At 41.1% G+C, this 57,671-nt stretch carries 55 protein-coding genes and 2 pseudogenes (1 of these 57 running past the window's edge); 21 read left to right on the forward strand and 36 right to left on the reverse strand.

All coding sequences use genetic code 11. The annotated features are described in order from the left end of the window. Positions 1-467: 467 nt before the first annotated feature. The 3 genes and pseudogenes from FTT77_RS09465 to FTT77_RS09475 all read right to left on the reverse strand — a co-directional run bounded on the left by FTT77_RS09465 (position 468) and on the right by FTT77_RS09475 (position 3,076). The gene (locus FTT77_RS09465; protein WP_180109314.1) at positions 468-1,151 is read right to left on the reverse strand and encodes a hypothetical protein; all 684 of its coding nucleotides are present in this window, start codon (positions 1,149-1,151) and stop codon (positions 468-470) included. A 575-nt stretch (positions 1,152-1,726) separates the two neighbouring features. After that, on the reverse strand, positions 1,727-2,368 hold the full coding sequence (locus FTT77_RS09470) for an ABC transporter ATP-binding protein (RefSeq protein ID WP_180109313.1): 642 nt from the start codon (positions 2,366-2,368) through the stop codon (positions 1,727-1,729). Positions 2,369-2,478: 110 nt separating this feature from the next. Continuing rightward, positions 2,479-3,076: pseudogene (locus FTT77_RS09475) on the reverse strand (TetR/AcrR family transcriptional regulator). Positions 3,077-3,182: 106 nt separating this feature from the next. On the opposite strand from FTT77_RS09475, the pseudogene FTT77_RS09480 reads away from it, so the two are divergent. After that, positions 3,183-4,388 (forward strand): annotated as a pseudogene (locus FTT77_RS09480) (oxygenase MpaB family protein). A 47-nt stretch (positions 4,389-4,435) separates the two neighbouring features. Here the strand turns inward: FTT77_RS09480 and FTT77_RS09485 are convergent. From FTT77_RS09485 to def, 3 genes are all read right to left on the reverse strand, one after another. Then, positions 4,436-6,523, reverse strand: coding sequence for a TonB-dependent copper receptor (locus tag FTT77_RS09485; RefSeq protein WP_180109312.1), 2,088 nt, complete (start codon positions 6,521-6,523; stop codon positions 4,436-4,438). Positions 6,524-6,596: 73 nt separating this feature from the next. Further along, positions 6,597-7,016 (reverse strand): DUF2946 family protein, encoded by a 420-nt coding sequence (locus tag FTT77_RS09490; protein ID WP_180026133.1) that lies wholly within the window; start codon positions 7,014-7,016, stop codon positions 6,597-6,599. A 90-nt stretch (positions 7,017-7,106) separates the two neighbouring features. Next, on the reverse strand, positions 7,107-7,637 hold the full coding sequence (gene def, locus FTT77_RS09495; RefSeq protein ID WP_078191459.1) for a peptide deformylase: 531 nt from the start codon (positions 7,635-7,637) through the stop codon (positions 7,107-7,109). A 119-nt stretch (positions 7,638-7,756) separates the two neighbouring features. Here def and FTT77_RS09500 point away from each other — a divergent pair, with 119 nt between their 5' ends. From FTT77_RS09500 to FTT77_RS09510, 3 genes are all read left to right on the forward strand, one after another. After that, entirely contained in the window at positions 7,757-8,911 is a 1,155-nt protein-coding gene (locus tag FTT77_RS09500; RefSeq protein WP_078191460.1) for a LysM peptidoglycan-binding domain-containing protein, read from the forward strand. Positions 8,912-9,021: 110 nt separating this feature from the next. After that, positions 9,022-10,203, forward strand: a complete 1,182-nt coding sequence (dprA, locus tag FTT77_RS09505; RefSeq protein WP_180105411.1) for a DNA-processing protein DprA — start codon at positions 9,022-9,024, stop codon at positions 10,201-10,203. 31 nt (positions 10,204-10,234) lie between these two features. Further along, a complete protein-coding gene (locus tag FTT77_RS09510) occupies positions 10,235-10,804 on the forward strand; it encodes an L-threonylcarbamoyladenylate synthase (protein WP_180063288.1) in 570 nt (189 codons plus the stop codon). 438 nt (positions 10,805-11,242) lie between these two features. Here the strand turns inward: FTT77_RS09510 and FTT77_RS09515 are convergent, their stop codons facing one another. After that, the gene (locus tag FTT77_RS09515; protein WP_180079238.1) at positions 11,243-12,124 is read right to left on the reverse strand and encodes a DMT family transporter; all 882 of its coding nucleotides are present in this window, start codon (positions 12,122-12,124) and stop codon (positions 11,243-11,245) included. Positions 12,125-12,246: 122 nt separating this feature from the next. On the opposite strand from FTT77_RS09515, the gene FTT77_RS09520 reads away from it, so the two are divergent. The 5 genes from FTT77_RS09520 (at position 12,247) to FTT77_RS09540 (ending at position 16,209) form a co-directional block, all read left to right on the forward strand. Continuing rightward, complete coding sequence (locus FTT77_RS09520) at positions 12,247-13,005, forward strand: helix-turn-helix transcriptional regulator (RefSeq protein WP_180022165.1); 759 nt, start codon at positions 12,247-12,249, stop codon at positions 13,003-13,005. 144 nt (positions 13,006-13,149) lie between these two features. Next, on the forward strand, positions 13,150-13,695 hold the full coding sequence (locus FTT77_RS09525) for a glutathione peroxidase (RefSeq protein WP_180026136.1): 546 nt from the start codon (positions 13,150-13,152) through the stop codon (positions 13,693-13,695). A 213-nt stretch (positions 13,696-13,908) separates the two neighbouring features. After that, positions 13,909-14,271 carry an RcnB family protein gene (locus tag FTT77_RS09530; protein ID WP_373683897.1) on the forward strand — a complete coding sequence of 121 codons (363 nt, stop codon included), beginning with the start codon at positions 13,909-13,911 and terminating at the stop codon, positions 14,269-14,271. A gap of 143 nt (positions 14,272-14,414) precedes the next feature. After that, complete coding sequence (locus tag FTT77_RS09535; protein ID WP_180049445.1) at positions 14,415-15,038, forward strand: hypothetical protein; 624 nt, start codon at positions 14,415-14,417, stop codon at positions 15,036-15,038. 157 nt (positions 15,039-15,195) lie between these two features. After that, entirely contained in the window at positions 15,196-16,209 is a 1,014-nt protein-coding gene (locus FTT77_RS09540) for a pirin family protein (RefSeq protein WP_180109311.1), read from the forward strand. A 7-nt stretch (positions 16,210-16,216) separates the two neighbouring features. Here FTT77_RS09540 and FTT77_RS09545 read toward each other — a convergent pair whose 3' ends face one another. Continuing rightward, positions 16,217-16,684, reverse strand: coding sequence for a hypothetical protein (locus tag FTT77_RS09545; RefSeq protein WP_180049447.1), 468 nt, complete (start codon positions 16,682-16,684; stop codon positions 16,217-16,219). Positions 16,685-16,789: 105 nt separating this feature from the next. Between FTT77_RS09545 and FTT77_RS09550 the strand changes: the two genes are divergently transcribed. Further along, complete coding sequence (locus FTT77_RS09550; RefSeq protein ID WP_180010757.1) at positions 16,790-17,233, forward strand: AAA family ATPase; 444 nt, start codon at positions 16,790-16,792, stop codon at positions 17,231-17,233. A 6-nt stretch (positions 17,234-17,239) separates the two neighbouring features. Here the strand turns inward: FTT77_RS09550 and FTT77_RS09555 are convergent, their stop codons facing one another. From FTT77_RS09555 to FTT77_RS09610, 12 genes are all read right to left on the reverse strand, one after another. After that, positions 17,240-17,545, reverse strand: coding sequence for a hypothetical protein (locus FTT77_RS09555; RefSeq protein ID WP_168378803.1), 306 nt, complete (start codon positions 17,543-17,545; stop codon positions 17,240-17,242). Positions 17,546-17,762: 217 nt separating this feature from the next. Next, on the reverse strand, positions 17,763-18,308 hold the full coding sequence (locus FTT77_RS09560) for a hypothetical protein (protein WP_180049449.1): 546 nt from the start codon (positions 18,306-18,308) through the stop codon (positions 17,763-17,765). Between the two features lie 117 nt (positions 18,309-18,425). Then, entirely contained in the window at positions 18,426-18,845 is a 420-nt protein-coding gene (locus FTT77_RS09565) for a F0F1 ATP synthase subunit epsilon (RefSeq protein WP_078191472.1), read from the reverse strand. Positions 18,846-18,871: 26 nt separating this feature from the next. Then, positions 18,872-20,266 (reverse strand): F0F1 ATP synthase subunit beta, encoded by a 1,395-nt coding sequence (gene atpD, locus FTT77_RS09570; protein ID WP_078191473.1) that lies wholly within the window; start codon positions 20,264-20,266, stop codon positions 18,872-18,874. A 29-nt stretch (positions 20,267-20,295) separates the two neighbouring features. Further along, on the reverse strand, positions 20,296-21,165 hold the full coding sequence (atpG, locus tag FTT77_RS09575; RefSeq protein ID WP_078191474.1) for a F0F1 ATP synthase subunit gamma: 870 nt from the start codon (positions 21,163-21,165) through the stop codon (positions 20,296-20,298). A gap of 88 nt (positions 21,166-21,253) precedes the next feature. Further along, positions 21,254-22,798, reverse strand: a complete 1,545-nt coding sequence (gene atpA, locus FTT77_RS09580; protein WP_078191475.1) for a F0F1 ATP synthase subunit alpha — start codon at positions 22,796-22,798, stop codon at positions 21,254-21,256. 42 nt (positions 22,799-22,840) lie between these two features. Further along, a complete protein-coding gene (locus FTT77_RS09585; RefSeq protein WP_180026141.1) occupies positions 22,841-23,377 on the reverse strand; it encodes a F0F1 ATP synthase subunit delta in 537 nt (178 codons plus the stop codon). A gap of 12 nt (positions 23,378-23,389) precedes the next feature. Further along, positions 23,390-23,860, reverse strand: a complete 471-nt coding sequence (locus FTT77_RS09590) for a F0F1 ATP synthase subunit B (RefSeq protein ID WP_078191477.1) — start codon at positions 23,858-23,860, stop codon at positions 23,390-23,392. A 38-nt stretch (positions 23,861-23,898) separates the two neighbouring features. After that, positions 23,899-24,144, reverse strand: a complete 246-nt coding sequence (gene atpE, locus FTT77_RS09595) for a F0F1 ATP synthase subunit C (RefSeq protein WP_000424060.1) — start codon at positions 24,142-24,144, stop codon at positions 23,899-23,901. 84 nt (positions 24,145-24,228) lie between these two features. Continuing rightward, positions 24,229-25,104: a F0F1 ATP synthase subunit A gene (gene atpB, locus FTT77_RS09600; protein WP_078191478.1), complete on the reverse strand. Its 876-nt coding sequence runs from the start codon at positions 25,102-25,104 to the stop codon at positions 24,229-24,231. Between the two features lie 102 nt (positions 25,105-25,206). Further along, positions 25,207-25,605: an ATP synthase subunit I gene (locus tag FTT77_RS09605; protein WP_078194025.1), complete on the reverse strand. Its 399-nt coding sequence runs from the start codon at positions 25,603-25,605 to the stop codon at positions 25,207-25,209. Between the two features lie 170 nt (positions 25,606-25,775). Then, positions 25,776-26,615 (reverse strand): metal ABC transporter solute-binding protein, Zn/Mn family, encoded by an 840-nt coding sequence (locus tag FTT77_RS09610; RefSeq protein ID WP_180026142.1) that lies wholly within the window; start codon positions 26,613-26,615, stop codon positions 25,776-25,778. A gap of 139 nt (positions 26,616-26,754) precedes the next feature. Here FTT77_RS09610 and FTT77_RS09615 point away from each other — a divergent pair, with 139 nt between their 5' ends. The 3 genes from FTT77_RS09615 to znuB are packed head-to-tail and all read left to right on the forward strand — an operon-like array spanning position 26,755 to position 28,820. Further along, entirely contained in the window at positions 26,755-27,252 is a 498-nt protein-coding gene (locus FTT77_RS09615; RefSeq protein ID WP_078191481.1) for a transcriptional repressor, read from the forward strand. Positions 27,253-27,254: 2 nt separating this feature from the next. Continuing rightward, entirely contained in the window at positions 27,255-28,016 is a 762-nt protein-coding gene (gene znuC, locus FTT77_RS09620; RefSeq protein ID WP_078194027.1) for a zinc ABC transporter ATP-binding protein ZnuC, read from the forward strand. Between the two features lie 3 nt (positions 28,017-28,019). Then, positions 28,020-28,820: a zinc ABC transporter permease subunit ZnuB gene (znuB, locus tag FTT77_RS09625; protein WP_180009577.1), complete on the forward strand. Its 801-nt coding sequence runs from the start codon at positions 28,020-28,022 to the stop codon at positions 28,818-28,820. 106 nt (positions 28,821-28,926) lie between these two features. Here znuB and FTT77_RS09630 read toward each other — a convergent pair whose 3' ends face one another. Next, positions 28,927-29,547 carry a LysE family transporter gene (locus tag FTT77_RS09630; RefSeq protein ID WP_180109310.1) on the reverse strand — a complete coding sequence of 207 codons (621 nt, stop codon included), beginning with the start codon at positions 29,545-29,547 and terminating at the stop codon, positions 28,927-28,929. 158 nt (positions 29,548-29,705) lie between these two features. Here FTT77_RS09630 and FTT77_RS09635 point away from each other — a divergent pair, with 158 nt between their 5' ends. Beyond that, complete coding sequence (locus FTT77_RS09635; protein WP_180010769.1) at positions 29,706-30,626, forward strand: Dyp-type peroxidase; 921 nt, start codon at positions 29,706-29,708, stop codon at positions 30,624-30,626. A 43-nt stretch (positions 30,627-30,669) separates the two neighbouring features. Here the strand turns inward: FTT77_RS09635 and FTT77_RS09640 are convergent, their stop codons facing one another. The 4 genes from FTT77_RS09640 to FTT77_RS09655 are packed head-to-tail and all read right to left on the reverse strand — an operon-like array spanning position 30,670 to position 37,523. Further along, the gene (locus tag FTT77_RS09640) at positions 30,670-31,203 is read right to left on the reverse strand and encodes a hypothetical protein (protein ID WP_180026144.1); all 534 of its coding nucleotides are present in this window, start codon (positions 31,201-31,203) and stop codon (positions 30,670-30,672) included. Then, positions 31,203-33,632, reverse strand: a complete 2,430-nt coding sequence (locus FTT77_RS09645) for a hypothetical protein (protein ID WP_180026145.1) — start codon at positions 33,630-33,632, stop codon at positions 31,203-31,205. Before FTT77_RS09645 ends, FTT77_RS09640 begins: the two co-directional genes overlap by 1 nt. Positions 33,633-33,637: 5 nt before the next feature. Continuing rightward, positions 33,638-34,150, reverse strand: coding sequence for a hypothetical protein (locus tag FTT77_RS09650; RefSeq protein WP_180026146.1), 513 nt, complete (start codon positions 34,148-34,150; stop codon positions 33,638-33,640). A 10-nt stretch (positions 34,151-34,160) separates the two neighbouring features. Beyond that, positions 34,161-37,523, reverse strand: a complete 3,363-nt coding sequence (locus FTT77_RS09655; protein ID WP_180109309.1) for a type VI secretion system Vgr family protein — start codon at positions 37,521-37,523, stop codon at positions 34,161-34,163. Between the two features lie 230 nt (positions 37,524-37,753). Here FTT77_RS09655 and FTT77_RS09660 point away from each other — a divergent pair, with 230 nt between their 5' ends. The 4 genes from FTT77_RS09660 to FTT77_RS09675 all read left to right on the forward strand — a co-directional run bounded on the left by FTT77_RS09660 (position 37,754) and on the right by FTT77_RS09675 (position 43,703). Continuing rightward, a complete protein-coding gene (locus tag FTT77_RS09660) occupies positions 37,754-38,908 on the forward strand; it encodes a methionine aminotransferase (RefSeq protein ID WP_180109308.1) in 1,155 nt (384 codons plus the stop codon). Between the two features lie 147 nt (positions 38,909-39,055). Beyond that, the gene (locus FTT77_RS09665) at positions 39,056-40,423 is read left to right on the forward strand and encodes an MATE family efflux transporter (RefSeq protein ID WP_180026149.1); all 1,368 of its coding nucleotides are present in this window, start codon (positions 39,056-39,058) and stop codon (positions 40,421-40,423) included. Positions 40,424-40,677: 254 nt separating this feature from the next. Then, positions 40,678-42,039: an LLM class flavin-dependent oxidoreductase gene (locus tag FTT77_RS09670; protein WP_180109307.1), complete on the forward strand. Its 1,362-nt coding sequence runs from the start codon at positions 40,678-40,680 to the stop codon at positions 42,037-42,039. A 296-nt stretch (positions 42,040-42,335) separates the two neighbouring features. Next, positions 42,336-43,703: an LLM class flavin-dependent oxidoreductase gene (locus tag FTT77_RS09675; protein ID WP_180109306.1), complete on the forward strand. Its 1,368-nt coding sequence runs from the start codon at positions 42,336-42,338 to the stop codon at positions 43,701-43,703. A 163-nt stretch (positions 43,704-43,866) separates the two neighbouring features. Here FTT77_RS09675 and FTT77_RS09680 read toward each other — a convergent pair whose 3' ends face one another. Continuing rightward, positions 43,867-44,691: an ABC transporter ATP-binding protein gene (locus tag FTT77_RS09680; RefSeq protein ID WP_180026151.1), complete on the reverse strand. Its 825-nt coding sequence runs from the start codon at positions 44,689-44,691 to the stop codon at positions 43,867-43,869. A gap of 45 nt (positions 44,692-44,736) precedes the next feature. Then, complete coding sequence (locus FTT77_RS09685; protein WP_067765474.1) at positions 44,737-44,952, reverse strand: molybdopterin-binding protein; 216 nt, start codon at positions 44,950-44,952, stop codon at positions 44,737-44,739. Positions 44,953-45,182: 230 nt separating this feature from the next. Here FTT77_RS09685 and FTT77_RS09690 point away from each other — a divergent pair, with 230 nt between their 5' ends. Further along, positions 45,183-46,277 carry a sigma-54-dependent Fis family transcriptional regulator gene (locus tag FTT77_RS09690; protein WP_180109305.1) on the forward strand — a complete coding sequence of 365 codons (1,095 nt, stop codon included), beginning with the start codon at positions 45,183-45,185 and terminating at the stop codon, positions 46,275-46,277. Positions 46,278-46,448: 171 nt separating this feature from the next. Here FTT77_RS09690 and FTT77_RS09695 read toward each other — a convergent pair whose 3' ends face one another. The 9 genes from FTT77_RS09695 to FTT77_RS09735 form a co-directional block, all read right to left on the reverse strand. After that, positions 46,449-47,279 (reverse strand): ABC transporter permease, encoded by an 831-nt coding sequence (locus FTT77_RS09695; RefSeq protein WP_078194039.1) that lies wholly within the window; start codon positions 47,277-47,279, stop codon positions 46,449-46,451. Positions 47,280-47,299: 20 nt separating this feature from the next. Beyond that, positions 47,300-48,133 (reverse strand): ABC transporter ATP-binding protein, encoded by an 834-nt coding sequence (locus FTT77_RS09700; protein ID WP_078191496.1) that lies wholly within the window; start codon positions 48,131-48,133, stop codon positions 47,300-47,302. Between the two features lie 2 nt (positions 48,134-48,135). Next, positions 48,136-49,191, reverse strand: a complete 1,056-nt coding sequence (locus tag FTT77_RS09705) for an ABC transporter substrate-binding protein (protein ID WP_252725830.1) — start codon at positions 49,189-49,191, stop codon at positions 48,136-48,138. A gap of 12 nt (positions 49,192-49,203) precedes the next feature. Next, positions 49,204-49,998, reverse strand: coding sequence for an ABC transporter permease (locus FTT77_RS09710; protein ID WP_180109304.1), 795 nt, complete (start codon positions 49,996-49,998; stop codon positions 49,204-49,206). After that, the gene (locus FTT77_RS09715) at positions 49,995-50,843 is read right to left on the reverse strand and encodes an ABC transporter permease (RefSeq protein ID WP_180010791.1); all 849 of its coding nucleotides are present in this window, start codon (positions 50,841-50,843) and stop codon (positions 49,995-49,997) included. The genes FTT77_RS09710 and FTT77_RS09715 overlap by 4 nt, the downstream gene beginning before the upstream one ends. Further along, positions 50,840-52,093 carry an MFS transporter gene (locus FTT77_RS09720; protein ID WP_180109303.1) on the reverse strand — a complete coding sequence of 418 codons (1,254 nt, stop codon included), beginning with the start codon at positions 52,091-52,093 and terminating at the stop codon, positions 50,840-50,842. Before FTT77_RS09720 ends, FTT77_RS09715 begins: the two co-directional genes overlap by 4 nt. 9 nt (positions 52,094-52,102) lie before the next feature. Next, positions 52,103-53,158 carry an ABC transporter substrate-binding protein gene (locus tag FTT77_RS09725; RefSeq protein WP_180109302.1) on the reverse strand — a complete coding sequence of 352 codons (1,056 nt, stop codon included), beginning with the start codon at positions 53,156-53,158 and terminating at the stop codon, positions 52,103-52,105. Positions 53,159-53,191: 33 nt separating this feature from the next. Then, entirely contained in the window at positions 53,192-54,673 is a 1,482-nt protein-coding gene (locus FTT77_RS09730; RefSeq protein WP_180109301.1) for a carbohydrate porin, read from the reverse strand. An 862-nt stretch (positions 54,674-55,535) separates the two neighbouring features. Next, positions 55,536-56,366 carry an SDR family oxidoreductase gene (locus FTT77_RS09735; protein WP_180109300.1) on the reverse strand — a complete coding sequence of 277 codons (831 nt, stop codon included), beginning with the start codon at positions 56,364-56,366 and terminating at the stop codon, positions 55,536-55,538. A gap of 224 nt (positions 56,367-56,590) precedes the next feature. Between FTT77_RS09735 and FTT77_RS09740 the strand changes: the two genes are divergently transcribed. Then, on the forward strand, positions 56,591-57,274 hold the full coding sequence (locus FTT77_RS09740; RefSeq protein WP_111885789.1) for a TetR/AcrR family transcriptional regulator: 684 nt from the start codon (positions 56,591-56,593) through the stop codon (positions 57,272-57,274). Between the two features lie 229 nt (positions 57,275-57,503). Continuing rightward, positions 57,504-57,671, forward strand: the 5' end (the start) of a protein-coding gene (gene phoB / locus FTT77_RS09745) for a phosphate regulon transcriptional regulator PhoB (RefSeq protein ID WP_078194048.1). The gene runs 543 nt beyond the window's last position; the window shows 168 of its 711 coding nt (coding positions 1-168); it begins with the start codon at positions 57,504-57,506; its stop codon lies off the right edge, out of view.

Raw genomic sequence — 57,671 nt, forward strand, 5'->3', positions numbered from 1 at the left:
ACTCTTCAGTTTAATACTTTGTAGCACCTTAAAGGGTGCCAATCTTGGCTCATCAATTACTGACAAAAATTTGCTCAAATAAACTTCGAGTAATTTCTACCATCAATCAATGAAAATAATTTCGATCGATCAATCAGTAAAAATCCACACAAGTTGTTCTTCATAATCTCTTAATGATCTTCTTGTTGGTTCGTCACCAGCAAGCTAGGTCGGCTATATTACTCTTTATTTCTAAAGAGTCAACCGGTAATTCAAATTATTTTTAAACTTTCTTTCTAAAACCTAACTTAATCAATTCAACCAAGTCATTGTTTTATCAGAAGTTTTAATCTTCATCACCGCCGATGGATGTGCATTCTACAGCATTTCACATCCGTTGCAACACCCTTTTCCATTTATTTTTAATTTTTCATTACGTTTGTTTATTTATTCTACTAAATCAGTGTGTTTTACTTAAAAAAGTGTTTTTAGCGTACAGAAAGCATGCAATACGCCACAGGCACCCATATGATAAACATTAAAATTGGCATAACACCGTGCACTTCTTCAGGTTTTCTATACAACCATTGAATAAATGGAATGGCGATACCAAATAATGTCGCCATCAATAGCACATCAACGAATCCACCTTTCAGCAGTTGCCACATCAAGACTGGCACACTCATCATTAAGCCAATTATCAATAAAACACAGTATTCGTATTTTCTGAGCTGCCATAGTGTGAATCCTTGAATGATCCAGAATCGCTCTGCATATTCAAAATTTGATTTTAAGTCCATTTTTATCACGCCTAGATTGAATAAACTCAGTGCAATATAGATGGCACACATCAATTGGAATAATTGTGAAGCAGTGAAATCAAGGCTCATGATGTTCCAAGTATCCGCCTGCGTGGCGAACCAATACAAAATCACAACCGCTGTAACCGAAATACCGATACTGACAATACGGTGGGTTAGAAATCTTTTATGAAATGCCTGACGAATAATGAGTTTATTTTGATTGAGCCAGAGTGGGCTATATTTCTGTATCACAAATACGCTAGGTACTTGCAGCTTTATTGGTTTTGATTTCCTACCGAGCAGCCAGAATTTTATTGCCGCCATACAGATGAAAGTAGATAACAACACCGCAACGAGTTGAGCTTCCAATATCGCTAGGCTCAAAATGGGCAAATATGTCAAAAGGCAGACTAAGCCGAAATATTGATTCTGTTGTAAAAACAGGATTTGTATGATTAATAAATTAAAGATCCAAAGAAGCATCAATACACTAATACCAATGGAAGCCAAAAGTTCATACTCAACCCAAACATATAGAAGCGCTAAAACAAATGGCAGTATCAAAAAAAAGCTTAAACTGCCTAAAAATTTGATTTCCACTGCAAAGCGACTTTTGAGTGTGATGGGCAATAGCGCTAGATAGCGATACCCTTCTCCACCGCTCAAAGCTTTACGCTGTATTGAACACCAAAATACATTTAAGGCAAGAAAGCCAGTCCAAAGAAACAAATTCGTGATTAATGATTTGCAATAAACCAAATCAATAATGGGCTGTACTAATGATAAGAGCAGTCCGAATAGCATTGGCCCGAGAATTAATGTGACTAAAATAAGTAAATGCTTTTGCCGTGCAACAGCGTCTGCTGTGGTTTTGACATAAAATGTCCATCGGTATTTCAAAAGCGTTTTTATAATTATTCGCTGCCCAACATGTCTTTGTTTATTCATGCCGCCTGCTCATTGGACTTTAGCCGATCTAGCTCGATGATTTTTGCTGCAAGACTGTCTCTAAATACATGATCATGACAAGACAATAGAATCAATTTCGATTGGCTTTGCTGTAAAAGTATGCTTGTTAATTCAGCCAAGGCATTTTGATCTAAGCCATTGCTCGGTTCATCCAAAATCAGTAATGGTGCCGTGGTCATTAAGGCTGCGACCAATAAAAACTTTTTGGTAGTACCAAAAGACATTTCAGCAAACGGCGTGGCTAAATAGTTTTCTAATTTAAATTTTTCAATGAAGATTTGATACTGCTCATGCGCTATCCCTCGAATATCACACATTAAATTCAAAAACTCCTGCCCTTGTAAAAAATCATAAATAGGGCTTTTATCTGGCACATAGGCCACAAGTTTCTTGTATTCATTGTTATGAGGGGCATATGGCTGATCATTAATCAAAATATTGCCTGCATCAAAATCCAACATCCCAGCAATCATCGCAAGTAAGGTGGACTTCCCTACTCCATTCTCAGCAACAACAGCGACAATTCCGAATTCGCTTAACTCTAAATTTAAATTTGAAAATATACATTTTCCCGCAAAAGATTTGGACAATTGCTGCAAGCTCAAAGAAACCATCATGATGTTCCTGATTTATTATCTTAAGTTATTGATTTATTATTAACCTATCTTCACATATCTTGGATCAGAATTAAATAGATTCTTTAATAGACAAATTTATTTTTTCAGTGTTATACACTATCTAAATACGCCAAAATCATCTTCGACAATTCAATTTTAAGCTGTTGTTCTGTAATTAAAAAATTATTATTGCTTACGTATCGCATCATGGTAAATAAAGTACTGTTAATGATCACAAAAGAACGATGTTTCAGCGTTTCAAAGTTCCAATGTGAATAATAGCGATTAAATAAATACATCCCAACTTCAAAAAAAATGCTTTTCCAAAACCTGAGAGGCATCTGAATGACTGTATTGATGCCAATGTTTTAAGATCTCAATGAAGAAGCCACGATCAGCTTTCAACATATCAAAGCCAAACTGAATACAAAGTGGGATCACCTCATAAATACTGTGCTGCTCTTGCTCCACGACTATATTTTTTAGTGCTAACCCCAATTGTTCTGATTTTCTGAGCAATAACTCTTCTACGATTTGTTCTTTATTTTCAAAATATTGATAAATCGATCCAACGCTCACACCAGATTTTTCCGCAATTTTGGGCGTCGTCAGCTCCAGTAAACCTTGTTCTGCAATACACAACTGCGCTGCTTGCAAAATGCTTTCCACGATCATTTTCGCGCGTTGTTGTTGTGGTCTTTTTCTCATTCTATTGCTCTCCAATGCGATAGTGTTATGCGAATTGAATGCGAATTGAATGCGAATAAATATTCATATTAGTGTGGTATGCAACAATAACATTGAAGATCAAAACATGACCACTCACTTCAATACCCGACTGGCTTCATTTCAGGCCACGCAGCAATCTAATCTACTGAGTTTTCTGTTGTCTCATTTGACGGGTCAGGCTGCACAGCCAAATTACGCTCAATATCTTGCCCTCAATAAAGCCTTGCAATGTGGTGATCCACAGATGGAAAAAGTGCTCACGTGGATGATGCAGAACCCTAAGCAGCATCGTGAATATTTTGAAATCGCTTTATTTAAAGGTGTAGAGCAACTTCCCTTTTCTATTCCCGAACTCTAACATTTTTTTAAGCATGTTGAACAAACACCGCCGTGGGTAGAGCCAGAAAAAATACAGCAAGCCCTTGAGTTCACCCATCGACTCGGGATTAACAATGGCTTTATTTTGCGAGACCTTTCACTCATGGTCGGTTATCTCTTCCCCGGTTTCAATCAGCCACTCATGCTGACCGGTGCTTTAAATAAACAAGCCGGTACACGTCTAGCTGAAACCACTAAATGGTGGGTAGATATCACTGAAGAACGAGGACTCGAACGTTTGCATGCAGGATTTACATCGACGATTTATGTGCGTTTTATTCATGCTTTGGTACGGCATCAACTCCAAAAAGGCAAAGACTGGGATTTTGCAACGTGGGGGGTACCGATGAATCAATTTGACTTGGCGATGACCAATCTTGCCTTTAGCAGTGTGGTACTTTTGGGCATTCGCGCTTTAGGAATTTTTCCGTCAAAACAAGAAACTGAAAGCTTTTTGCATTTTTGGCGCTATGTCGGCTGGTTGATGGGTATTGATGAAAAATGGTTAATTGCAAAAGAATCTGACGGTTGGAAACTGCTGTATTGGATGCAATTTGTACACCCCCAATCCGATGCAAGCAGCATGGCTCTCGGTGCCAGTCTTTCTAAAGAACCTTTTGAAAGACAGTACAAATACCTCCGACCGCTTCAGCAAAAACTGGCTTATCGACAACATCTGGAGCTGACACAATTTTTTATTGGCAAAAAACGCATGCATAAATTAGGGCTCAAACCCCAGTCCGCCGCATGGTTTGCCTATTATTTATTGGCTAGAAATCTCGTCCTGTATTCAGGTGCTAAGCATGTCCCGAGTTTAAATCAAAAATTACAGCAAAAAGGCCGTGCGATTCAAAAACTCGGTTTAGCACTGTATCAAAGTAAGGCCAAACAACTGGCAAGTATGCACCAATAAAAAAAGCAGAGCGATCGCTCTGCTTTTTGGATGACAAATGTCCGGACTTAGAACTTCATCGAAATACGTGCCCAATAATTGCGACCAATATTATTAAACTGTTGATCGGTCGCTAAACCTGTCCCTGCATCACCCAGTTTATTTAGATGTTCGGTATAGGTTTTATTCAGGAGATTATCTACACCCACAGATACATCTACACCCTCATCAATATGATAAGTACCATTTAAAGACAGTGTGCCAAAACCTGCACTTTCTTTCAGGTCATAACCCACGATATTGCCTTGGTACGCACTGATACGATTTTGCCCATCAACCACACGCCAAAATGCTCCCAAAGTATAATTATCTTGGATATAACGTAAGTTGATACGTGCTTCTAAAGGTGAGATTTGCGGTAATGGCTTGCCATCTGTGGTGTTTTTACCCCACGCATACATTGCGCTAACATCGGCTTGAATATGATCGCTAAATTGATAGCCAATCCCCGCTTCAGCTCCCGCAATGGTAGCATCGACATTTTTCGCACCCGCGCTAAAGGTTGAACCATGATCATGCTCACCTGTATTTGGATGATCGTGATAACTCATCAAAATAAAGTCCTGAATCAGCCCCGCATAGGCAGACGCCCATGAACTGAATGCGCCATGTTCATGTTGATAGCCCACATCTAACTGCAAGGTTTTTTCAGGCTCAACGCCATTAAAGGTGTTTGTTGTGCCTGCATTGCCATGTTTAGGACTAAATAATTCCCAATAATCTGGCATGCGTTCCACATAGCCTAGACCGATATAGGTTTTACCATTGTCATGTTCAGGGTGTTTATTTTCAAAACGAATAAAAGCACTTGGCAATGTTTCATTCAGCTCCGTGTTATAGCCACTCGCTTTCGAAGCGGCACGCTCATCTTTCACTTGCACTTGATCGAAACGAAGTCCGGAAACCAATTTATTGTTTTCACTCAATTGATAACTGACTTCTCCAAAACCTCCGTATGACTGAAACTTCATATCGGGTTCACGTGCTTTGTCTTTATAGCTATTGCGCATCCCTTTGCGAATGCTATGTTCATTGTTCTGTGTGTCAATGCCTGTGACAAAGTCAATCTTATCCCATTCATGTGTCACAGCCATACGTGCATTTAATGTTCTGCGAGCAACATTCGATGCCATTGGCATATTCATCATGCCACTTGGTTGAAACTCACGTAAGCTGAAGTTATCCATGACATGATCATTAAAACTATAGTTGACCTGTGCTTCGATTTTTTTAATCACCTCTGTGACATTTTTTTTCTCGACACGAAGGCCTAAGCTTTCACGGGCAAATTGCGAACCATCCATTGAACGGCCTGCGTATACCGCCTCACCATCGGCTTTACCTCCAGTAAGTTCTACCCATGTATCTTCGTTTGGCGTCCAACCAAGAGCCAAATCTGTATTCCACCGCTCCCAGTCTGACGGCACAGTATTGCCATCTCCATCTTGGTAACTGTCTGCAACTGAACGGCTGGCATTTAGACGGACATATTTATGTTCATCGCCCACAGCCGCCTCGACATTGTGATCTAAACGACCATAAGAACCGATCATCACACTGGCTTGACCACGGTAGTTTTTATCAGCATCGAACTGTTCAGGTTTGCGTTCAAACAAGACTGTTGCAGCAGAACCTGTATTGGCATATTGAACCGTTTGAGGTCCTTTAATCACTGAAATTCGGTCATAACTTTCAGGGGAAATATAAGACGTTGGTGCATCCATACGACTCGGACACGCCCCTAGATTTTCTGTGCCATCGGTCAAAATTTTAATGCGTGAACCAAACATGCCACGGAAGGTTGGATCTGCATTGGTTCCCCCATTTTTAATAGCACTAAAACCTACAATACTTTTTAAATAATCGGCCCCATCACTGGCAGGTATCGGTTGAATCGGCTGTTTGGGATTGGCACGAACAATCAGGCCATTGGCATCATTCCCCTGATGTGATGTCACCACAATCGGTGCCAAAGTCTGTACCGCATTGGTTTCCGTCATCTCTACGGACATCTCGTCAGCCATCACAGAAGTTGAATAGCAGGCAACACAAATTGCAGCCGCAAGAGGCTGTAGAAAAAATTTAGGCTGAGCCATGTTTATCTCACAAAATACATAAATAAAGGCGTACCTGAGTCCTCAACGACCCAAGTTAAAAAAAACGTCGGATTTATGCAGCGAGTGGTGGGGCTCGACCTTGCGGAAGTAAAAAGAGTTGTTGAAGAACAAACCAGACATGCTTGAAAGCTTTTTGAAAAGCAATTAAACGAACTTGAATTCGATCAAGCACTTCTTTTACATCAAGTTCAGGAGGCAAAACCAAATTGCCATAGACCGTACAATACTGACATTGATGACTGGCATCATGTTCATGGGCAGTATGATCGACTTGAACCTGCTCTGCGTGAGCGGAAGAGGAATGGTGTGAATGTGCGGTATGTTCAGCATGAACATTGGGAAGTAAAAGTGCACGCGTAATGGTTTCGCAGACCGGAGCAACTTGATATTGCTTGGGCAACAATGGCTGTAAAAAAACAGCAATCTGCAAAAAAACGGCTGCAAAGGACAGCAGCACTCCACTACGAAACAATACAAGCAAACCCTAACATTTGTCTGACCCAAGTATAACAAAGCCCAATCGAAATTAGGCTTGTCTCAGGTATTTTTTAACCGCGATCAATTAACGTTTAACTGCGACTTTATCTTTTTGACGTTGGCGAACCAATTTTTCCACTTTGTCACGTGCACGTTGACGTTTCAAAGGCGATAGATAGTCGACGAATAACTTACCATTTAAGTGATCCATTTCATGTTGGATACAAACTGCGAGAAGTCCGTCCGCTTCCACTTCAAATGATTGACCTTCAAGGTTAATTGCCTGAATTTTTACACGTGACGGGCGCTCAACTTTATCGTATATTTGAGGCACTGATAAACAGCCTTCTTCATAGGGCTGCGTCTCTTGCGTCAATGGCGTAATTTTGGGGTTAATAAACACCATGGGTTGATCTTTTTCTTCAGATAAATCCATGACTATCAGCTGAATATGGTGATCTACCTGTGTTGCTGCCAGGCCAATTCCCGGTGCTTCATACATAGTTTCAAACATGTCGGCTGCTAACTGACGAATTTCATCAGTAACTTCTTCGACTGGTTTTGCAATGGTACGAAGACGGGGATCGGGGAAACTTAAAATAGGTAATAAGGCCATACGACGTCCTCACTTATGCCATTGATCAAAAAACAAAATGAAGGAATGCTTCATCAAAAAATTGTGTGTAATATCGTTATTATAACGCAGTTACATACATAATTTTAGGAATTATGATAATGAAAAAGGTTTTGAAGGGCATGCCAACTTTTAGTGCCTTGGGGTTTAAAAAACAATTATTGGCGCTTACAGTCTGTGTAAGTGTGGGGATGGGAATGGTCAGTGTTGCAGAAGCTGCCCCTGCTCGTAACGTCAATCCACCATCATTGAAGGCAGGTGCGCCTCAAGTTTATGTGGTGAAAAAAGGCGATACGTTGTGGGATATTTCCAAGCGCTTCTTAAAAAATCCTGTGCGCTGGCCTGAAATCTGGGCGAGCAATAAACACGTGAAAAATCCGCACTGGATTTTCCCAGGTGACCGCCTACTCATGTGTACCTACAATGGCCGCCCAATCATCGGTAAAGATGAGGGTGATGGCTGTGAAGGTATTATTCGTCGCTATACAGGTGGCACTAAACTTCAACCACAAGTTCGTGTTGAATCCCTCAACAGTGCGATTCCGGTTATTCCATTGGAATATATTAAGCAATGGCTTGAGCGCAGCATGATTGTTGCCGCTGATTCTGTTGAAGGCACACCTTACATTTTAGGTACAGCTGATCAACGTGTATTGGCAGCCAAAGGCCAAACAGTTTATGCACGCGGCCAAGGCATGCAAGTCGGTCAACGATATGCTGTTTACCGTGAAGGCGAACCGTACATCTTTACCGATGCAAACGGCAAAAAATACAACGCAGGTTTAGAACTGACTCAAGTCGCTTCAGGTGTTGCCGTTCGTGGTGAAAATGACATTACCACTTTAGAACTGACCGATACTTATAATGCCGAAGTTCGTCGTGGCGATCGTGTTCTTCCTGAATATGACCCAATGCTGCCAACGCTGTTCTATCCAACCAATGCTGAAAATGTCACTGCTGGCGGTAGTATTGTTCGTGTCATGGGCTCGATTGGTACTGCAGCGGTTCACAGTGTTGTGACGATCGACCGTGGTAGCTTGCAAGGCGTTCAATCTGGTCAAGTCTTTAGCGTGAACCAAAAAGGTGAAATCGTGACTGATCCGAAAACCAAAGAACGTGTTCAACTTCCAGGACAACGTATTGGCAACATCATGGTATTCAAAACGTTTGATAACTTAAGCTATGCTTATGTACTTGAGAGCGAATTACCAATCAAAGTGGGTGCAACGATTCAGCCACCACTGATGGATGACTAAGACCAAATCCATAAAAATGAGGCTGTATTCAGCCTCATTTTTTATTATCCAACAACGATATCACTAATAATTTTAACCCATAAAAAGAAGACATATTCAAAGGTCTCATTATGCTCAACTCATTGACTGACTTGCATTTAGATTACATTCGCCTGTGGTTTGTGGTGCAACACTCACTTCGTAGTTTCTATAAAATTCAGCAGCACTATCCTGCCCTACACTACGCCCTTAAGCCTAATCAAATCACCACATGGCAAAAATTAGGACTGCATAAAAATCATTTAAAGCGCTTTGAGGAATTTCACAGCCCAAGTGGACAGCTTAGCTTTGAAAAATGTCTCAAGGATATTGAACAATACAGTGACTTTGTACTGATTCCTGAAGACCTAAACTATCCACAACAGCTTTTACCTTATAGCGACAAGCCGCCGATTCTATTTGGGCAAGGTAATACCCAAGCCTTGATGCAACCCCAAATTGCGATTGTTGGTAGCCGCAAACCCAGTCCCCAAGGTCGACAAATTGCCTATGATTTTGCTTATTATCTGAGTGAGCAAGGGTTCTATATTAATAGCGGTTTAGCACAAGGAATTGATGAAGCGGCACATCGCGCTGCCATACAACACCACAGAACCATTGCCGTGATGGGTACAGGTTTAGATCAAACTTATCCGACCGCACATCAGCGTTTAAGACAAGAGATCATCCAACATGGTGGGACCGTAATCAGTGAGTTTCTTCCACACACTCCACCCCTGCAACACCATTTTCCACATCGAAATCGTATCGTCAGTGGGCTCAGCCTTGGTGTCATCGTGGCGGAAGCAGCGTTAAAAAGTGGTTCACTGATCACAGCTCAACGCGCTGCCGAACAAGGCAAATCTATTTTTGCCATCCCAGGCCATATTTATAGTGAGTCACATCAAGGTTGCCATCAACTCATACGCGAAGGTGCAATTTTGATTGATCATCCACAACAGGTCATTGAAGACTTGGCATTGGCTACACAATGGCAATCGCAGGCTGCCGAAACCTTAACAAACACCGAAATAGCGACACCCGAAACAGCAACACCGGACACCCCTCCACCCGAACCTATCCCAGAACATTTAATTGCGCTGTATCGGCAGCTTGATTGGGTCGGCCAAAGCCTTGATCAATTGTCCATTCAACTCAAAATTGATACCGCGACATTGACCAGTCAACTGATGGAATTAGAGTTAATGGGCTATGCCACACAACAAGCCGGACACTACTTACGTTGTCGAATGGGTAAATTAGGTTCACAATAGTCCTTTGTCGAATCAGATAAGGTCTATAGAAATGATTACCACCTCTGTTGCAGAAGCAGCTTCCTGTCTTAAAAAAGGTCAGGTTCTCGCATATCCTACAGAGGCTGTTTGGGGATTGGGCTGTGATCCCTACAATGAGCAAGCCTTTCTCGAAATTTTGCACTTAAAACAACGTCCCATTGAAAAAGGTGTGATTTTATTGGCGGCCAATGTCGCTCAAGTTGAACACCTGCTCCAAGGCTTAACAGAAGATATGCGTCAGCAGGTCATTGCGACATGGACCAACCGTAAACCCAATGAACGTGCAACTACATGGTTATTACCGGCTGGCGACCATATTCCAACATGGATTAAAGGCAATCATCCAAAAGTCGCAGTCCGTGTGACGACCCACTCTTTATGTGTGGCTTTATGCCAAGCTTTTAATGGCTTTATTGTGTCTACTAGTGCCAATCCTGCAGGATTAACTCCTGCACGGTCCTTACAAGAAGCCAATCAGTATTTTGCCAATGAACTAAATTACTTAAATGGTGATCTCGGCCTAAGCCAAGAACCAAGCAAAATTATTGATGCTGAAACAGGTGAAATCATCCGCGCATAAGCTCGGATGCCTGTCTATACCTGCCTTTTAGAAAATACAAACAAAAAAAAGCTCAGCCATATAGGGATGGCTGAGCATAAAAAAGGATGTGTATAAAATCACATCCAGAGGGTCTTGCAATCTCTGGGTAAATATCAAGTAATTATTAAGAATTACTTCCTCATTTACGATGAAAGTATTATGTAATATTTTTTTAAATTTAACAAATATATTTTTTATATAAATAAAACTACTGATAAGCACTTTATTTCTGATTTTATAACTACTTAGTCAAAATATGTATCTATTTTTGATTGATTTTTAAGACGAGAATTTGTTTTTTTAATTCAGTTTTACACTCAAAAATCCATTTTCAAAAGATTTGCTCTATAAAAAATAAGTTTGTTTGCTTGTTTTTTAATCAGCACTTCTCGTAAATTTTCAACTTTTTTACTAGATTTACTTACGCTGCGCCAAGATCACCCCAGTAATCGCCATCACTGTGCCAACAGTATGATAAATCATCCACTGCTCAGCCAACCAGAAATAAGCAATGATCGCGGTAAATACCGGCATCAAATTCATAAAAATACTGGTGCGATTCGGCCCGAGATGTTGCACAGCCAACATCCATACCAACGGTGCAATCAATGATGGAAAAATTGCCGCATAAAATACACTTGGCGCATTCGCAGGATTAATCGCGTCAATGCCTAAATACAACACGAATGGCAAGTGATATAAAACGGCAAAGAAAATTTGTACATATAAACTCAACAGTAGCGGAAGTTTCAATTGCCATTTTTTTAAAAACACCCCATAAAAGGCATAGAAAAACACTGCGAAGATCATGAGGATATCGCCGAAATGTCCGCCCATATTCAGTAATTGACTGAAATCTCCTTGCGCAATGACAAACAATAGCCCCGTAAATGAAATCGCACAGCCCAAGATGGCATAGCGATTAGGCACATCTTTCAGTATGAAAAATGCAACGGCAATCGTAAAAACAGGGATAAAGGCATTGATGATGCCCATATTGGTCGCCGTCGTATAATGCGCAGCGGTATAGCCCAAGCCTTGATATAACACCATGCCAAAAGCACTCAGCACAGCCAATTGCTGCCAATGCTGCCCGATAAGCTGTCTTTGCTGCCAAACGGTTTTGAGCATAAAGGGGGTTAGGATCAAAAATGCAATAAACCATCGATAAAAACTGATACTGACTGGTGAAATATAATCAGTTACATAGCGGGTGACGGTAATATTTAACGACCATATAAATACTGCGATCAGAGGCAAACAAATTGCAAATTTCGCCCAACGCGCTTGAAGCAACATGTCTGACTCCTCAATATATCGTGCAAAGATTGGTCTAGGTATTTTGAGTGATGTCTGTTTTAATTGAAATACATGATTTCAGACATTTATATTGTAGTTCAGACATCGACACCTAGGCATATATGACATCAGCACCGATTGAACAACAAATCGAGCTTTTTGAAGCGCACTACACCACATTAGATACGGTCTATCCGCACAGTTGTCTTTGGGGTGATTTTAATTTTTGTCTCGATGGTATTTTCGAATATGAGATACAAGGGCAACACCATCTCTCACCTGCCAGTTATGGGGTGTGGATTCCCCCACATACAGAACATTGCTCAGTCGCGATTGATGAGCAACCTATTCATTATGTGGCAATCCGACTGGCACCTGATCTCTGCATAAATTTCCCCAAGCAGACGGAAGTATTTAGCATCCAGCCTTTCTTTCGTTTGTTGGTGCAAGAAATTTTGGCCTTTCCTACAGAGCAACATACCACACCACCCTATCGACACCTACTACAGGTCTTATTCGACCAGTTAAAAACTGCACCCAAACATCAACATTATTTACCGCAAAGCCATGATGCGGTGTTAAAGCCGATCTTGGCGCAGCTTGCAGATGTAGATCATTTTAGTTTGAGCCTACAACGATGCTTATCCAATGTCGGTTTGAGTGGGCGTCAGTTACTGCGGCTGAGTCAGAACGAACTGCAAATGAGTCTTTCTGAATGGCGAAACCGTGCAAAAATTATTTATGCCATTCAACAACTCCGTGCTGGTCAGTCTATTAAAGCTCTCAGCTATGAATTGGGCTATCAACACAGCTCAAGCTTTATTGAGTTTTTTAAACGCTATACAGGAAAAACCCCAAACCAACACCGTGCCACTAGTTAAATGCCAAGCACTCAAGCAAGCCTCAGCTCGAATTCTGCAAACTACTACAAAAATTATGCGAAAATCCTATCGATAAAAGCTTGCTGTTCACCAGATTTCCCTTTAAAACAAGGATGAAAGGCACAACTTCAATTAGGAACGAATATGTCAGCTTCAGTTTACGATATCCCGGTAAAAACCATCCAAGGTGATGACACCACACTCAATCAATACCAAGGCAAGGTTTTATTATTGGTCAATGTGGCCTCTAAATGTGGGCTAACACCGCAATATGAAGGCCTAGAAAAACTCTATACAGAGAAGAAATCACAAGGTTTTGAAGTCTTAGGTTTTCCTGCCAATAACTTTTTAGAACAAGAACCTGGTTCTGAAGCTGAAATTCAAGAATTTTGCTCAATCAACTACAAGGTTGATTTCCCACTTTTTGCAAAAATTTCTGTGGCAGGCGCGGATAAACACCCACTTTATCAAACCTTAACCCAAGCCATCCCTGAACGCATTGGTGAAGGCCCATGGTGGGATGATTTAGTTGAATACGGTTTAACTCCAAATCCTAAGCCTGAAGTTTTATGGAATTTTGAAAAATTCCTCGTGAATAAACAAGGCGACGTTGTGGCACGATTTGCACCTGACATCAAGGCAGATGATGCTCGTATTGTCGATGCCATTAACGCTGAATTAGCCAAATAATTCGACAATATCTCAATCTCTCAGTTAAGATTATTGTGATTTTAACTGAGATTAATCATTTTAAATTATCACAATAATATTTAATAATTATCACATATTGATAATTTACACATTTCACCCATTGTTTTAATATTTCATATACACATTGTTCAAAGCTTCCCTGTAAATACTCATTATGATGAGTCTTATCAATTCACATCCAGCAGTAAACAGGTGAACTTAAAATACATTAATGAAAGCTATCGTTTTATCTATTTTTTGACAGCACGTGTATCTGCGCTAACAATAGATGCACGGCAAAATACTCAAAAGGCGAAAACCCAACAGCACACTAAACAATACACACGGGGTAAAAACCAAAGCCAGAACAAGAAAAAAGCGGTAAATCCATCACATACCTGGCGTTCTGGACGAAAAGTATCTTCTGAATACCGTGGTCATCGCTACAAAGGTGACCACAACAAATATAAAAAATTGTCTAAATCAGGCAAAAACCAACAATGGATTAAAGTGAATAGTGACTACATTTTAATGAATGCTGTCAGCCACGCCATGATCAAAATCATTGCGGGTTAAACCCACCAAAACATCAAAAGAGGGCAAATGCCCTCTTTTTTTTGTTCAAGCGATTATTTTGTTATTGCTTTGCAACAATCTATTTTTAATCCACATTCTGCCCCTATATTCAAAGCATAGACTTAACACATAGTGATGATTGAATGAAAAAGCTTGTGCAGAATGCCCTTCTCCCTTTTGCCATTTTTAGTGGTGTTTTGGTGCTGATTGGCTGTGAACCTGCCACAGCACCGCAACAGGAACAAGAAATCGCAGCAGAAAATGATCGCCCTGCAACAACATCAACAAACGAAGATCAATCTGCGACACAAAGTCAGGCGACAGATCAAAGCCAATTAAAAAGCGGCAATATGTTTTATATCGTTCGCGATGTTGCGGATATGCAACTTAAAGCCGGCAATTATGTTGAACAACTCAAACAAACGCAGGTCGATTTAGAAGCCGCAGTCAGCAACCAAGATCATCTCCAATTGCAAAAAGCGGCAACCCAGCTACAACAGCAGCTCAAAGGTTTCAATCAAGCTTTGAATGATTTAAATCTAAAAAGCACTGAAATTAATGATATTCGCAGCAATTTACAGGCAGCGAATCAGCAAGTATTGGCCTCACCTTTTCTCAATGGACAAGTCGATTTAAGCAAAGTTGATTTTCAGAAAATTCAAAATCAAATGGGCAATATTCAAGCTGAAATGCTGAAATTGGCAAGTATGTTGATCCAAGATCAAGTAGGCAAAAGCTCATCTACCGCACCCTCTGAAACTGAATAAATAGCGAAATCTAGCATTTCCATTGCATTCCACCTGTTGTAAATCAAAAAAGCGTTAGACCTTGAGCTAACGCTTTTTTCTTACAGTTCCGCTATAGAACACGACTGTTTTTCCTTTTAGATTAATGCTTAATAATAAAGCCAATGATGGAACAGTTATGTCAAACGCTGTGATTTATAACATTACACCCATTACCTTTCGTTTAGATTTAAAAGATCCTTTCTTATTTACTGCTCATCATATCGATCATTTTCCTGCTGCAAATGCAGACATGGGGCCAAAAACAGCCGCAGAGAAAGATGAATTCAATATGTACTATGGCGATGTGGTTCCAGGTTTCCCAGAGCATCCATACACTGGCTTTGAAACCATTACCTTGGTTGAACAAGGCTATGTCGATCACTTTGACTCATTAGGCAATGGCGGACGCTATGCTGCTGGCGATGTGCAATGGCTATCTACAGGCAATGGCGTTGAACATTGTGAAATGTTCCCCCTACTGCATGAAGATAAAGCCAATCCTTTTGAACTTTTCCAAATTTGGTTTAATTCATCAGCTGAACAGAAAACCCATGATGCTGACTATAAAATGTTTTGGCGTGAAGATATTCCTCACGTCTTTGAAACGGATAGTGAAGGAAAAAAATCGGATATTCGCGTGATTTCAGGGCAGTTCAAATCCACCGATGCCATTTCCCGACCGCCACACTCATGGGCGGCTGCCGCAGAAAATAAGGTCAACATTTATTTAATCACCATGCAAGCAGGCGCAAAGTTGGTGATTCCCGCAACAACAAGTAGCTCCAACCGTTTTGCTTATTTCTATCAAGGCAATACATTAGAAATAGAAGGTCAAACCATTCAGATGAAGCATTTGGTTGAACTCCAATCAGATGCCTACGTCCATCTCAAAGCAGGTGGATTAGAAGCACGGATTCTGTGGTTAGAAGGTGAACCGATTAATGAACCCGTGGCGATGCGCGGTCCATTTGTGCTCAATACCACGGAAGAACTCGATGCGGCTTTTAAACGCTATCGTGAAACTCATTTTGGAGATTGGTCTTGGCCAACACCCGCACCGGTCTTCAAACGTGATCAGGCTCGATTTGCCAGTTATGAAGGCGGTCAACGTGTAGAGCACCCAGAGCAGGAAAACTCACAAGCGTCTTAAAGTTCAATTAGTTGGATTGAGCAAATTCAAAAGTATTACAGTTTTTATCTTGTCCAAGTGCGCGCTGAACATCTTGTTTAAAACGTGCTTGGGCAAAGGTATATTGCTTCGGTAAAAATAAGGTAATACGTGTCGTCTGTGGATCTAAACTTTCGACCAACATTTTATGCAAATACGCCCCATTCTCAGTTCGTGCCATCAATGTCCCCTGCTCCAAATGCTCTTCTAAACGATTATCGGTATAGACGTAGCGATTGTTCGCGGTAAACGCAACACAGTGATTATAGGCTTGTCGCAGATTTCGAAAGGCGGTCATATATGGGATTTTAAGCTCCGTACTGATGCCATTATCAACCGATTCAGCGACAAGTGCAGCTTCAGTGGGAAGATTGGGTGTCGTGACGTATTGGCTTTGACATGCAACGAGCAAACTATAACAAAGACACAGCGATAAACTGTTGAAAAATTTGTGCATACAGACCTATGTAAATTGTTCTTATTCATTTTGCAGCGATTGTAGCAAAACTGCGTTGCTGATTTAATACTCTATTATTCATTCCATGCTTTCATTGCAGACACCATGCAGCTGATTATTTTTACAGGCGTTCAAGCCTCTGGCAAATCAACCTTTTACATGTTGAATTTATATCATAGCCATTTACGTATTAATTTGGATATGTTGAAAACCCGACATCGGGAAAATATGATCTTTGAAGCTGGTTTGGCATCCAAAACGAAAATGGTGATTGATAATACCAACCCAGATCGGGAAGCTCGTGCTCGCTATATCCAACGTGCAATTGATGCAGGTTTTGAGGTGATTGCTTATTATTTTGAAACCGATTTGGACAGTACCTTAAAACGCAACAGTTTTCGTGAAGGCAAAGCCCATATTCCAGAAGTTGGCGTGCGTGCTACTTATCGCAAACTTCAAGTTCCATCACAGGATGAAGGCTTTGATCTAATTTTTAAAATTAAAATTATCAGTCACGGCGAGTTTTCAATTTTACCCATGCATGAATAACAACCATTAACCTGCTTTTTGGCTATCTTGCCATTTTTTAAAAGCCGATTGCATGGCCTGACGTTCATATGGTTTCACTAAACGACTTTCTAATGAAGCAAAATCACCTTTATAGGCAGCAGCAACCATCGATTTTGCCAGTTCTTGAATACTCACGCGCCCACGGTGTTCATATTGTTGAACTTCTTCATGGGTGAGTTCAACATCCCAACATGACACTACAGAACTGAGATCAACCGCAATGCTCAAGTAATATTGATCAAAGTCTTGATAAAGTTCCCAAAAATGCGGCTCATAGGCGATAAGGTTCATGGTGCAATGCTAGCTGATTGAATTTAATCACTATAAAGATTGTATTGAATAAAATATATTCAACTTTAGGTGATAGATATAAAGCCTGAGCTGAAAAATTTAGGGGAAAATTTTGATAAGAGATTTGATGTGAATATTATGGAGAATAGAAATTTCTCAATTATTCATTACAAATAAATCACTTCAAATTCATCAAAGACAATCAAATGAAATTTACTTACCAGTTATGTTCTTTGAACTCAATATTTGGGCAATATTGTTGTATTATCTTTTCTACGTCATTATTAATTTGGTCTAAGGGCAAAATAATCCCTATACACATACCGAAGAAAACAATTAAATGAGTTTGCGTTTTCTCAATATTTGATACTAAACTCCATGAAAAAATTTGAGTGTAATACTCAGTACTTTCGATAAGATTTTTCTCTGTAATCTCAATTTCTTTATCCCCAATAAGAATTTTCGAATTTTCAGCCATTTGATCGATATATCGTATCTTAAACATATTTTGAAAAATAGAGTTTACTTTGGGCAACAATCCCAATAAAAGAGCGACCAACAAAATCAAGTAATTCAAAAGTGAAGAGTCATTTTTGAAGAAAATAAAAATAAAGAGACTGACTATTAATAGTATAAAAAATTTAAACACTAATCTGAGAAACTTAACTTCGAATTTGTCATATACAACAGGATTAATAAGCTCTTCGTTTAGCACCTGAAATACATAAAAATCTTCATTGGTTAATTTAATATTGAGTTTCATTTTATTTTTTATATCAAGATTTATTTGCTAAATATTATATCCATCTCGATTTAAGTTGTATATTTGAACATAAAAAAACCACCCTTTCGGGTGGCTCTTTCAATCTCAAACTGCGTCTTATTGAGCGCGGTTTTTGATTTTGCGGATGGTTTCCAACTGAGCAGCAGTTTCTGCAAGAGCAGCCAATGCAGCAGCTGAGTCCAAGTCGCTCTTTTGATTTGCTAACAATTGTTCAGCTTGTTTACGAGCTTCAATAATTGCTGCTTCATCAAGGTTGTCAGCACGTACTGCAGTATCTGCAAGTACAGTAACAACGTGCGGTTGAACTTCTAGTACACCACCTGATACATAGATTAATTCTTCTGTACCATTTTCAAGCAGAACGCGGATTGCGCCCGGCTTGAGCAAAGTTACTAGTGGTGCATGGCCAGGCATAATACCCAACTCACCACCAGCACCTTTAGCAATTAGCATAGTTACAGTGCCAGAGTACAAAGACTCTTTAACACTTACAACGTCACATTGCATAGTTGACATGAGAATCTCCTAAATTAGGTAACTAATTAAAGTTTCTCAGCTTTAGCAATAACTTCGTCAATACCACCAACCATGTAGAACGCTTGTTCTGGAATGTGGTCGTATTCACCAGCTAGAAGACCTTTAAAGCCACGAATTGTTTCTTTAAGCGGTACAAGTTTACCAGGAGCACCAGTAAACACTTCAGCTACGTGGAACGGTTGAGAGAAGAAACGTTGGATCTTACGTGCACGGTATACAGTAAGTTTGTCTTCTTCTGCCAATTCGTCCATACCAAGAATTGCGATAATGTCTTTCAATTCTTTGTAACGTTGAAGAACGTTTTGAACTGAACGAGCGATTTCGTAATGCTCAGTACCCACTACAAGTGGATCTAACTGACGTGAAGTAGAGTCAAGTGGATCGATCGCTGGGTAAATACCAGAAGATGCGATGTCACGGCTCAATACAACAGTCGCGTCCAAGTGAGCGAAGGTAGTAGCAGGCGATGGATCTGTTAAGTCATCGGCAGGTACGTATACCGCTTGAATTGACGTAATAGAACCAGACTTAGTAGACGTAATACGTTCTTGAAGAACACCCATCTCTTCTGCAAGAGTCGGTTGGTAACCTACTGCAGATGGCATACGACCTAGAAGTGCTGATACTTCAGTACCCGCTAGTGTATAACGATAGATGTTGTCGACGAACAATAGAACGTCACGGCCTTTACCGTTTTCGTCTTTTTCGTCACGGAAGTACTCAGCCATAGTCAAACCAGTCAACGCTACGCGTAAACGGTTACCTGGTGGCTCGTTCATCTGACCGTAGACCATTGCTACTTTGTCTAGAACGTTAGAGTCTTTCATTTCGTGATAGAAGTCGTTACCTTCACGAGTACGTTCACCAACACCAGCAAACACAGATAAACCTGAGTGAGCTTTTGCGATGTTGTTGATCAACTCCATCATGTTTACAGTTTTACCAACACCGGCACCACCGAACAGACCAACTTTACCACCTTTGGCGAACGGGCAAAGTAAGTCAATGACTTTAATACCAGTTTCTAAAAGGTCAGTAGAAGCCGCTTGTTCTGCATAAGAAGGCGCTTGACGGTGAATTGGTAAACGAGCTTCAGTACCAACAGGACCAGCTTCGTCGATAGGGCGACCAAGAACGTCCATGATACGACCTAAACATGCAGTACCTACAGGTACAGAGATAGGCGCGCCAGTGTTAGTTACAGTAAGACCACGCTTAAGGCCTTCAGTAGAACCCATTGCAATAGTACGAACTACGCCATCACCAAGTTGCTGCTGAACTTCTAATGTAGTTTCAGTACCATCAACATGGAGAGCGTCATAGATCTTAGGAACGCTGTTACGTTCAAACTCGACGTCGATAACCGCGCCGATGATCTGAATGATACGACCGCTACTCATTGCTGTCTCCTCAATTCAAACTAATAATGTTAAACGGCAGCGGCACCACCAACGATCTCAGAGATTTCCTGAGTAATCGCGGCTTGACGCAGCTTGTTATAAATAAGTTGTAGGCTCTTGATCAATTCACCCGCGTTATCAGTTGCAGCTTTCATTGCAACCATACGAGCAGACTGTTCACATGCGATGTTTTCAATCACACCTTGATAAACCATAGACTCAATGTAACGAACCAATAAACCATTTAGAAGCTCTTCAGCTTCTGGTTCATAGATATAGTCCCAACCGTATTGACGATTTAGGCCTTCGCTTTCCTCAGCAGCTGCTAAAGGAACAAGCTGTTCGATTTTTTGGTTTTGAGTCATGGCGTTGACAAAGCCGTTTGACACTAGATAAATACGATCTAACTCGCCTTTATCAAACGCGTCTAACATCACCTGTACAGAACCAGTTAACTGTTCAAGACTCGGAGCATCACCTACGTTTGTAGTTGCACCAAGAACTTTACCGCCGTAGTTTTTAAAAAACGAAACCGCTTTTTGACCAATTAAAGCAAATTGAACTTCAATTGACTGCTCTTGTTGCTGTTGTACGTGTTTGACCACTTTTTTGAACAAGTTAATGTTCAAACCACCAGCAAGGCCGCGATCTGAAGAAACAATGATATAGCCAACGCGCTTTACAGGACGTTCAACCATATAACGGTGTTTGTATTCAGGGTTCGCTTGTACCAAATGAGCAATTACACGGTGCATATTTTCGGCATACGGACGGCCTTGAGCCATGCGCTCTTGCGCACGACGCATCTTAGAAGCTGCTACCATCTGCATCGCGCGAGTAATTTTCTGCGTGCTTTTGATACTAGCTACTTTGGCGCGAATTTCTTTTAAATTTGCCATACGCTTAACCTAGTATTCGAAAGCCCTTTCGAGCTTCCGAAGGTTGATCCGTGAACCAAACCAAAACCAGATTCAACACAGTTGAATCTTAGTAAGTTTGAGTCGCTTTAAAGCTTTCAATACCTGCTTTGATTGCTGCTTCGATTTCTTTATCGTAAGCACCAGTCTCGTCAATTTTTTGCATTAACGCAGCATTTTCTGAACGGAAGTAAGAGATCAACGCAGCATCAAATGCAACGATTTTCTTCACTTCTACGTCAGCCATGTAGCCTTCGTTAGATGCATAAATTGAAACAGCTTGGTCAGCAATTGAGTATGGAGCATATTGTTTTTGCTTCATAAGCTCAGTTACACGTTGACCATGTTCAAGCTGTTTACGAGTTGCTTCGTCAAGGTCAGAAGCGAACTGAGCAAACGCAGCTAATTCACGGTATTGCGCAAGAGCGGTACGGATACCACCTGACAATTTTTTGATGATCTTAGTTTGAGCAGAACCACCAACACGTGATACAGAGATACCCGCGTTCACAGCAGGACGAATACCTGCGTTGAATAATGATGTTTCTAAGAAGATCTGACCGTCAGTAATCGAAATTACGTTTGTAGGTACGAATGCAGATACGTCACCGGCTTGAGTTTCAATAATCGGTAATGCAGTTAATGAACCAGTTTGGCCTTTAACTTCACCGTTAGTGAATTTCTCAACGTAGTCAGCAGATACACGTGAAGCACGTTCAAGTAAACGTGAGTGTAGATAGAATACGTCACCAGGATATGCTTCACGACCTGGTGGACGACGTAGAAGCAATGAAATTTGACGGTAAGCAACAGCTTGTTTAGACAAGTCATCATAAATGATAAGCGCGTCTTCACCGCGGTCACGGAAGTACTCACCCATTGTACAACCAGCATACGGAGCAAGATACTGCATCGCTGCAGGATCAGCTGCAGCAGCTGCTACAACAGTTGTGTACGCCATAGCGCCAGTTTCTTCTAGCTTACGCACAACGTTAGCGATAGTCGATTGTTTTTGACCAATTGCTACGTATACACATTTAATGCCAGAATTTTTCTGAGCGATGATCGCATCGATCGCCATAGCTGTTTTACCAGTTTGACGGTCACCGATGATCAACTCACGTTGACCACGACCAACAGGGATCATTGTATCTACTGATTTATAACCAGTTTGTACAGGTTGATCCACTGATTGACGCCAAATTACGCCTGGTGCTACTTTTTCAACAGCATCAGTAAGTTTTGCGTCAATAGGGCCTTTACCATCAATTGGGTTACCAAGAGCATCTACTACACGGCCTAAAAGTTCTGGACCAACCGGAACTTCTAATACACGACCTGTGCAACGAGCTTTTTGACCTTCTTGAAGGCTTAAGTAGTTACCTAAGACAACGGCACCCACTGAATCCTGTTCTAGGTTCAGTGCCATACCAAATAAGCCGCCGTCGAATTCGATCATTTCACCGTACATTGCATCAGCAAGGCCGTGAATGCGCACAATACCGTCGGAAACCATAACAATGGTCCCTTCGTTCTTAGCGGTCGCGCTGGTGTCCAGATCGCCGATACGCTGTTTAATGAGCGCACTGATCTCGGATGGATTCAGTTGTTGCATTGCGCTATACCTCAATCTTTTTAAAGTTCAGTCTTCGAGCTGTTAAGCAAGAAGACGAGTCCGCATTTTTTCAAGCTTGTTAAGCGCAGAATCATCTATCACTTGGTCGCCTGCACGAATAACTACACCCGCGATTAACGCTGGGTTAACTTCTACAGAAACATTTACGGCAGCTTCGAATTTTTTCTCTAATGCATGCGCAAGTAATTGTTCTTGTACAGAAGTCAATGGGAATGCAGATTCAATTACAACATCCACAGTATTGTTATTCTGTGATTTGAGCTGTTCGTATTCTTCTGAAATTTCAGGAAGAAGTGCCAGACGGTCATTATCGGCAAGCAATGTCAAAAAGTTTGACACTGCTGCAGTCTGGTCTTCACCTAAAACTTTTGCGAAAACACTTACCTGCTCAGCAGGAGTAAGCTCAGGGCGATTTAGATAAGCTGAAAATGCTTCGTCTTGCACCGCAGCACTGAGCAAGTTCAATGCATTTGACCAAGTGTCAGTTGCATTTTGCTCAGAAGCGTAAGCAAATGCTGCTTTAGCGTATGGGCGTGCCAACGTCAAGAGTTCAGCCATAATCCGCCTCTCTTAAAGTTTAGCAGCCAGCTGAGTCAGCATGGCATTGTGAGCTTCTGCGTCAACTTGCTGGTTCAGAATTTTTTCTGCGCCAGTAACTGCAAGAGCAGCAACTTGTTGACGTAATTCTTCGCGAGCAGCATTGATTTCAGTATCAACAGCTTCTTTAGCTTGTTGACGAATACGCTCACCTTCAGCCGCAGCTTGAGTACGCGCTTCTTCTACCAATTGCGCACCACGACGGTTCGCTTGTTCGATCAATTGAGCCGCTTGTGCTTTAGCCGCGTCTAATTCAGCTTTCACTTGTGCTTGCGCATCCGCAAGGTCAGCTTTTGCTTTTTCAGCAGCGTTTAAGCCATCAGCGATTTTACGCTGACGCTCACTAATCGCATTGATTAGTGGTGGCCATACAAACTTCATGCAGAATGCGACAAAAATCGCAAATGCAATCGCTTGGCCAATCAATGTGAGGTTGATATTCATTGCTATTCCTCAATAGTTTAATTTAGGAATTAAGCTGATTAACCTACAAATGGATTAGCGAAGATGAAGAACAAGCCAATACCAACACCGATCATAGGCACAGCATCAAGAAGACCTGCGATTAAGAACATACGAGTTTGAAGTTGTGGAGCCAATTCTGGTTGACGAGCAACAGCTTCTAAGAAACGGCCGCCTAGAAGACCAAAACCAATCGCAGTACCTAAAGCACCAAAAGCGATCAAGATAGCAGATGCAATTGCAACTAGACCTAAAGTGAGTTCCATGATAATTCCTCAGAGGTTAGGTTTATACCAAATTAAGTTAAAAAATTGTGTGCCCAACCACCCTTTGACAGTTGAGCAATACCATTAATGCTTTTCGCTAGCCATACTCATATATACGATAGTCAACATCATGAAAATGAATGCTTGTAACGTAATAACAAGAATATGGAAGATCGCCCAAGGCACAGACAACGCCCACTGGATCCAGAACGGTAGTAATGCGATCAAGATGAAGATCAACTCACCCGCATACATGTTACCGAACAGTCGAAGAGCCAATGAGATTGGACGTGCAATAAAAGTTACTAATTCAAGAATAATGTTTACTGGAATAAGTAATGCTTTTAAAACTGGGTTACTTGGGTTAAATGGGTTAAGTGCAAATTCTGCACCGAATCCGACAAGACCTTTCTCACGGATACTATAGAAAATAGTTAACGCAAATACTGATAATGCCATACCCAAGGTAATGTTAGGATCAGTAGATGGAACGATTTTGAAGTAAACGTGGTGAGGATCCATACCAAACACGTTAGCACCGATCAATTGAGCTGTATAAGGAATCCAGTCAACAGGGATCAAGTCCATCAAGTTCATGAGGAAAATCCACACGAAGATGGTCAATGCTAACGGCGCGATTAAGCGCGATTTGCCATGGAAAGTGTCACGGACACTTGAGTCAACGAACTCGATAATCATTTCGATTGCAGACTGGAACTTGGTCGGAACACCAGAGTTTGCAGCTTTCGCTACAACCCAGAACAACAAACAGAAAACAATACCAAGGCCAATAGACCAACCCATTGAATCCAAGTGAATAGCAGTGAACCCCATCTCTTGAGCTTCTTTAGCAGTCTCAGCTAACTTCCAAGTACCATCTGGCATTTTGCCATAGGTCAAGTTAGTCAAGTGATGCTGAATGTACTCGGTCGAAGTAAGGGCATGTTCTTCAGCAGCCATAAATCACACCTGGTCAATGTCAAAACTAATAGAGAAAACGAATATCGCGTGCTGCCTGATATCTCGTTACTCTCCAAAAAACTTTTCAATTTTTTGTTGTGTTTATACTCGTTTTTTTAAGCGTGTTGCCCAAAAAGGAGCGACCCACGACATACTTTGTACGAGCATAAAACCACAAAACAATGCCACCGCTGACAACGGCTTGACATTGATCAAAATCAAAATGAATCCAACAATCACGATTGCAAACTTGCCCATTAAGCCACGATACATGTTTGACAGCACCTGTTTAGAGGCACGGGCACCAGCCGCACGAAACGACTGCCATGAAAAGTAGCTACTTGCTAGCCAACATACCAACGCACCCAAAGCTGCACTATATGCTGTGATTGTGTCTTTAAGGACCCAACCAATCAGGGCTGAAACAGGAATCATTACTGCTTGTAAGATGACTAAAGCTTTCGCTAATCGTCGATCAATCATGCGACTAGTTCGACTCATTTTTGTTCACTCACAGCAATTCTGCTTGACAAGTTTAACTGATGATTATTTTTAATCGCAGGCATTATAGAGTTACACCCCTTAACTTGCAATCTTTTCCCGACCTTAGTCGTGTTTTTTTAAATTGGCAAACTGCTTTCAAACTAATCAATAGTTGTTTATTTTTTACTTTACTTTCGTGCATTTAGTGTGCATTTCAGGGTTTCATCAGCCAACATCTTCCATGCTGTTACAAAATCCCCTGCCCCACTCATCGTTTCGTCAACCGGCTGAAAGACGATACCACCGAGCTTTTGATACTGATTTTGGCTGGCATGTGCTTCTGCAAGTAAGCATACTTTTGGCTGCGCGCGATGGTCTTTCAGGTATTTGATTTGTGCCAATGTCGGCGCGACATGTGGATCATCTGTCAACGCACCGGTAAATTTCAAATTCAGTGAGCGCTCAAGATATTGATAGGCATCGTGGTAAGACCAGTAAGGTTGAGCACGGCTCGACACATCAGTTTTTTGTGCAGTGACCAAGAGTTTCTGCGCAAATGCACGCGCATTGGCCCAATATTTTTCACGATGTTCTGGAAACTGTTGTGAACGTAAAGCAGCAATAAAAAAGCCGATTCGAACCGCATTGTTTGGTTCAAGCCATACATGCGTATCGATTGTGCCTTTTAATGCATTGCCACGGACATCACGTAATGGCAAAGCACTGATAATACCTGAGTCTAAAATAGCGATACTTTTGCCACTTCCACCCAACATTTTTGCCAATGGTGCTTCGTGCGCGTGACCTAACCATAAAACGAGATTGGCATCTTGCACGGTTTTACGGTGTGCAGGCGTCAAGCTCACATCATGTCCAGATTGATGGTCAAGCAGTAATTTCGGTTGCTCTACACCCTTAAGTACATCCTTTGCGATTAGATAAATCGGTTGTGTAGAAACAACGAGACCTTGCGCCCAGCTCATCACACTGAATAAAGCTAAACTACAAAAAAGAATTACACGGGACATGGGGAGAGAGCACCATAAAATGAATGGTGTTATAATATAACAAAATCGTAAAAAAACCTACGTCTGTTCGTAAGTCCTTACGCTTCATGTTAAGATTTAAAGTCTTTTTCTTTATACAGTTTCGTACTCGAGGTTGGCTATGAGCGCATGTTCACACGAACATCATAATGCTTTGCATGGTGTACACGATCATCATAATGTCGAACAGCGCCTTGCTGAAGCTGAGAGTCTCTGTAGCGCGACGGGTGCTCGACTTACGCCCTTGCGTAAAGAAGTATTGGAACTGATCTTGAACGCAACGGGACCAATGGGTGCTTATGACCTTTTGGCTAAAATCAAAAGTGAGTCTGACCGACCTGCAGCGCCACCGACGGTATACCGTACGCTGGATTTTCTGCTTGAAAAAGGTTTGATTCACCGTCTAACGTCGATTAATGCTTACATCCCGTGTTGTCATCCGCGCGAAGGACATCAAGCCGCATTCCTGATTTGCACCGATTGTAAAATAGTCAAAGAAGCATCTGCTCAAGGCTTGATGGCGCAACTTGATGAATTGTCTGCATCCGATGGTTTTACTGCACATCACAGTATTATTGAAATTTCAGGGATCTGTCAGCAGTGCCGCAGCAAACACTAAATATGAAGCCCATTGTGGCTTTAGAGCATGTTCATGTCCGAATCGATGAACGTGACATTTTAAAGAATGTAGATTTCGCCTTACACGAAAAAGAAATTGTCACCTTGATTGGTCCCAATGGTGCAGGCAAATCCACACTCATCAAAGTGTTGTTGGGTATTGTAAAACCTGTCTCCGGCAAAGTGATCAGCACACAAAAATTAAAATTCTCATATGTGCCACAAAAATTTAATCCATCACACAGCTTACCGCTACGTGTGTGTGATTTATTGGCCCTAGAAAAATGTGATGCCAATATCAAGCAAGAAATAATTCGTGATACAGGCATTGCCAAGTTGCAACAATCTAAAGTTCAGCAATTGTCGGGCGGCGAACGTCAACGTGTATTGATTGCACGGGCTTTATTGCGTCAACCGAATGTATTGGTTCTGGATGAACCTATGCAAGGTCTGGATATCCAGTCTGAAGCAGAACTGTATGACTACGTGCGTAGCTTGCCAGAAAAATATGGCTGTGCAGTTTTGATGGTTTCTCATGATTTACAGTGGGTAATGCAAGGAACACATCGTGTGGTTTGCCTCAATAAGCATATTTGTTGTAGTGGCTTGCCTGAAAATGTCCAGCAACATCCTGAATATCAAGCGATCTTTGGGACAAACCGTGTGTTCTATCAACACCACCATGATCACTGTGCACATGGCGATAGTGCAACGCCTTGCCAGCATGACTCTCGTCCCCATATTCACCCTGAACCGGAAGCATAATCCATGATGGAATGGCTACAACTCCTTTTGCCAGCATGGATCATGGGCACTTTGCTGGTGTTCCTGACTGCGCCGCTTGGCTGTTTAATGTTATGGCGTCGCATGTCATTTTTTGCGGACACCATGGCACATGGCACTTTACTCGGTGTCGCCATTGCCGGTGCGATGAGTCTACCGCTTTGGACAGGCGTTACATTGATTGCGCTCTTATTGGTTGCAATCTTATGGGTGTTACACGACCCTCGCTTACCCAATGACGCTTTGCTCGCGCTTTGTTCTGCAACACTCCTGTGCTCAGGCTTACTGTTCATACAACATTTGCCAAGCTTAAGACCTGAATTACTCAGCTATTTATTTGGTGATTTACTCACTATTTCTTGGTCAGATTTGCCTGTCTTTGCAATGGTGATCATTGTGGCACTGACCGTGCTGTATAAAAGTTGGCAATCGCAGATTCAGATTGCCATTGACCCCGATATTGCGGTCAGTGAAGGTGTCAGCGCCAAATGGCAACGTCTGATTTTTATGTTGTTACTGGCCTTATTTACCGTATTGGCTTTACGTGCTGTCGGCTCATTGCTGATGGGTGCACTGTTAGTGATTCCTGCATTAACCGCTCGTTTATTGGCAAATTCTCCGAAGCAAATGGTACTGTGGTCTTTCATCATTGCCCAAGTCGGTGTAACTGTAGGTTTATGGTCAAGTGCTGGTTTAAACACCTCTACAGGACTGACCATTGTATTAACTATGGCGCTGCTCTTTGCCCTAATTTTTATTATGCAAAAATTTAAGAAAGTGGCTTAAGTAGCAACGTTCATTGTTCAATTCGCGACATATCAAAAAAAAAGCCATGCAGTTGCATGGCTTTTTTTGCACGTCAAATACGATACTCAGAATCATCTCACTGGATTTATTGATGCACCAAACTCAATAAACTCGCAGCACAAGCAAATAATACCGCAAAGGTTCGATTCAAATATTTTTGTTGTTTGGGTGATTTTAATAACCGCAGCACTTTTGCAGCGAGACCGGTATACCCCGCCATGACAATCAGATCGATGCTAATCATCGTTGTAGCCATAATGACATATTGAATCCATTGGGGTTTGGATAAATCTAAAAACTGCGGCAAAACAGCCAATAAAAATACAATCGCTTTAGGGTTGCTCATATTGACCAAAAAGCCATGTAAAACTAATTTTGAAGGTGATTTATTTGGTAAATCTTGTTGGATTTCAATTGACTCTGTTGGCGCTGTCCACTGTAAATAAGCCAAATACAATAAATAGCCCACACCAAACCATTTCACGATCAGAAAAGCCCATGGTGTCGCCGCAAATAAGAACCCTGCCCCAGCTGCAACAATGACTATCTGAACCAAAAGTGCCAATTGCAGGCCGATGGCATTCCAATACCCATGCTTAAACCCATAATTCAAACCACTCGACATAGACGCAATTGCACCTGCACCTGGGGAAACACTAATCACCCAACATGCCAACATATATGCAATCCAGATTTGATAGGACATCATTAGCTCAAGTTTGAAATGGGTCTGTATTATAGACATTTACTCTATTTTCATGACAATAATGCACGCTAAAAGGCCAAATGAAGGCTACACTCTCAGCGCTGCTTAAGGCACAATACACACAGCCACTCAGAAATTATAATTTTTAGGAGCCATGAATGTCTGCTCAATCTGTAATTTTGCCATTACCCTCAGATCATGCTCGTTTTATTGTTTTACGTTTAAAAGATTTAACGATTAGCGAATTAAAAGAACAACTTGAAGACTTACTTAATACTCGTGATCGTCTGATTACCCAACATCCAAATGCACAGATTAAAACGGCTGTGGCTTTTGGACCAGAACTTTGGGCACAACTTTACAGTCAATCCCCGGCAGGCTTTAAACAACTTGATCCAATTCAAGGTTCATTTAACATGCCTGTAGCCCCAGCAGATGTATTTATCCATATTGCAGCACAGCGTACAGATATTTGCTTTGCGCTGAGCCAAGCATTCTTTGATGGTATTCAAGATAAAGTTGACGTACTGGATGAACGTGTGTGCTTCCGCAATTTTGATGGCCGTGATTTAACCGGCTTTATTGACGGAACTGAAAATCCGCAATTTCCAGATGATCGTGCTGAAACAGCATTACTAGCTGAAGAAGCTGGCGTATTTGCCAATGGCTCTTTTATTTTTGCACAGCGTTATGCGCATAATTTGGATAAATGGAAAAAGCTGAAAGTCGATGCGCAAGAGCATGTAATTGGCCGTACTAAACTTGAGTCTATTGAGTTAGATGAAGATGAACAGCCTGAAAACTCACATGTATCACGTACAGTTGTAGAAGATGGTGAAGGTGAAGAAATGGCGATTTTGCGTCATTCACTCCCTTATGGTGATGGCCGTGGCGATCAAGGCTTGTTCTTTGTGGCATATACCAATGATTTAAGCATTATCGACAGCATGCTAGTACGTATGTTTGGCACCAGTGGTGACGGCATTCATGACCGCTTACTTCACTTTGTCACTCCTATGGATGGCGCTTATTACTTTGCACCGAGTGAAGAGTTATTGGAAGAAGTGCTGGAAGGTTGAATAAATAAAGCCGACGAGAGTCGGCTTTATTTTTTAAAAATGCTTAAGCACAACCTTCCATTAAAGTTAGGTTAGTATCACCTACTTTTATACCTATAATTTTTTTGCTTTCGATATCATACCGTGTACCCTTTGTTTTATCATGATTCCAAATAATAATTGAATAATCATTTTGAGATTCACCATATGGATTTATTTTTTTATCAATCACTGAATTCTTATATTTTTCATAAATTTTACTTTCTTCATCCCCTACTTTAATTCCTAGATTCGTAGAAACTCCGAGTTGATTTGAAGAAATTACAGAAATTTTATTATTAAGAACTTGAAAATCCACATCGGATTTTATTTTTCTATTTTTAGCAAAAAAACAATTATCTACTCTACTATTTTCAATTTCAATAAATTCATCGTTAATTCTTTGATTTACTTCAACTCCACCAAAACCATTTTCTGTAAATATAGCATTTACATTATCATTTCGTATAACTTCAACTTCACTCTTTGATTGTTCTGTGCATGCTATTAATAAAAAGTATATTAAAAAACTAATAGTAAAAACTGATTTCTTTTTCATTATAAATCTTCCACTTTTGGAGAAAAGTCATGTAGATGAATATGATGATTATGATCCTTCCATGACTGCGAATGAGGCAATAATGCATTTTTTTTAATTTTCACTGGATGTGAGCCAAACAATTTATAGCCAAATTTAAATAACTCTTCAACAAAAGCGACATTTTTATTCCAATCAAAATGATCATGAGAAGTATATGTTACTTCTGTCATATGTCTATTATTAATAGCTATATATCTAAAATCACCATTTATACCATTCAAATGACTTACACTTTCACCTGGGGAACCATCCCTACAACTAAATCCAGATCCAATATATTCGGCATAACCCAAATTACACATAGCACCAAGAACTGCAGACATTGATAATCCTGATAAATAATACCGACCATCACCACTAATAATATTCCACTTATAACCTAAAGATCCACTTTTGTAATATTTATGTTTACGTTGATCAATCAAATATGTATTACCACCTGCCTTAACACCTTTTGATTGCCATTTATCAGCTACTACAAATTGAGACTTACCTAAATTATAAAATCTTCCCACCGAATCATAGTAAATAAATTCTGCATAACCAGTAGCAGCCTTATTTTCACGCTTAATCTTACCATCATGGTAAATATGATAACGTGTTGTATCACTTGTAGGTGGAGATTGATTACTAACAGTTGTTAGTGGCTCACCGCCATTTTCCGTGTATGTATTATCTTGAATAGGCTGATTTTTTTCAGCCTCTGATTTTGCTCTTTCTGCCTGTTCTTTTGCTTCTTTTTCCTGAGCTTCTAGTTGCTTTTTTCGCTGCATTTGGTCAGATTTTTTCTTGAGTTCATCTGCTTCCTTACGCTTTTGATCGGCAATTTCATATAGCTTTGAAGCTTTTACAAATCCCTCATTAACTTTAAAATGCCTAATTGGTATTCCTTTCAGAACACGGAGCTTCTCCAGCTCTTTATTTTTTATTCCAAAGCCAAAAACAAAACCCAATAGCATTTTAACACTAATATCTCCATTACTATCTGTTCTTTTCGCAATTTGCTTATTTCTATAAAAAATACTTACTAGAGTATTTGTTACATTTTCATTATTTTCTTTAACATTAATTTTAAAAAAACATACAGGTAATTTAATTTTAACAGTCTGATTAGATAAAGACTGTTCAACTTTAAAATGATGTATCTTTTGACGTTGTCCAGCTCCAGATACTGAAACCTCGATATCTTCGCCTACTTCAGCCACTACACCTTTTTTAGTCCCTGATGAATCTGCTGTATGCTTTTTTATATTCCCTTTATAAGTTAAGTAAAAACCCATATTAGAAATAGCTTTCTTTGTATCCTCTTCTATAATTTGAATATTAAAACTCACATCTTTTATATTACCAGTAACTACTTCTTTTTTTTCTTCAGATGTATTCTGTTCATTTCTTACTTCTTGAGGTGTTTTATTAGACTGAGGCTTTGATTGAGGCGTATTATTTTTTTCTAAATTCGCTTGAAATATTGAAACATCAAAATCTTTTAAGGTTGCAATTTGTTTTTGATCAGCTTTTTGAATAATAGGATTAGATTCTTTACCATCAGCTACAATTTTAATCTCAGTTGATGGGTGTCTAACAATGACAGGGAGACTGCCATTTTCATCACTTTTAACCCGAACCTTCGTCTCTGCAGAAAAGGATTTTCCTGAATATATTGAAACAACTGTAACTTCTTTATTTATTAATGCCTTTTCATTTTTATCTTTTAGATTTATATATATTTTTCGATTACAACACTGCTCTAAATCAAATCCACCAAAGTCTTGAATATATTTTTTAATATGTGTTCCATTACCATCTGTTTGTTTATGACTAGAAAATTTTGAAACACCTAGAAAAGCCCCCAAACCTCCTATACCAACCAAATGCATGCCAGCGATAACGCCAGACTCATTAATCTCTACACCTTGAATCACCCGACCAAAATGCTCATTTAAATTATTATTTCTAATCTGTTTACATAAATAATTAATCCATTCTTTTATTACTTCATATTGAATTTGAGGATTATTCAAAAATTCAAATTTCGAATTTATATTTTTTTTACCTGACCAATGTCCTGACCAATTATTAGAGTCAAATTGATTCTTCCAATTTTCATGCAAAGCAGATCCTTTCTTTGCCTTTTTAATATCTTCATAAGAGATCCCTTTATCACCTAAATAATATCCTAACTCATAAAGTGCAGACTCCCCCCATTGAAATAAACCCAAATATCCAGCATCATTAATTTTTTTTGCACACCATAGATTTATTGGATGATTTAATGACAAAGATAAATCTGATGAGGATTCTTTAAAGCTAACCGCTTCAATAAAACCCGATAAATTAGTTTCAAAATTTCTAGTAGTACCATCCTTAAAAGTGATTGTTTTTTTCATTATTATTACTCTTTGTACCAATCATTAGCTTTATATTTTTCCATACTTACAGATGTATTATTTTTTAAATAGCTGTTAAGTATAAATTTTAATTCTTGATCCTTACCAACCTGATTGCAACTTAAAACTACTGACTGATCTTTACTATTTATTTTTCTAAAATATGCAAAAGCATTTTTTTCATCATAAATTAACCAAACATTGTGCCCATATTCTTTGTATTCGGCATTATAAATATTATATATTTTTTTATTATATGATATTTTTTGACACTGTCCTGTTGATAACCATTGTGATTTATTTGTTTTTAAATTCAAATCATTAATTACTTGCAAGCGATTTAAGCTACTTTTATCTCTACCAAAATTCCAAATATGTTCACATTCAACTTCCTCAAGCACCTGTATCTTTTTAATTGGCTGATTCCAATAACTCATACAGTCTTTCGAACTTTCCGCATATAACGTTGAGCTATTTAAAAATACAACTATAGCTATTATTTCTTTTATTTTTTTCATAAACTCACCCTTAAATTCCAAAACTCTTAAAATCATCTTCTAAATTATTATCGTCATCAATTTCCTCAGCATCGTGATTATGATCATCTTCATGACCGCCACAGCATGCTTCACCTAAATTATCCTGAGAAACATCTTCCTCCATAAGAAATAATTTATCCGAATCAATCTCAGATTTTCCTAACAGTCTTATTTCTACATTGTCAGGATTATCACTAAAGATTCTTTGAGTACGTGCATCTTTGTCAAGCAGGCCTATAAATTCCGTATTTTTATTTTTATTTATAACTTTATATTTAAATCCATCTTCCAATAATTCTTTAGAAATTAGATCTTTAAAATCAAATCTCCGACTAAAAACCCCACTCTCAGGCAGCTTAGGCAATTGTGCATTTACAGTCGCTCCTCCCACAAAACTATGCTGCCCCGCCTTACTCTCAAACTTGCCGCCTGTCGTGGTAAATATTCCGCTGCCATTAATTTTCAGCTGTGAACCTCCTGCAGTCAGCACAATTTCTTTAGGACTGGTAATTTCAATTTTATCTTCTGTTGAAATGAGCTTAATCACCTTTCGTGCAATTGCTTCAATAGCATCATCTTGGGCTTGTAATTCAACTTTCCCTTTTGCGGCATAAGCACTCAGGCCCTTTTGAGCCGCAAACAGACTGATTTTGTCTTGTGCATGACCGACAATATTCTTTTGAGCACTGAAATTAATCGAACCTTGCGCACTTTCTGCAATATCCTGCGATGCTTGTAAAACAATATCTTCCGGTGTAGTGAGTGCAATACCATTAGGTGATGCAAGCAACATCAACGCTTGGCGGAATAATTTGCCTTGTTCTTGTTTTGCCGCTGTATTGGATTTTTCTAAACCCTGCGCATAGCCTTCCATAAAGCCTTGTACTTTTTCTAATGCTTTTATGGGTGTCATCGCTGGTGGCAAACCAAAACCACCATTATTCAACAAATCATCAGGGTTAAATTTGATGTCTTCGATCAATTTACCCACATCTTTTAATACTTTTAATGGATCTTCTTTTAGGTTACTTTTCAGACTTGCAACCCGCCCTTGAATCACATCCTTACCATTTTCTTCAATATGATCTATGACAGACTTTAAGTTATCAAAGGCATCTTCGGCATCATTAAAAAATGCTTTAAATTCTTTTACTGTACTTTTGACATCATGTGCGATTGAGCCCATTTCTTTGACAAAACTTTTGCAGTTTTTTAACGCTGCCAATGGGTCTCGACTTAAATCCTCTTTGAACAAATTTAAAGTCGCTTTGACACCTTCGGCAGTACTTTTGATTTCTAAAGAGTTTATTAACTTCGGCAAACGATTAATCACATTTAATGCATCGGTCTGCTGCTTTACGGCTACGCCGCTCAGCATATTCATGCTCTGATGCCCTTGATTTAAAAGAGATTGAGCTTCAGCAGCAGCAAGATGATCGGCAACTGCTTTATCCTGTGCATAGGTACTAATGAGTAAACCTTTACCTGCACGCATTGCCCCCCAAGCATCCGTTCGTAGCTCAAACCCCTCTCCACGGCCATGGCTACTGTCTTGTTCTTTAGGATGGCTGAGATTACCTAAATTCAGCTGTGTCGCTGCATGACTACTTTGTAATTGGGTACTGATCTGACCCGTCGTATCATCAAAGCGCAGTTGGTTAAAGCCTGTTCCCGCAACTTCTTGCGAGCGGATACCACTGAGTTTTTTGGTTTTAGGAAGTTGACCTTTGAGGTCAAACATGGTCTGAGATCGTTCAGCTTCATGTATTCGTCCTACTACAAAGGGACGATCCACATCACCCTCAAAAAAGTCGATGACCACGATCTCACCAATACGAGGATGGAAACGTGCCCCATAACCTTCACCCGCCCATGGAGTCAGTACATCGACCCAAGCCGAGTCACTGTCATTATCATTACTCCCTGCTCCACCATCATGACTGTGGTCGTCACTGCGGGTGAACGTAAACCGAACTTTGATACGCCCCCAAGCATCGACATAAATACTTTCACCTTCTGGACCGACCACTTTAGCCCGCTGTGGAAACGCAGGTGGCCGGTGTAATAAAGGATCATATTCAGGCACCACGGAAATTTGCCGACGGACCACATATAGGTCATTGGCCTGCCGTTCATCCCCTAAAGATAGCCAACGGCTCGCGGCAAGTAACTTCTCTAATTGAATCAAAATATCTTTGGGTAAATTATTCTGGTTATAAAATGCTTTGCCCAATATGAGAAATTCACGATCTGTCGTTTGATGTTGATCGATTTCAGGATGATTTTCTAATTCAAACCAATACCCAACTTGTGCATCCCTTACGCTACTGCTGGCGGTAAAATATTTGGCTTGTAATTCCTGATATTGATTGAGTTGCCGATTCAACTGATCCAATTGCTGTGTATTTGAAGTGGTCGCCTGATCTGCACCTTTAAGGTCAGTTGTCCAAGCCGAACTTACGGTCCACGCCTGCTCTAAACTTAAGGTTTCATTGTGCTGTTGCTCACTCTGTGCATGGGCGCTTAAGAGCGGATTACTTTGGTCTTGTGCCAAATATTGAGCTTGCCAACGCTGCGTTTGAATCGTGGTCGATTGTAAAAAACGTTCTGCCACAAAACTGGTGATCGTGTCTAAACGTTCCGTGGCATGACTCCGATGAAAGCGAATTTTTTTCCGCTCTAAAGCACTATAAGCCTGATTCGTATCAATTAAACGCAGCCGCTGTGCTTGCATCGGTGCAGCCGAAAATGCGACAAATAACTCTGCTTCATCAATTAACCAATTGATCCCTTCACTGCGCCAAAGGCGGGTTAAAAATGCATAATCACTTTCATTCGCCTGCATGGTGAATGGACGCACATCATAAGTACGTGCCAACCCCTCTAAGTTCAGACTTAAACTGGCAGCAAACAGCGCACTTTTTTTCTGCCATTCACTAAAAATAATCTCGGTCATCTCCCGTACCGATTTATTCATAAAGACACGGCTGTTACGACGCTTATGCCAGAGCGCTGTGGCATCCTCAATCACCAGTTTATAAACGGTCAGTGCACCATCACTTTGACCTTGGCTAGCCCCCGTAATTACACCAGTCAGGCGACTGAGTTGTCCCAAATCTGTCACTTGATCGACAGCCACTCGGCCGCCTATAAACTGCTTTAAAGCCAGATGAACATTGGTCGAGAGACAAATAATTTCTGCACGAAAGCCTTGATTAATACGGTGTTGACCTTCAATCCGTTGAATAAAAACTTCAGAATTTAGATGTTCATTTGAGAAATGAATGTGTAGCGCACGTTTCTGTACGCTAAAGCCAAAGTTTTCCACCATGGCGTGAATATTTTTAAGCATTGTTATTATGTATTGAATTTTTTTAATGACGGCATTTTAGGAAATGTTTATTTTTTCGTCTACCCTATTTTGCAAATAATTTGTTGAATTCTTCTTTTTGGCTTTCACATCACTTTAGGATTCAAGTGAATAGGAACATCAATACTGGATCATTTTTGCTGAGCTAACTTTTCGCAGCCGCTGAGATGCTGCTACACTCAAAATGCAATCTATAAAAAATTTTAAGCTCCATGATCACAATTGAATCCAAACTGCCTGCCCAAGGTGTGACTATTTTTAGCGTTATGAGTGCAATGGCGCAGCGTCTAAATGCACTGAACTTATCTCAAGGTTTTCCTGATTTTCCTGCACCTCCAGCACTGTTAAATGCGCTAAGTGATGCGACGCAACAGGGTTTTAACCAATATGCACCCGGCGATGGACTGATGCATTTACGTGAGCAATTGGTCCAACTGTTTGCCCATCGAGACCAATTAAATATTGACCCTCACACCGAAGTGACCATTACCCCGGGTGCAACCATTGGTATTTTTAGTGCCATTCAAGCCGTGGTTCATGCGGATGATGAAGTGATTATTTTTGATCCGAGCTATGATAGTTATGCGCCCAGTGTAAAATTGGTTGGGGCTCATCCCATTCACATTGCCTTAGAGACGCCACATTTTACTGTGGATTGGAATCGTGTTGCCGCTGCGATTAACGATAAAACCCGGATGATTATTGTCAATACACCGCATAATCCAACAGGTGCTATTTGGGGGCGTGAGGACTGGCTCAACTTAATCGAACTGATTCAAGATAAAAATATTATAGTGCTGTCGGATGAGGTCTATGAGCATTTAATTTTTGATGGTCGTCAGCATCTATCTGCTTTGTCATTTCCTGAGCTGCGTGAACGCAGTTTTGTCGTGGGCTCATTTGGTAAAACCTTTCACGTCACAGGTTGGAAAACCGGTTATTGCATTGCAGCGCCAGCCTTGATGCAAGTGTTTCGCCAAATCTATCAATTTGCCAATTTCTGCGGTGTTACGCCCGTACAAATGGCATTGGCTAACTTTATGGCAGAACATCCGGAGCACATTACTGAATTGGCCGATTTTTACCAAGCCAAACGTGACCGTTTCAATGCCGGCTTAAGCCACTCTAGATTTGAGTTGATTCCGTCCGCAGGCACTTATTTCCAAAACCTTGACTACAGTGCCATACGTCCAGATTTAAATGATGTGGAAATGTGTCAGTTGTTGGCAGAGCAACATAAAATCGTGGCGATTCCTGTCTCAGTGTTCTATCAAAAACCGCCGGAAAATTTACGATTATTACGTTTCTGTTTTGCCAAACAAGATGCCACCTTAGATCGAGCTGCAGAGATTCTCTCCGCGGTTTAAAGCAGTATCTGCCCAAACGTTTTTTTAAAACAGACATGTAGAAATAATGAAGCCTTGGTTACTCAAAAACTAAGGCTTTTTTGAATGCAAACATGATAGTGTTATCAGTGACTTAAAATCATAAAAAGCCGCGTCTAGGACCTGAGCATGTCAAAACAACAGTCCCTCGTTACTCAGCAAAATTTATGGAAAACGTTTTTAGTGTTTCTGGTGCCTTTGATCGCCACCAATATTTTGCAGAATTTATCTGGGACCATTAACACCGTTTTTGTCGGTCAGATGCTTGGGGTGCATGCCATTGCAGCCGTTGCGGTATTTTTTCCAATTTTGTTCTGTTTAATGGCTTTTGTGATTGGACTCTCGGCAGGTGCAACCGTGTTGGTGGGTCAAGCTTGGGGCGCGCAGAATCTTGAAAAAGTTCGTACCGTCGTGGGTTCAACGCTGTTTATGACCTTGATTGGTGGCAGCATCATTGCCTTTTTAGGGGTGATATTTGCCAAGCCCATTTTATTGGCATTAGGCACAGCCCCTGACGTGATGCATTTATCTTTGCCTTATGTGCAATGGATGCTTGCCGGTAGCCCACTGCTCTTTATTTATATTATTTACACCTCGATTTTGCGTGGTGTCGGTGACAGTACCACTCCGCTGATCGCATCGGGTATGACCATTGGTTCAGGGCTGATCATTACACCCGTGCTGATTGCCGGAAAATTTGGATTTCCAAGTTTAGGCATTATTGCCCCTGCCATTGCCAGTCATATCGGCTTTTTAATTGCTTTGGTGTTTTTATATTTCTATTTAAAAAAGAAAGATCACCCACTCAAACTCGACTTCGAGTTGATTCGTCATATTCGCCATCAACATGATCTCAGCAAAATTATCTTAAGACTGGGGATTCCAACGGGCATTCAGATGGTCACGACCTCTGTGGCCGGTCTCGTGATTGTCGGTTTAGTTAACCGCCATGGGGCTGATGCCACTGCTGCCTATGGCGCGGTCAATCAGGTTTTGAACTATATCCAATTTCCGGCCTTGTCCATCGCGATTGCGGCTTCTATTTTTGCAGCACAAGCCATCGGTTCAGGTCATTCTGAATTAATTAATCGCGTGAAACGCACGGCCATCGGGATGAATTTTATTATTACTGGCATCTTGGTGGCATTGGGCTATTTATTCTCTAAATATTTAATGGCGCTGTTTATTACAGATCCTGAAGTTGTGGTTCTCGGTCAAGAATTGCTGTTCATTGTGCTTTGGTCGATTTTATTTTTTGGTGCCAGTGCGATTTTTGCTTCCATTATGCGGGCCAGTGGAACGGTGACCGTGCCGATGATTATTAATATTATGGCGATTATTTGCATTGAAGTGCCGTGTGCCTACCTATTCAGTGAATGGTGGGGCTTAAAAGGCATTTGGTATGCCTATGCCTTGGCCTTTGTCAGCTTATGTATTTTACAAGGGCTGTATTACCAACTGGTATGGAGACGAAAAGCCATCAAAGTATTGCTATAAGGCTCGCTAATAGCGTTCAATGCCAATCCGCAGCTTTGCATCTCAATATGGAAAATCTTGTACGCATCCATGCATAAAGTTTGCCGTTAAACTGCTGTTTATTTTTCAACATTTGGTTTTATATCCTGTTGATTTATCTACACCTAGAACCAATTAAAATTAAAAGTTGCATATTTTCAAACAATTACGGTTTGGCATAGATTTTGTTCTTATCCCTTTTATCTTTTAAGAATAATTGGGATGAGAAATTTTTTATGTCTAAACGTCAAATAAAGCTTGGGGCTTTTATTCCAACTACCTCACAGCATGTCGCGGGTTGGCGTCATCCTGAATCTCGCCCACAAGATCATCTCAATATTGATTATGCAATTGAACTGGCAAAAACCGCAGAACGTGGTCTATTCGATGCCTACTTTCTTGCCGATGGTCTGTCTGTCCGCTGGAGTTCTGCTGTCGAAGGTGAAAAAGGTTTGGGCGATAAAGGCGTCGGCTTTGAACCCGTCACATTGTTTGCAGCCTTGTCTGCTGTGACGCAAAATATTGGCTTTATTGCCACGGCGTCCACGACTTATGAAGACCCTTATATTTTGGCGCGTAAATTTGCTTCTTTAGATCATATTTCTAAAGGTCGTGCTGCGTGGAATGTAGTAACGACAGCCTCTGCCTATGCCGCAAAAAACTTTAACATTCAGCAGCACCCTGAACCCAAAGAGCGTTACGAACGTGCCGATGAATTTATTGAGGTGACTCAAAAACTTTGGGACTCATGGGAGGATGATACCTTCCATTACAACAAAGAAACCGGACAATTTTTTGATGCCCGCAAACAACATCAGCCCAATCATCAAGGTCAATATTATCAAGTACTGGGTGCTCTCAACGTCTCTCGCCCACCGCAAGGCTATCCAGTGATTGTTCAAGCAGGACAATCTGAAGACGGTCGTGAACTAGCCGGTAAATATGCCGAAGTGATTTTTACAGCACAGCAGAACTTAGCAGATGCACAAGCCTTTTATCGTGATGTCAAAAACCGCTTAGTGAAATATGGCCGCCATGCAGATGATCTCAAAATTATGCCGGGGGTTTCGATTTTTGTTGCCAAGACAGCGCAAGAAGCCCAAGAAAAATATGACTTTTTAAATAGCTTAATTCACCCAGAAGTGGGTTTAAGTTTATTGTCTGCTTTGGCAGGCGGCATTAATCTGGCCAAATTTGATCTAGATGCCCCTTTCCCGAAAATAGAAGATGCAGACATTAATTTCTCCAGTCGTCAGCAAATGATGATTGATATTGCCCGTAAGCACAATTTTAGTATTCGTCAGCTCTATCAATATATCGCTTCAGCCCGTGGACATTGGACCTTGATCGGCACGCCGGAACAAGTCGTAGACCAACTGCAGGAATGGTTTGAGAATGACGCTGCCGATGGTTTTAATGTCCTACCGCCAACAACACCTGCGGGGTTAAATGACTTTGTCGATCTCATCGTTCCTGAACTGCAACGTCGCGGTCTATTCCGAACAGCCTACGAAGGCACGACTTTACGTGAAAACCTCGGTCTAAAACGCCCTGAAAATCAATATGTGCTGAAGAATCAACAGGTGCAGGCCTCTTAGTAAATTTTTACAGTGTTTTTATTAACCCATCTCTAAAATGCCTCTTCCGAGGCATTTTTTCTATCTGAGTTAGGCCATCTGCACAAAATCCCTTAATTTTATTATGTGTTTATATATAAACAGATAAGTTCTGCAAGATTTTGGATGATGCATCCACAACAAGCGATTAATTTCTCTGTTGATTTTAAAACAGTAAAAACTTCACAATAAAATAATATCTTGTTTTATAACAATATTTTTATTGGCATAAACATTGTAATACTCCTAGTGAACAATAACATTTACAGAGTTTATTTATGTCAAAACGTCAAATTCGCTTAGGGGCATTCGTACCAGGGACTTCGCAACATGTGGCAGGTTGGCGCCATCCGCAGGCTCGCCCACAGGATAGTCACAATTTAAAATACTTTATTGAACTGGCAAAGACCGCAGAGCGTGGCTTATTTGATGCCTATTTCCTTGCGGATGTTCCCGTCACCGTCGATCCTGATACAACACCTGATTTGGGTCTCAATGGCACCTTCTCTGCCGGGCTCGAACCGGTATCCCTATTTTCTGCACTTGCAGCGGTAACCGAACATATAGGCTTTATTGCCACAGCGTCGACCACCTATGAAGCACCTTATAATTTGGCGCGAAAATTTGCCTCTTTAGATCATCTGTCTGAAGGTCGGGCGGCGTGGAATGTGGTGACCACTTCTGGCAGTGTGGTTTCAAAAAACTATGGCATCAATGATGCGCTGCTCCCCAAAGAACGCTATGAACGTGCGGATGAGTTTATTGAAGTGGCACAAAAGCTTTGGGACTCTTGGGAAGATGATGCCTTTGAATACAATAAACAGACTGGGCAATTTTTTACGGGCGATAAACTGCATCCACCTCGCTTTAAGGGTAAACATCTTGCGGTACATGGTGCATTAAATATTGCTCGTCCACCACAGGGCTATCCCGTGATTGTACAAGCGGGACAGTCTGAAGATGGTCGTGAACTGGCCGCCAAATATGCCGAAGTCATTTTCACCGCACAGCAAAAATTAGAAGATGCCCAAGCCTTTTATCGTGATGTGAAGTCGCGTCTTATCAAATATGGTCGCCATGCCGATGACTTAAAAATCATGCCGGGTGTATCGATCTTTGTTGCACAAACTGAAGCCGAAGCTCGGGCAAAATACGATGAATTAAATGCATATATTCATCCGACTTTGGGACTGAACTTACTCAAACAATTGGGTGGTTTTACTGAAGACCTGTCGCAATTTGACCTCGACCAAACGCTACCAGAACATTTAACACAGGCGCAAAATGGCGCAAGCCGTCAACAACTGATTTTAGAGATTGCGCGTAAAAATAATTTTACCATTCGACAACTTTACCAATGGGTTGCAAGCGCACGTGGGCACTGGACGCTGATTGGAACACCCGAACAAATAGTCGATCAACTACAAGCTTGGTTTGAAAATGAAGCGGCGGATGGTTTCAATATTTTGCCACCAACCACACCTGCAAGCTTAGATGATTTTGTAGATTTGGTTGTCCCTGAACTGCAACGTCGTGGTCTATTCCGCACGGCTTATGAAGGCAAGACCTTACGGGAAAACTTAGGTTTAAAACGACCTGAAAACCAATATGTTTTAGAAAAAAGACATACCTCCCAAGCCTCATAAACCAACGTTTAATAAAACTGAAAAACAAATGCCCCAACTGGGGCATTTTTATGGACTGATATTAATCCAACTTAAGCGATGATCATACTGACCTATATTTGATAAGCCTAAAAAAGCCCTGAATTCAGGGCTTTTAAAAGTTTAGGTGATGGTCAATTCAGACTTACCATGCAAATTTATAATCGGCAAATCGGTGAGATAAAGGTTCAGGCAACTGATCTTTTACTGGATCACTAAAGTCAGTCAAAATGTCATTTTTAATATTGGTCAGACGGACATCTTCGCGTTTACGCGGATGGGCTAAATGAATATCTACAATACGTTTAATTCGTCCCGGATGTGGCTGCATGACCACTACCCGATCACCCAAAAATACCGCTTCTTCGACATCATGGGTGACAATAATCATGGTGATTTTTTCACTTTGCCATATTCGCTGTAATTCATCCTGTAAATTTTGACGCGTCAACGCATCAAGTGCGCCAAAGGGTTCATCGAGCAGTAAAATCTGTGGTCGATTCACCAAACTACGGGCAATCGCTACACGTTGATTCATCCCACCAGACAACTGCGAAGGATAAGCATCTTTAAATTGGGTTAATTTGACCAACTCTAAATGTTCATCAATCAATACATCTTCTTCTGCACGGCTAAACTGGCTTTTATGCAATGCAATCCGTACATTTTCCCGTACCGTCAACCATGGAAACAGGCGATGATCTTGAAACACGATACCACGTTCCAAACTCGTGCCCTGTATAGGCTGACCATCAACCAAAATCTGGCCCTGAAACTGACGCTCTAGACCAACCAACAACCGTAATAATGTGGATTTTCCGCAGCCACTACTTCCCACAATACTAATGAACTCACCCGGCTGAATATTCAGGTTAATGTCCTTAAGTACGGTTAAGTCTTCTTGCTTTTGTGTGGGATAATGTTTCGTTAGCTGCTGAATAGAAACCGAACCAGCTTGTTCTACGCTCATATCATTATTCTCTATTTGTGCTGACAAACTTTGCTGGACTAAACCTTAAAGTTTAGCCAGTGACACTTCCGTCGATTTAATTAACACCACCACCTCTGAACCTACTTTTAAATCTAAATCCTTCACCGAACGCGTCGTGATCACGGACGTAAAAAAACCCGCTTTGGTTTCCACATCAATTTCTGAAACCACAGGACCTTCTACGATTTCATTAATCACGCCTTTGAATTGGTTTCGCACATTTACTGAAGTAATCGCCATTTTAATTATGCCTTTTGTTATTTAGAGAGCTTTACTATAAAACAGTTCAATCACTTGCTATATCTTGATTTATCCTTTAGTTATCCCGATTTTATTTATCTTAAAATCAGATAAATAATCCACGCATGAATTTATCGGTGAAACTGATATTTAAATATCGAATTATTATTTATCTTTTATTTTTAAATCTTTCATCATGATCTGTATTTTCAACAACTATAAGAAACGATATGTCTATTTTGACCCAACCTGCAGTGCCCTCTGCACTGAAACATAAACGGGCAACAGCGACGGTCTTTGCAGACCCGTTATCGCAAGCGTTGTTGTCTCGAATTGAACAAATTGCACCAAGTGAGGCCAATGCACTCATCATTGGTGATACAGGCACAGGAAAAGAGTTGGTTGCACGCCAAATCCACCAATTAAGCCATCGTGCCAAAGGTCCATTTATCGCAGTGAACTGTGGTGCCTTTACCGAATCATTGGTCGAAAGCGAATTATTTGGACATGAAAAAGGAGCGTTTACAGGGGCAATTAACAGCCGTGTCGGTTGGTTTGAAGCAGCCCATAATGGCACCTTATTTTTAGATGAAATTGGTGACCTGTCCTTGCCTATGCAAGTCAAATTACTCCGTGTTTTACAAGAAAGAGAGATCGTTCGAGTCGGCTCACTCAAATCCATTCCAATTAATGTCCGAATCATAGCCGCAACCAATGTCGATTTAGAGCATGCCGTACAAGACGGGCGTTTCAGGGAAGATTTATTCTACCGCTTACATGTGGCGTTGCTACGCATTCCACGTCTCTCAGAGCGTCGTGGTGACATTTTGCCTTTGGTTAAACACTTCATTCAGGTCTATCAAACCAACCCACATGACACACCATTACGCCTCAGCCCATTGGCGCTCAAGAAACTCCATTTACATAGCTGGCCGGGAAATATTCGCGAATTAGAAAATACCATTCAACATGCGATTTTAGTCAGTGAAAAAGGTGTGATTGAACCAGAAGATATTAGTTTTTCGAGTATTCAAAGTGCATCGTCGTTTTCGCGTGCAGAACCTTTTAACTTACAAAATGCCACCTCGGCTGTAGCCAACATCAAAGATATTCAAGATGCTGGACAGTTACTTGAGCAGACCTTTTTACAAATTTTTCAAGCCGCAAATCAACTTAAGCATGACAATATTAATGAGCTGATTGAAGAAAAATTTATCCGAAGTGCGTATCAGCACTGTCAATACAATCAAGTGTATACGGCTCGTTTGCTTGGAGTGACACGCAACGTCATTCGCACTCGCCTAATTAAATATGGCTTATTATAAATAAGTCATATTTTTATTTTCTCCACATTAAAATAATAATCCATACAAAAATGATAAATAAATAGTCATCCACATTATTTTTTATTCATTGCATTATTTTAAATATAAAAATCAGCAATAAAAAAACCTCGGTATATCCCGAGGTTTTTTTATTTTTCTATTTCGTCTAGATTATTCCACGGGGTTACGTTTCCACGCTGTGAAGTATTTCTCTAGACCAATCAAGAAGTAGTTAAAGGATAAGCCTACAAGAGTAATGACTAAAATCCCCACAAACATTTGTGGAATTTCAAAGCTGAACTGCGAATAAATAATCAGATACCCCAGACCTGCTTTGGCACCAAACATTTCTACTGCCACTAAGGCCAAAATCGAAATCGCCCCTGCTAGACGGATACCGACAAAAATCGTCGGAACCGACGCAGGCAGAATCACTTTTCGGAACAATTGATAGGGTTTTAGGCCCATGGTTCGTGCCGATTTAATCAGTAAGGGATCGACCGTTTGTACGCCTGTAATAGTGTTCAATAAAATCGGCCATGTGCACGCATACACCAACAGGCTGATTTTTGAGGTTTCACCAATGCCTAAAAATAAGATAAACAGCGGCATCAACGCCAATGCTGTGGTATTCCGAAACAGTTCTAACAATGGATTTAAAGTTTCAGCCACGAGCTTGTACCAACCAATGATGAGACCCAATGGAATGGCGATCGCTAGGGCCAAAATGAAACCAATAATGGAACGCTTTATACTGGCCAAGAAATGGATGCCTAATTGACCGCTTTGATATAGCTGCCATGTAGTTTCCAATACCACAGATAACGGCGGTAAAAAAGCGGGATTGACCACACCACTCCGCGGCAGAATCTCCCACAGCAAGAAAAAAGCCACGATGGCAATGGTGCGTTTAAAGACCGTGTTTAACCAAGTGAATTGTAGTCTGGGTTTAATGTCGTTATACGATTGTGTATAACTGATGGCTTGTTTAGTCGATGACATAAATAAATCCTCTGAATATTTTAGTTATGTGCAAGCTGTTTATGTTTTTCGAGGGCTTGCGCTTTTATCACTTCTTCACTGAGCAATGACCAAATTTTGTGGCGAATTCGGCCATATTCAGGCAATGAACGGACATCTTCACTAGAACTGCGCAGGCTTTGCGGAATTTCAATCACTTCCTTAATCCGCCCCGGTCTTGATGTCATAATCGCCACACGCTGACTCAGATAAATCGCTTCATCAATACTGTGAGTAATAAAAACGATGGTTTTTTTCGAGCTTTTCCAGATATTGATCAACTCGGCCTGTAAGGTTTCTCGGGTTTGCGCATCCAAGGCAGCAAAGGGCTCATCCATCAATAAAATTTCTGGTTCATAAGCCAAACTTCGGGCAATCGCAACCCGCTGCTTCATCCCACCTGAAAGCTCATTTGGATAATGCTTTTCAAAGCCACTTAAGCCTACAAGCTGCAAATAGTATTCGGCTTTTTCACGGCGTTCTTTTTTTGCTACGCCTTTGGCTTCTAGGCCAAATTCGATATTTTCCAGTGCGGTTAACCATGGATAGAGCGCATATTGCTGAAACACAATGCCACGGTCTAAACCCGGTTGAGTAATCTGCTTGCCACTCAGTAAAATCTGCCCGGCCGACGGTTTGGTTAAACCTGCAATTAAGTCTAATAATGTAGATTTTCCGCAGCCACTTGGCCCTACGATTGAAACAAATTCACCCGGTTGAATATCCAAAGTGACATTTTCTACAGCAACAAATTCAGGCTTATAGTTTTTACTGCCGACATGGTTTTGTGCAGGAAATACCTTACGTACGTGATCTAAATGTAATGCACTGGTCATTGTTATATTCCTTTTGATTTTTGGTCTTTCGCATAGGGATTAAATTCATTGCTATAGATGCGACTGACCTCAATTTGATTCGGTTTTAATTTGTGTTCTTTTTCTAAGGCACTCACCCATGGGGCAAAGTCTTGATCTTTTTGCACGCCACCGACTTCGTGGACACCTGTGCCTGTGTAATATGGAATAAGTGCTGTATTTTCATTGCGTTGACGTTTTTCAATAATGCTTTCCATACGGGCAATGATTTGCTCTTTCGGCGTGTTGTGTAGCCATTCCTGAGCTTTGGCCACGCCACTGACAAAAGTACGAGCCAACTCAGGATGTGCTTGAATAAACTCTCCACGCATCGAAAAACTGCCTGCGGTAAAGGGCCCGTATAAATCAATATCTTTAAAGATGCTACGTACACCACCATGTTTTAAGGCCCGTTTTTCCAAAATGCCTGAGAACACCGCAATATCAATTTGACCATTCCGTAGAGCTTGTTCTGAGCTCACTGGTGGCAACATAATCAGCTCAACTTGTCGGATTTCATCGTCAGTTAAGCCATGACGAGCCAAATAGTCTTTCACCACAAAGTCATAATGTGCCCCGTAGGCATTCACTGCGACTTTCTTGCCAATAAAGTCTCGTGGGCCACGTATAGGACTATTTTCTAGCACGTAGAAACCCACGTTTTGTTCAGCATCACTGCCATAAGATGCGACGACTGGGACCACATCTAGACCCGCGGCAATAACTTTCACCACAGCGCCATTAAAGGCTCCAGCGAAATCAACATCTCCTGCCACCAAGGTGAGTAAATCTTGTGGCCCACCTTGTACTGTGCCGACATAACTGAGTTTAATGTCGCCTAAATAGCCCAAGTCTTGTGCCAACTCAGGCAAAGACACCAGTCCCGGATAGCTTTGATAGCGTAGTTCTTTTAAAGCCATTTGCTGAGGTTCATCCACTTGCTGCGTGCTGCAACCAACCAAGGCTGTGCCACCGACCAAGGCAGCTAAAAATAGGCTACGCCAGAGTTGAGGAATGTTATGGATTGTCATTTTTTTCATTGTTATGTTCTCCTATCCAACCTGCTGCCAAGCTAAAACTTTACGTTCAACCCAAGTCAGTACCGTATTGAGCAACACGCCCACAGCACCAATCAGCAACATGCCAAAAATAATCAGTTCGACATCAAAAGCCTGACGCCCTTGAATCACGATATTGCCCAGACCATTGCCATAGTTCGCCAATAAAAATTCAGAGCCAATAGTGGCAAGCCATGCGAAAATCAGCCCAAGTTGTAAACCGACAAAAATCTGAGCCGAAGCGCCGGGCAAAATCAATTTACGAAACGCGTAGGCCTTGGGAAATTGATAGACTTCGGCCACTTCACGATATTTATGCGAAATACTGCTCACACCTTCAAAGGTGTGTAGCGCCACGGGATAAAACACCGATAAGGTAATAAACAGCACTTTGGCGCCGTGTCCCTCACCTAAAAAGGTCGAAATTAGTGGCAACCATGCAAACAGCGAAATTTGACGCAATACATGAAAGCTCGGTGCAAATAACCAATTCGAAAGGCGTGAACTCGCGATCAAGATGCCAAACAGCACACCCGCTATCGCACCTAGGCCATAGCCGATAAAATTTCGTGCCAAACTTTCGCCAAAGCCTGTCAAAAAGCTCGGTTGTTGGAGCACGGTCACAGCTTTTTGCAGCACGAGCCATGGACTAGGAATCAGCTTTGGATCAACCCAATTTTGCTGTGAAGCCAAAGCCCACAGTGCGATAAATGCCACAGGTAGAACGAGTGCTTTTGCTGCTTTAACTAAGACTTGGTGCGCTGCCCCGTGTAATGAAAGAATGCTCATGAGTTGCCTCCTACTCGGGTTGCGTGAAAGCGTGCAGTTTTTTCTAACCAAGCCAGCAAGGTATCTAAGACATAGCCCGTAATACCAATCAGGATGATCGCCATGAAGATTAAGTCCATCTGCATTAGCTGACGTCCCCACACCATGAGATAACCAATTCCTTCACTACTTGCTAATAACTCGACAAAAACCAATGCCAACCACGCCTGCATAATGCCTTGACGTAAACCACTGATCACACTGGGTAGTGCAGCTGGGAAAATCACTTCTTTGAGTTTCTGCCAATTGCTGTATTGGTAAACCTCTGCCACTTCCATCAAACTATTCGGCACATGAGTAATACCTTTATAAGTTGCAATCAGCAGCGGTGGTAATACCGCTAAAGAAATCGCTGCAATTTTTAAAGCTTCATCTATACCCAAGAAAATCATCAATAATGGAATCCAGCCAACTATGGGAAATTGCGCAACAAGATTCACCGTCGGAAAAATAAAGTCCCGACTACGCTTTGCTAATCCCAACACAGTACCAAGCAAAATCCCGACACTGGCACCAAGCAAGACACTCCATAAAATACGTTTGGCACTGATGGCAAAATGAAAACTCAATTCACCGCTTTGCCATAATTCGACTGTGCTTTGCCACACCAGACTCGGTGCAGGTAAAATCTGCTCAGGCAACCACTGTTTAAGTGTTGCCACATACCATAGACCGAACAACAAAACTGGCATCAGGAGTCCACACGCCACTTGCAAAGTTAGTTTTAAATAGGTCTTAAAAAAATCCAACGCACTTCGGTCACTTTGCAAGGGAACCGAATGTGCAGATACATCCGTAAGGCTCATAATTCTTGTCCTTTTACGCTCTGTTCTGAGACATCAGGTTTTAAAAATTGAATAAATTCCTGATCTTTGCTGATCAAAATAATCAGACCAATAAACACCAGCCCGATCGGTAAAAATAAATTTTGTAGTCCAACCTGTGCGCCAAATACGGCGCCTATCAAGCCACCCAACAGTCCACCCGAAGGTCCGACAAGGGCTAAAATTGGAGAAATCTTTGCCATCGCGGTTTGCTCACCGACTCGGGCGAAAGACATAAAATTGGCGATATGCAACATACCGAGTCCAAGTCCAAACATGACCGAAGCAGGCCACATCAACAGCGTGATTTTGGTTAAGGCTAAAATCAGTAATGCCGTTGCCATCAGGCTTAGGCCAATCAAATAAAACTTTTGATAACCCATCAGCTCAGCCAAACCGCCCATGCTAAATAGCGATCCCACAAAGACAATGCCTTGTACGGTCAGCAGCATCACTGCCATTGGCTCCGAAAGTGCAAAACTTTGGATAGCAATCACCACAATGAAAAAGCCAAAGTAGTTATTTGCCACGCTGCTCAAAAATTCCAATATGCAGACAATCCGCAGCGAGGCATGGGTTTTGATGAGTGCCAAAGGCGCCACAATATCTCGCCATTGAAAATGCGGGCGATTCGTCGCTTGCGGAGTACTACGTTGAAAGCACCACGGAGCCAACAGCAAGGTGCCTAAAAAAAGCAAAGACACCACATAAAAACTTCCGCCATAGCCGAAATGCTCGACCAACAACACGCTCAATGCAGGCGCAATCAGGAAATATCCCATCATGTGCGAACCGCGAAACCAACCCGCACGGACTGGACCTAAACGTTTTAAGTTGCTCAAAAAAACGGTATTGATCGAAACAAAACGCATGGGTAAGACAAAACTTACCAAGGCTGTCACCGCAAACAAATACCATGCACCGGCTTTGAGTGGCGTTAAGCTATAGACCAAAGCGCCCAACACACTGCCGATGCAGAATATTTTCAAAGACCCAAAGCGCTGTACCAACACGCCAATCGGCAATGCCATGATCAAAATGCCAAAATTTTGCGCTGCAGAAATTAGCCCCAATTGCAATTCGGTGGCTTCTAAATGCACGGCATACAAGGAAATTAATACCCGTGCGACACCCACACCCAGCCCAGCCAAAATCGTGAGCAGCACAAAACTGCTCATAAATTTGGTGGTTAATGGACTGGCAATTACATTGCTTTCAATCGGACGACTCATGGCTGCGACTTACTTCGGTTGACCTTGAGCATTAAATTGGCGCCAGTAACCCTCTAACTTCAGCTCTTTCAAGGCATTATTTAGATACTTCGGCTCATACCATGTTTTGGTATCTACATCACGACGGATTAAGCGAGCGTCTTTGGCAATTTTTAAAGCACTATCAATTTGTGAACGATGGAACTCGTCTAGTAGCGGTGTAGTGCGGTCTTTTAAATTCCAACCATCCCATGTTTTTTGATAATCCACCAACGGAATGCCACTTTGTACCCAAAGTTTATATTGCGCACTACGGTTAGCTTCTTGAGAACTCCACTGCGCTTGTTTAATCAGTGTCGTCACGACACGTTGCACCACCTCTGGATATTGTTTTTCAAAGCTTTCTGTCACCCAAAAGTGCGCAATCGGTGCAACTTTAGGATCTTTAATTTCTAGTAATGTTTTCGCCACTCCACGCGCTTGCAAACTAAATGGTGAAGTAATCGTGGCATCAATATCACCTGTCGCTAACGCAGTACGTGCCGAATAGGCATCTTGCGAAATCACTCGTAAATCACGCTCTGTTAAATTGTATTTTGCTAACACACGGTTAAATACGATCTGACTATTTGTGCCTTTGAAGACTGAGAATTTTTTGCCTTTTAGATCTGCAAAGGATTTGGCATTAGAGCCGGCAGGCACCACCACATAAGTTGGGCCAAAACGCCCTGTCGAGAACAACACTTTGGTTTTTAATCCCGTCGAACGTCCAACCAATGAGGGCAAATCGCCATGCAATGCAAAGTCAACTTTGCCATTGGCTAAAGCTTCATTGGTTGCAGGGCCTGCTCCTGGGAAAAAGAGCCAATTCACCTTAATGCCATCTTTTTTAAATTCTTGTTCGAGCACACCTCGTAAATGTGCTGTAGCTACAAAACTACCGCCCACTTTGGGTTTACCCCCCTCACCCGCGCCTGATACAGAAATACGAATTTCTTTGGGATTGGCAGCATGCAATTGAATGCTTAAACCAAGTGCTGAAAGTGCCAAGAAAGTAGCTGCGATTTTTTTAGAGATAATTTTCATTTTAAATGTTCCTTAATGGTTTAAATATTTGAATTAAAAGGTGTACTGAACCTGAGCTTGCAGCTCATTGGTGTCTTTTTGATTTGCCGTTTCGACATCAAACAGATAGTGATTCAGCTGTAATTGGAATTTTGTGGTTTGCGCAAAAAATAGGTTTAAACCCAAGGAGTGAATGTCATATTCACCAATACGACCGCTCGCGGTATCGAGATAGCTTGCGTTGTTTTTATTCGGGTTATAGCGGTCAAAACGGTAATAGCCTTGGACTGACTTCGGCCAGAAATCATCAAATTTGGCGTTGGATTTAATACTGTTGTAGAACTGATCGCCCAAGGTGTAGAAGGCAGTAAATGTATGCCCTTCCGCTTTGGCTTCTTTGATGTCTTGGGCTATGGTGTCGACATAATCGGTTTTGCCTTGCAGATATTCATAGGTCACACCAAATGGTGCGTGGTTATAATAAATATCGAAACCCAAACGATCACGTTTCGCAGCACTATCAGTGATTCCGCCGGCTGAAATTTTCGATTCGCCTTTGATATAAGAGGCCCCAAACTTCAACTCACGGAAAATGCTGGCGTAGTCCACTGGCAAGGTAAAAGCCACACGACCGATATAATCTTTGCCGTTGTTGTCATCTGCCTTATTACTGGCATTACCATTGGTCACCCCTAAGGCATACTCAAACAGCGGCGCACGGTAGTTCGATGCAAAGTCGACAAAAGGTTTGGCATCACCACGGACGATAAATCCATTTTGACGATTAAACAGTCCTAAAAAGGTCGAAGCTGCAGCAGTACTAATGGTCGGACGCAAATCTTCAGGAGACTGCACATCTAGACCAAAGGGCAATAACTGCTGACCGAGTGTAAAGTTGAGTTTGGCTGTTTCGGGTCCAGCATTGGTGGCAAAAGCGTTATAGCGAACAAAGGCATCCAGTAAGTTAAAGTTACTGTTATTGGTGCCATCATTGCGTTTGCCATAACCAAACGACAATTGATAATCGAGGTTTTTGCCTTCGTTATAATCCCGGAATAAATTCCCGCGTACACCGATCAGCGCAGTCCCAATATCAAATGTTGATTTGGTTGCACCTAAGACACCCATTTCATCGAGCGCACTGGCACGTAGTTGAACCGTGCCATACAGGGTTGTGTCACGGGTCGATTTGGTGGTTTGACGTTCATATTGACGTGACTGATCGTACTTATAGTTTTCAATATCTGCACGTAAGCCGTCGATATCTTCGGATGTTGCTGTGGTCACTTCTGAAACCTGCGTTTCACCTTCAATATCAGCGGCGTTGCTCGTATCGTCTGTCGTCACAGCGGCCGTTTCGACGACTTGGCTTTTCGTCGCACCAGATTCCACGGCATTTAAGCGTTTTTGCAAACTCTCAATTTGTTGTTTTAAGCTGCTCAGTTCTTGCTGAAGTGCTTCATCCGATGCAAAACTCAGCTGACTGGTTGCGGATAAAATCAGTCCGACCGCAACGGTTAATGTGGTTTTTTTCATGATTTGGTTTCACTAACATTTTTCCCAAAGCGCAAAATCCCCCAACCCCATGCAAGGTGCATGAAGTGAATGTACTGCGTGGGTTTTTTTTAAATTAATCTGAGTGGTCGTAGGTTTTATTCAACTTATGCACGACCGAAACTCGAAGACAGCTTTTAGAATTTAAGCGCGCATCATCGCGAGTGTCATAGCACAACAACATGCCTGTTGCAGGACACGAAAAGCAGAAAGATATCGATGCGTAAAAGTACTCATAAATGTTCCATACAGTGGTGAGTTTTGTTCACTCTAATATGGCAACAACTGTGCCAACATTTTAAGTAATTATTTTTTAAAGTTTTATTATTTAAACCCGATAAATTCTGTTGGTTTTAATGCCAAAAAACTGTTGGTTATTCAACAGTTGCTTATTTCAAATCATCAGATATCTCCATTTTTATATCTCATTTTATGAAATAAGAAATACGCTTTGGGCTTTTAATAACTAATGTTACGCCTATCAAAGTAATTTCGGATTTTTAAAATGATTTTTAAATCTATTCGATGGAGTCTTACATCTAGGGATTGAATAACGGGATTAGCCTTCGGCTGGAGGTACTTTTGTTTCGACAAAATGAGAAGCGTGCTTCGCAAGGAAACCATCTTGCGGTGCAATACACCTCACCGACAAAACTCGTTCAATACCATCAAATGATTCAAAGGATCGCAGAAACATTTTTGATTAAAAATCGTCTTGTCTCAAACAATTGCGGATGACACTACCGCGTATCGTTCTTTTATTTGGATCAAATTGCGCTTCTAATATTACTAGAGCATAAAAAAAACCCACTGACGTGGGCTTTCAATCGATTTTAATTACCGCTTATTGACCAAATTTAGTCGCCATCGCTGTTAATTTTTGATAGCCCGTCGGTAGAAAACGTTGAATTAAATCAATCGCTTTTGCATCATTACCAATCAATAAACGACGCTTATCTTTTTGTACTGCTTCAATGATTTGACGAGCCGCTTCTTCAGGTGGACAGCGCAAGAATTTATTAAAGGACTGTGCCGATTTTTGCGGGTTCATGCCTAAGCTTTTCAAGCTGTCATTCATTTTTGCGGCATTGGCAATATTGGTACGAATCCCGCCCGGATGTACACATAGCGCACTCACGCCACAGTTTTCAATATCCAATTCTTGGCGTAAAGATTCGGTAAAGCCACGTACTGCAAATTTAGTGGCATTATATGCCGACTGTGTTGGCTGTGCTGTTAAGCCAAACAAGCTGGAAATATTGATGATATGACCTTCACCACTTTGCTTGATATACGGTAAAAACTCTTTGGTGCCATAAACCACACCCCAGAAGTTAATATTAACAATCCATTCCAGTTCTTCGTAGCTTGCGCCTTCAACGGTCGTACCCAATGCCACACCCGCATTGTTAAAAATCATATTCACCGAACCATGATCTTTAACGGTCTGTGCTGCCCATGCTTTCATTGCTGCAAGGTCTGACACATCGAGTTTTTGCGTCGTTACACGTACATTGCTGGCTTTCACCAATTCAACGGTTGCCGCAAGCCCCTGTTCATTCACATCGCTTAAAGACAGATGGCAGCCTTGTTTCGCCAAAAGCACTGCCAATTGCTGACCAATACCTGAACCCGCACCTGTAATGGCTGCCACTTTATTTTTGAAGTTTTTCATTGTGATTCCTTATTCCTTTATGCTGCCGCTTGGCTTTATCACAGCGTGATCTCATTTGCCAATGTGTGCAGTTCGTCGACTTAATATAGTTTTGACAATACATATTGTCAATGTCATCTTAGGACGTGCTAAGCTGTTGAAATCGCCAATGCTTAAACATAGGTTTAAACTGAAATTATTGCTAAAATAAGACAAAATTCTGCTTTAGTTCAGCGTATATTTTCATGACAGATGCAACAAATCACACAGAACAACAACAGGCAAAAAATGTGAAGGAACGTCAATTTAAAGGGCTTTCTCTCAGTGAACGTAAGCAAGCGCGACGTGAAAAACTGATTGAAGCCGGTATAGAAGCCTATGGTACACATGGCTTTTTTTCAGTGACTGTGAAAGATATTTGTTTGGAAGCCAAGCTGACCGAACGCTATTTTTATGAATCATTTAAGAAAAGTGAGCAACTGTTCCAGACCATCTTTTTAAAATTAATCGATGAACTGCAACAAAACGTGATGCAAGCCATCATGCAAGCATCCACCGATTCTAAAAAAATGATTGAAGCAGGTTTAACCGCCCTACTGTTAACTTTAAAAAATAATCCCCGTATGGCGCGCATCATTTACATCGATGCTATGTTGGTACAAGAGCTACATAACCAAGCCACAATTCATGAAACCATGATGCGCTTTGACCGTATGATTCATGCCTTTGTCATGCTGATGATGCCGAATATTGATCGTTCAGAACGTGAAATTTCGATGGTTGCAACCGGTCTCAATGGTTATGTCACCCAAATTGCGATTCGCTGGGTCATGAGTGGTTATAAACAGCCGATTGACGAAGTTTTATCGTCATGTAGCGTGGTCTTTTTGGCCTTGTTGGATGCTTTTTCTGAAAAACCCAGGAAATAAATTCTGAGCTCAACACTGATCTTTACAATTTTTTGAATGATTTTTTTGTGACAGCAGCATGATGCAAAGCCCATGTTGTTGAATATTTCAGGATTTAAATTGTCACAATTTCTTTCTAAACCCCAATGAAAGATCATTTTTGCAATGATACTGTCATAATTAATCTTTGTAATAAGCCTGTCATAAATATAAAACGGTCTACCGTTTACATAAAATAGGGTATTGCGCTGTGAAAGATGACTATATTTTAATCGTCGACGACGAACTCCCGATTCGGGAAATGATCCATACTTCACTGGATATGGCTGGTTTTCAATGTCAGCAAGCTGAAGATGCCAAACAAGCGCACCAAATGATTGTGGATCAGCGTCCTGCACTGATTTTATTAGATTGGATG

This window comes from Acinetobacter sp. YH01010 (assembly GCF_013420775.1).
Classification (GTDB): domain Bacteria; phylum Pseudomonadota; class Gammaproteobacteria; order Pseudomonadales; family Moraxellaceae; genus Acinetobacter; species Acinetobacter amyesii.

Excerpts from the sequence above, each read along its gene's own strand:
- FTT77_RS09470 (WP_180109313.1), bottom strand. The coding sequence starts at position 2,368 with ATGATGGTTTCTTTGAGCTTGCAGCAATTGTCCAAATCTTTTGCGGGA.
- FTT77_RS09485 (WP_180109312.1), bottom strand. The coding sequence starts at position 6,523 with ATGGCTCAGCCTAAATTTTTTCTACAGCCTCTTGCGGCTGCAATTTGT.
- def (WP_078191459.1), bottom strand. The coding sequence starts at position 7,637 with ATGGCCTTATTACCTATTTTAAGTTTCCCCGATCCCCGTCTTCGTACC.
- FTT77_RS09500 (WP_078191460.1), top strand. The coding sequence starts at position 7,757 with ATGAAAAAGGTTTTGAAGGGCATGCCAACTTTTAGTGCCTTGGGGTTT.
- dprA (WP_180105411.1), top strand. The coding sequence starts at position 9,022 with ATGCTCAACTCATTGACTGACTTGCATTTAGATTACATTCGCCTGTGG.
- FTT77_RS09510 (WP_180063288.1), top strand. The coding sequence starts at position 10,235 with ATGATTACCACCTCTGTTGCAGAAGCAGCTTCCTGTCTTAAAAAAGGT.
- FTT77_RS09515 (WP_180079238.1), bottom strand. The coding sequence starts at position 12,124 with ATGTTGCTTCAAGCGCGTTGGGCGAAATTTGCAATTTGTTTGCCTCTG.
- FTT77_RS09520 (WP_180022165.1), top strand. The coding sequence starts at position 12,247 with ATGACATCAGCACCGATTGAACAACAAATCGAGCTTTTTGAAGCGCAC.
- FTT77_RS09525 (WP_180026136.1), top strand. The coding sequence starts at position 13,150 with ATGTCAGCTTCAGTTTACGATATCCCGGTAAAAACCATCCAAGGTGAT.
- FTT77_RS09535 (WP_180049445.1), top strand. The coding sequence starts at position 14,415 with ATGAAAAAGCTTGTGCAGAATGCCCTTCTCCCTTTTGCCATTTTTAGT.
- FTT77_RS09540 (WP_180109311.1), top strand. The coding sequence starts at position 15,196 with ATGTCAAACGCTGTGATTTATAACATTACACCCATTACCTTTCGTTTA.
- FTT77_RS09545 (WP_180049447.1), bottom strand. The coding sequence starts at position 16,684 with ATGCACAAATTTTTCAACAGTTTATCGCTGTGTCTTTGTTATAGTTTG.
- FTT77_RS09550 (WP_180010757.1), top strand. The coding sequence starts at position 16,790 with ATGCAGCTGATTATTTTTACAGGCGTTCAAGCCTCTGGCAAATCAACC.
- FTT77_RS09555 (WP_168378803.1), bottom strand. The coding sequence starts at position 17,545 with ATGAACCTTATCGCCTATGAGCCGCATTTTTGGGAACTTTATCAAGAC.
- FTT77_RS09560 (WP_180049449.1), bottom strand. The coding sequence starts at position 18,308 with ATGAAACTCAATATTAAATTAACCAATGAAGATTTTTATGTATTTCAG.
- FTT77_RS09565 (WP_078191472.1), bottom strand. The coding sequence starts at position 18,845 with ATGTCAACTATGCAATGTGACGTTGTAAGTGTTAAAGAGTCTTTGTAC.
- atpD (WP_078191473.1), bottom strand. The coding sequence starts at position 20,266 with ATGAGTAGCGGTCGTATCATTCAGATCATCGGCGCGGTTATCGACGTC.
- atpG (WP_078191474.1), bottom strand. The coding sequence starts at position 21,165 with ATGGCAAATTTAAAAGAAATTCGCGCCAAAGTAGCTAGTATCAAAAGC.
- atpA (WP_078191475.1), bottom strand. The coding sequence starts at position 22,798 with ATGCAACAACTGAATCCATCCGAGATCAGTGCGCTCATTAAACAGCGT.
- FTT77_RS09585 (WP_180026141.1), bottom strand. The coding sequence starts at position 23,377 with ATGGCTGAACTCTTGACGTTGGCACGCCCATACGCTAAAGCAGCATTT.
- FTT77_RS09590 (WP_078191477.1), bottom strand. The coding sequence starts at position 23,860 with ATGAATATCAACCTCACATTGATTGGCCAAGCGATTGCATTTGCGATT.
- atpE (WP_000424060.1), bottom strand. The coding sequence starts at position 24,144 with ATGGAACTCACTTTAGGTCTAGTTGCAATTGCATCTGCTATCTTGATC.
- atpB (WP_078191478.1), bottom strand. The coding sequence starts at position 25,104 with ATGGCTGCTGAAGAACATGCCCTTACTTCGACCGAGTACATTCAGCAT.
- FTT77_RS09605 (WP_078194025.1), bottom strand. The coding sequence starts at position 25,605 with ATGAGTCGAACTAGTCGCATGATTGATCGACGATTAGCGAAAGCTTTA.
- FTT77_RS09610 (WP_180026142.1), bottom strand. The coding sequence starts at position 26,615 with ATGTCCCGTGTAATTCTTTTTTGTAGTTTAGCTTTATTCAGTGTGATG.
- FTT77_RS09615 (WP_078191481.1), top strand. The coding sequence starts at position 26,755 with ATGAGCGCATGTTCACACGAACATCATAATGCTTTGCATGGTGTACAC.
- znuC (WP_078194027.1), top strand. The coding sequence starts at position 27,255 with ATGAAGCCCATTGTGGCTTTAGAGCATGTTCATGTCCGAATCGATGAA.
- znuB (WP_180009577.1), top strand. The coding sequence starts at position 28,020 with ATGATGGAATGGCTACAACTCCTTTTGCCAGCATGGATCATGGGCACT.
- FTT77_RS09630 (WP_180109310.1), bottom strand. The coding sequence starts at position 29,547 with ATGTCCTATCAAATCTGGATTGCATATATGTTGGCATGTTGGGTGATT.
- FTT77_RS09635 (WP_180010769.1), top strand. The coding sequence starts at position 29,706 with ATGTCTGCTCAATCTGTAATTTTGCCATTACCCTCAGATCATGCTCGT.
- FTT77_RS09640 (WP_180026144.1), bottom strand. The coding sequence starts at position 31,203 with ATGAAAAAGAAATCAGTTTTTACTATTAGTTTTTTAATATACTTTTTA.
- FTT77_RS09645 (WP_180026145.1), bottom strand. The coding sequence starts at position 33,632 with ATGAAAAAAACAATCACTTTTAAGGATGGTACTACTAGAAATTTTGAA.
- FTT77_RS09650 (WP_180026146.1), bottom strand. The coding sequence starts at position 34,150 with ATGAAAAAAATAAAAGAAATAATAGCTATAGTTGTATTTTTAAATAGC.
- FTT77_RS09655 (WP_180109309.1), bottom strand. The coding sequence starts at position 37,523 with ATGCTTAAAAATATTCACGCCATGGTGGAAAACTTTGGCTTTAGCGTA.
- FTT77_RS09660 (WP_180109308.1), top strand. The coding sequence starts at position 37,754 with ATGATCACAATTGAATCCAAACTGCCTGCCCAAGGTGTGACTATTTTT.
- FTT77_RS09665 (WP_180026149.1), top strand. The coding sequence starts at position 39,056 with ATGTCAAAACAACAGTCCCTCGTTACTCAGCAAAATTTATGGAAAACG.
- FTT77_RS09670 (WP_180109307.1), top strand. The coding sequence starts at position 40,678 with ATGTCTAAACGTCAAATAAAGCTTGGGGCTTTTATTCCAACTACCTCA.
- FTT77_RS09675 (WP_180109306.1), top strand. The coding sequence starts at position 42,336 with ATGTCAAAACGTCAAATTCGCTTAGGGGCATTCGTACCAGGGACTTCG.
- FTT77_RS09680 (WP_180026151.1), bottom strand. The coding sequence starts at position 44,691 with ATGAGCGTAGAACAAGCTGGTTCGGTTTCTATTCAGCAGCTAACGAAA.
- FTT77_RS09685 (WP_067765474.1), bottom strand. The coding sequence starts at position 44,952 with ATGGCGATTACTTCAGTAAATGTGCGAAACCAATTCAAAGGCGTGATT.
- FTT77_RS09690 (WP_180109305.1), top strand. The coding sequence starts at position 45,183 with ATGTCTATTTTGACCCAACCTGCAGTGCCCTCTGCACTGAAACATAAA.
- FTT77_RS09695 (WP_078194039.1), bottom strand. The coding sequence starts at position 47,279 with ATGTCATCGACTAAACAAGCCATCAGTTATACACAATCGTATAACGAC.
- FTT77_RS09700 (WP_078191496.1), bottom strand. The coding sequence starts at position 48,133 with ATGACCAGTGCATTACATTTAGATCACGTACGTAAGGTATTTCCTGCA.
- FTT77_RS09705 (WP_252725830.1), bottom strand. The coding sequence starts at position 49,191 with ATGAAAAAAATGACAATCCATAACATTCCTCAACTCTGGCGTAGCCTA.
- FTT77_RS09710 (WP_180109304.1), bottom strand. The coding sequence starts at position 49,998 with ATGAGCATTCTTTCATTACACGGGGCAGCGCACCAAGTCTTAGTTAAA.
- FTT77_RS09715 (WP_180010791.1), bottom strand. The coding sequence starts at position 50,843 with ATGAGCCTTACGGATGTATCTGCACATTCGGTTCCCTTGCAAAGTGAC.
- FTT77_RS09720 (WP_180109303.1), bottom strand. The coding sequence starts at position 52,093 with ATGAGTCGTCCGATTGAAAGCAATGTAATTGCCAGTCCATTAACCACC.
- FTT77_RS09725 (WP_180109302.1), bottom strand. The coding sequence starts at position 53,158 with ATGAAAATTATCTCTAAAAAAATCGCAGCTACTTTCTTGGCACTTTCA.
- FTT77_RS09730 (WP_180109301.1), bottom strand. The coding sequence starts at position 54,673 with ATGAAAAAAACCACATTAACCGTTGCGGTCGGACTGATTTTATCCGCA.
- FTT77_RS09735 (WP_180109300.1), bottom strand. The coding sequence starts at position 56,366 with ATGAAAAACTTCAAAAATAAAGTGGCAGCCATTACAGGTGCGGGTTCA.
- FTT77_RS09740 (WP_111885789.1), top strand. The coding sequence starts at position 56,591 with ATGACAGATGCAACAAATCACACAGAACAACAACAGGCAAAAAATGTG.